The 55,463-nt window shown below is 71.9% G+C and carries 50 protein-coding genes and 2 rRNA genes (1 of these 52 running past the window's edge); 28 read left to right on the top strand and 24 right to left on the bottom strand.

Features of this window, described 5'->3' with window-relative positions; all coding sequences use genetic code 11:
• Both AB0K05_RS08855 and rrf read left to right on the top strand, forming a co-directional pair.
• Positions 1 to 90: ribosomal RNA gene (locus AB0K05_RS08855) — 23S ribosomal RNA — on the top strand; the annotation flags it as partial.
• 96 nt (positions 91 to 186) lie between these two features.
• Positions 187 to 303 (top strand): 5S ribosomal RNA (rrf, locus tag AB0K05_RS08860).
• Between the two features lie 189 nt (positions 304 to 492).
• Here the strand turns inward: rrf and AB0K05_RS08865 are convergent.
• Positions 493 to 2,046: an AMP-binding protein gene (locus tag AB0K05_RS08865; protein ID WP_364228071.1), complete on the bottom strand. Its 1,554-nt coding sequence runs from the start codon at positions 2,044 to 2,046 to the stop codon at positions 493 to 495.
• Positions 2,047 to 2,192: 146 nt separating this feature from the next.
• Positions 2,193 to 2,843 carry a TetR/AcrR family transcriptional regulator gene (locus tag AB0K05_RS08870; RefSeq protein ID WP_271276058.1) on the bottom strand — a complete coding sequence of 217 codons (651 nt, stop codon included), beginning with the start codon at positions 2,841 to 2,843 and terminating at the stop codon, positions 2,193 to 2,195.
• 112 nt (positions 2,844 to 2,955) lie between these two features.
• On the opposite strand from AB0K05_RS08870, the gene AB0K05_RS08875 reads away from it, so the two are divergent.
• Genes AB0K05_RS08875 through AB0K05_RS08890 form a run of 4 tightly spaced genes read left to right on the top strand, consistent with a single transcriptional unit; the run spans position 2,956 to position 6,897 of the window.
• Entirely contained in the window at positions 2,956 to 3,807 is an 852-nt protein-coding gene (locus tag AB0K05_RS08875; RefSeq protein WP_364228073.1) for a MaoC/PaaZ C-terminal domain-containing protein, read from the top strand.
• The gene (locus AB0K05_RS08880; RefSeq protein WP_364228075.1) at positions 3,804 to 4,214 is read left to right on the top strand and encodes an OB-fold domain-containing protein; all 411 of its coding nucleotides are present in this window, start codon (positions 3,804 to 3,806) and stop codon (positions 4,212 to 4,214) included. Before AB0K05_RS08875 ends, AB0K05_RS08880 begins: the two co-directional genes overlap by 4 nt.
• Positions 4,215 to 4,219: 5 nt before the next feature.
• Positions 4,220 to 5,368 carry a thiolase gene (locus AB0K05_RS08885; RefSeq protein WP_364228808.1) on the top strand — a complete coding sequence of 383 codons (1,149 nt, stop codon included), beginning with the start codon at positions 4,220 to 4,222 and terminating at the stop codon, positions 5,366 to 5,368.
• Positions 5,369 to 5,388: 20 nt separating this feature from the next.
• Positions 5,389 to 6,897 carry an MFS transporter gene (locus AB0K05_RS08890; RefSeq protein WP_364228810.1) on the top strand — a complete coding sequence of 503 codons (1,509 nt, stop codon included), beginning with the start codon at positions 5,389 to 5,391 and terminating at the stop codon, positions 6,895 to 6,897.
• A gap of 9 nt (positions 6,898 to 6,906) precedes the next feature.
• Here AB0K05_RS08890 and AB0K05_RS08895 read toward each other — a convergent pair whose 3' ends face one another.
• Positions 6,907 to 8,382, bottom strand: a complete 1,476-nt coding sequence (locus AB0K05_RS08895; protein ID WP_271276054.1) for a phosphodiester glycosidase family protein — start codon at positions 8,380 to 8,382, stop codon at positions 6,907 to 6,909.
• Positions 8,383 to 8,659: 277 nt separating this feature from the next.
• On the opposite strand from AB0K05_RS08895, the gene trpS reads away from it, so the two are divergent.
• The gene (gene trpS / locus AB0K05_RS08900; protein ID WP_271276053.1) at positions 8,660 to 9,622 is read left to right on the top strand and encodes a tryptophan--tRNA ligase; all 963 of its coding nucleotides are present in this window, start codon (positions 8,660 to 8,662) and stop codon (positions 9,620 to 9,622) included.
• On the opposite strand, the gene AB0K05_RS08905 is transcribed toward trpS, so the two are convergent.
• From AB0K05_RS08905 to AB0K05_RS08920, 4 genes are all read right to left on the bottom strand, one after another.
• On the bottom strand, positions 9,619 to 10,074 hold the full coding sequence (locus AB0K05_RS08905) for an N-acetyltransferase (protein WP_364228078.1): 456 nt from the start codon (positions 10,072 to 10,074) through the stop codon (positions 9,619 to 9,621). The genes trpS and AB0K05_RS08905 overlap by 4 nt on opposite strands.
• A gap of 53 nt (positions 10,075 to 10,127) precedes the next feature.
• Positions 10,128 to 11,747 carry a PucR family transcriptional regulator ligand-binding domain-containing protein gene (locus AB0K05_RS08910; RefSeq protein WP_148033713.1) on the bottom strand — a complete coding sequence of 540 codons (1,620 nt, stop codon included), beginning with the start codon at positions 11,745 to 11,747 and terminating at the stop codon, positions 10,128 to 10,130.
• A 66-nt stretch (positions 11,748 to 11,813) separates the two neighbouring features.
• Positions 11,814 to 13,433, bottom strand: coding sequence for an AMP-binding protein (locus AB0K05_RS08915; protein WP_364228080.1), 1,620 nt, complete (start codon positions 13,431 to 13,433; stop codon positions 11,814 to 11,816).
• A 13-nt stretch (positions 13,434 to 13,446) separates the two neighbouring features.
• Complete coding sequence (locus tag AB0K05_RS08920) at positions 13,447 to 14,151, bottom strand: TetR/AcrR family transcriptional regulator C-terminal domain-containing protein (protein ID WP_364228082.1); 705 nt, start codon at positions 14,149 to 14,151, stop codon at positions 13,447 to 13,449.
• 55 nt (positions 14,152 to 14,206) lie between these two features.
• On the opposite strand from AB0K05_RS08920, the gene AB0K05_RS08925 reads away from it, so the two are divergent.
• Positions 14,207 to 15,658 carry an MFS transporter gene (locus AB0K05_RS08925; RefSeq protein ID WP_271276049.1) on the top strand — a complete coding sequence of 484 codons (1,452 nt, stop codon included), beginning with the start codon at positions 14,207 to 14,209 and terminating at the stop codon, positions 15,656 to 15,658.
• 70 nt (positions 15,659 to 15,728) lie between these two features.
• On the opposite strand, the gene AB0K05_RS08930 is transcribed toward AB0K05_RS08925, so the two are convergent.
• On the bottom strand, positions 15,729 to 15,998 hold the full coding sequence (locus tag AB0K05_RS08930) for a WGxxGxxG family protein (RefSeq protein WP_148033709.1): 270 nt from the start codon (positions 15,996 to 15,998) through the stop codon (positions 15,729 to 15,731).
• Positions 15,999 to 16,241: 243 nt separating this feature from the next.
• Here AB0K05_RS08930 and AB0K05_RS08935 point away from each other — a divergent pair, with 243 nt between their 5' ends.
• From AB0K05_RS08935 to AB0K05_RS08945, 3 genes are read left to right on the top strand one after another with little or no spacing between them, the layout of a single operon-like run.
• Positions 16,242 to 17,522 carry an aspartate aminotransferase family protein gene (locus AB0K05_RS08935; RefSeq protein ID WP_271276048.1) on the top strand — a complete coding sequence of 427 codons (1,281 nt, stop codon included), beginning with the start codon at positions 16,242 to 16,244 and terminating at the stop codon, positions 17,520 to 17,522.
• The gene (locus AB0K05_RS08940; protein WP_271276047.1) at positions 17,519 to 19,024 is read left to right on the top strand and encodes a CoA-acylating methylmalonate-semialdehyde dehydrogenase; all 1,506 of its coding nucleotides are present in this window, start codon (positions 17,519 to 17,521) and stop codon (positions 19,022 to 19,024) included. Before AB0K05_RS08935 ends, AB0K05_RS08940 begins: the two co-directional genes overlap by 4 nt.
• A gap of 53 nt (positions 19,025 to 19,077) precedes the next feature.
• Positions 19,078 to 20,208, top strand: coding sequence for an extracellular solute-binding protein (locus AB0K05_RS08945; RefSeq protein ID WP_271276046.1), 1,131 nt, complete (start codon positions 19,078 to 19,080; stop codon positions 20,206 to 20,208).
• 124 nt (positions 20,209 to 20,332) lie between these two features.
• Here AB0K05_RS08945 and AB0K05_RS08950 read toward each other — a convergent pair whose 3' ends face one another.
• On the bottom strand, positions 20,333 to 20,566 hold the full coding sequence (locus AB0K05_RS08950; RefSeq protein WP_261808779.1) for a hypothetical protein: 234 nt from the start codon (positions 20,564 to 20,566) through the stop codon (positions 20,333 to 20,335).
• Positions 20,567 to 20,739: 173 nt separating this feature from the next.
• Positions 20,740 to 22,068 carry a 4-aminobutyrate--2-oxoglutarate transaminase gene (gabT, locus tag AB0K05_RS08955; RefSeq protein WP_271276045.1) on the bottom strand — a complete coding sequence of 443 codons (1,329 nt, stop codon included), beginning with the start codon at positions 22,066 to 22,068 and terminating at the stop codon, positions 20,740 to 20,742.
• Between the two features lie 113 nt (positions 22,069 to 22,181).
• Here gabT and AB0K05_RS08960 point away from each other — a divergent pair, with 113 nt between their 5' ends.
• Complete coding sequence (locus tag AB0K05_RS08960; RefSeq protein WP_271276044.1) at positions 22,182 to 24,020, top strand: PucR family transcriptional regulator; 1,839 nt, start codon at positions 22,182 to 22,184, stop codon at positions 24,018 to 24,020.
• A 7-nt stretch (positions 24,021 to 24,027) separates the two neighbouring features.
• Here AB0K05_RS08960 and AB0K05_RS08965 read toward each other — a convergent pair whose 3' ends face one another.
• Complete coding sequence (locus AB0K05_RS08965; protein WP_148033704.1) at positions 24,028 to 24,654, bottom strand: TetR/AcrR family transcriptional regulator; 627 nt, start codon at positions 24,652 to 24,654, stop codon at positions 24,028 to 24,030.
• A 230-nt stretch (positions 24,655 to 24,884) separates the two neighbouring features.
• Here AB0K05_RS08965 and AB0K05_RS08970 point away from each other — a divergent pair, with 230 nt between their 5' ends.
• Positions 24,885 to 26,312, top strand: coding sequence for an aldehyde dehydrogenase family protein (locus AB0K05_RS08970; protein ID WP_271276043.1), 1,428 nt, complete (start codon positions 24,885 to 24,887; stop codon positions 26,310 to 26,312).
• Between the two features lie 22 nt (positions 26,313 to 26,334).
• Here the strand turns inward: AB0K05_RS08970 and AB0K05_RS08975 are convergent, their stop codons facing one another.
• Positions 26,335 to 27,432 carry a hypothetical protein gene (locus AB0K05_RS08975; protein ID WP_271276042.1) on the bottom strand — a complete coding sequence of 366 codons (1,098 nt, stop codon included), beginning with the start codon at positions 27,430 to 27,432 and terminating at the stop codon, positions 26,335 to 26,337.
• Positions 27,433 to 27,547: 115 nt separating this feature from the next.
• On the opposite strand from AB0K05_RS08975, the gene dxr reads away from it, so the two are divergent.
• On the top strand, positions 27,548 to 28,738 hold the full coding sequence (gene dxr / locus AB0K05_RS08980; protein ID WP_271276041.1) for a 1-deoxy-D-xylulose-5-phosphate reductoisomerase: 1,191 nt from the start codon (positions 27,548 to 27,550) through the stop codon (positions 28,736 to 28,738).
• A gap of 41 nt (positions 28,739 to 28,779) precedes the next feature.
• A complete protein-coding gene (gene ispG, locus AB0K05_RS08985) occupies positions 28,780 to 29,946 on the top strand; it encodes a flavodoxin-dependent (E)-4-hydroxy-3-methylbut-2-enyl-diphosphate synthase (protein ID WP_219550183.1) in 1,167 nt (388 codons plus the stop codon).
• A gap of 19 nt (positions 29,947 to 29,965) precedes the next feature.
• Here the strand turns inward: ispG and AB0K05_RS08990 are convergent, their stop codons facing one another.
• Complete coding sequence (locus tag AB0K05_RS08990; RefSeq protein WP_148033699.1) at positions 29,966 to 30,802, bottom strand: MarR family transcriptional regulator; 837 nt, start codon at positions 30,800 to 30,802, stop codon at positions 29,966 to 29,968.
• A 124-nt stretch (positions 30,803 to 30,926) separates the two neighbouring features.
• On the opposite strand from AB0K05_RS08990, the gene AB0K05_RS08995 reads away from it, so the two are divergent.
• The 3 genes from AB0K05_RS08995 (at position 30,927) to AB0K05_RS09005 (ending at position 34,147) form a co-directional block, all read left to right on the top strand.
• Positions 30,927 to 31,544: a hemerythrin domain-containing protein gene (locus AB0K05_RS08995; protein WP_271276040.1), complete on the top strand. Its 618-nt coding sequence runs from the start codon at positions 30,927 to 30,929 to the stop codon at positions 31,542 to 31,544.
• Positions 31,545 to 31,666: 122 nt separating this feature from the next.
• Positions 31,667 to 33,268 carry an alpha/beta fold hydrolase gene (locus tag AB0K05_RS09000; RefSeq protein ID WP_271276039.1) on the top strand — a complete coding sequence of 534 codons (1,602 nt, stop codon included), beginning with the start codon at positions 31,667 to 31,669 and terminating at the stop codon, positions 33,266 to 33,268.
• A 36-nt stretch (positions 33,269 to 33,304) separates the two neighbouring features.
• Positions 33,305 to 34,147, top strand: a complete 843-nt coding sequence (locus tag AB0K05_RS09005; RefSeq protein WP_271276060.1) for a GNAT family N-acetyltransferase — start codon at positions 33,305 to 33,307, stop codon at positions 34,145 to 34,147.
• Here AB0K05_RS09005 and AB0K05_RS09010 read toward each other — a convergent pair.
• The 3 genes from AB0K05_RS09010 to AB0K05_RS09020 are packed head-to-tail and all read right to left on the bottom strand — an operon-like array spanning position 34,128 to position 35,681.
• The gene (locus tag AB0K05_RS09010; RefSeq protein ID WP_271276038.1) at positions 34,128 to 34,430 is read right to left on the bottom strand and encodes a hypothetical protein; all 303 of its coding nucleotides are present in this window, start codon (positions 34,428 to 34,430) and stop codon (positions 34,128 to 34,130) included. The genes AB0K05_RS09005 and AB0K05_RS09010 overlap by 20 nt on opposite strands.
• 58 nt (positions 34,431 to 34,488) lie before the next feature.
• The gene (locus AB0K05_RS09015; RefSeq protein WP_271276037.1) at positions 34,489 to 34,866 is read right to left on the bottom strand and encodes a DUF3037 domain-containing protein; all 378 of its coding nucleotides are present in this window, start codon (positions 34,864 to 34,866) and stop codon (positions 34,489 to 34,491) included.
• Positions 34,863 to 35,681, bottom strand: a complete 819-nt coding sequence (locus AB0K05_RS09020; RefSeq protein WP_364228091.1) for a HipA family kinase — start codon at positions 35,679 to 35,681, stop codon at positions 34,863 to 34,865. The genes AB0K05_RS09015 and AB0K05_RS09020 overlap by 4 nt, the downstream gene beginning before the upstream one ends.
• A gap of 79 nt (positions 35,682 to 35,760) precedes the next feature.
• On the opposite strand from AB0K05_RS09020, the gene AB0K05_RS09025 reads away from it, so the two are divergent.
• Positions 35,761 to 36,225, top strand: a complete 465-nt coding sequence (locus AB0K05_RS09025; RefSeq protein ID WP_271276035.1) for a MarR family transcriptional regulator — start codon at positions 35,761 to 35,763, stop codon at positions 36,223 to 36,225.
• On the opposite strand, the gene AB0K05_RS09030 is transcribed toward AB0K05_RS09025, so the two are convergent.
• Positions 36,185 to 36,742, bottom strand: a complete 558-nt coding sequence (locus tag AB0K05_RS09030) for a hypothetical protein (protein WP_271276034.1) — start codon at positions 36,740 to 36,742, stop codon at positions 36,185 to 36,187. The two genes, AB0K05_RS09025 and AB0K05_RS09030, sit on opposite strands and share 41 nt — an antisense overlap.
• Positions 36,743 to 36,780: 38 nt before the next feature.
• On the opposite strand from AB0K05_RS09030, the gene AB0K05_RS09035 reads away from it, so the two are divergent.
• The 3 genes from AB0K05_RS09035 to AB0K05_RS09045 all read left to right on the top strand — a co-directional run bounded on the left by AB0K05_RS09035 (position 36,781) and on the right by AB0K05_RS09045 (position 41,231).
• Positions 36,781 to 37,344 (top strand): TetR/AcrR family transcriptional regulator, encoded by a 564-nt coding sequence (locus tag AB0K05_RS09035; RefSeq protein WP_271276033.1) that lies wholly within the window; start codon positions 36,781 to 36,783, stop codon positions 37,342 to 37,344.
• Between the two features lie 20 nt (positions 37,345 to 37,364).
• A complete protein-coding gene (locus AB0K05_RS09040; protein WP_271276032.1) occupies positions 37,365 to 38,786 on the top strand; it encodes a serine/threonine-protein kinase in 1,422 nt (473 codons plus the stop codon).
• Between the two features lie 108 nt (positions 38,787 to 38,894).
• Complete coding sequence (locus AB0K05_RS09045) at positions 38,895 to 41,231, top strand: PASTA domain-containing protein (protein WP_364228094.1); 2,337 nt, start codon at positions 38,895 to 38,897, stop codon at positions 41,229 to 41,231.
• A gap of 26 nt (positions 41,232 to 41,257) precedes the next feature.
• On the opposite strand, the gene AB0K05_RS09050 is transcribed toward AB0K05_RS09045, so the two are convergent.
• Positions 41,258 to 42,253 carry an SDR family NAD(P)-dependent oxidoreductase gene (locus AB0K05_RS09050; protein ID WP_271276030.1) on the bottom strand — a complete coding sequence of 332 codons (996 nt, stop codon included), beginning with the start codon at positions 42,251 to 42,253 and terminating at the stop codon, positions 41,258 to 41,260.
• Between the two features lie 75 nt (positions 42,254 to 42,328).
• On the opposite strand from AB0K05_RS09050, the gene AB0K05_RS09055 reads away from it, so the two are divergent.
• Together AB0K05_RS09055 and AB0K05_RS09060 are read left to right on the top strand one after the other, a co-directional pair.
• Positions 42,329 to 42,922, top strand: a complete 594-nt coding sequence (locus tag AB0K05_RS09055; protein ID WP_271276029.1) for a helix-turn-helix domain-containing protein — start codon at positions 42,329 to 42,331, stop codon at positions 42,920 to 42,922.
• A 71-nt stretch (positions 42,923 to 42,993) separates the two neighbouring features.
• The gene (locus tag AB0K05_RS09060; RefSeq protein ID WP_364228097.1) at positions 42,994 to 43,857 is read left to right on the top strand and encodes a hypothetical protein; all 864 of its coding nucleotides are present in this window, start codon (positions 42,994 to 42,996) and stop codon (positions 43,855 to 43,857) included.
• Here the strand turns inward: AB0K05_RS09060 and AB0K05_RS09065 are convergent, their stop codons facing one another.
• Positions 43,858 to 44,394 carry a TetR family transcriptional regulator gene (locus AB0K05_RS09065; protein ID WP_364228099.1) on the bottom strand — a complete coding sequence of 179 codons (537 nt, stop codon included), beginning with the start codon at positions 44,392 to 44,394 and terminating at the stop codon, positions 43,858 to 43,860. It abuts the gene before it with no gap.
• A gap of 96 nt (positions 44,395 to 44,490) precedes the next feature.
• On the opposite strand from AB0K05_RS09065, the gene AB0K05_RS09070 reads away from it, so the two are divergent.
• Entirely contained in the window at positions 44,491 to 46,698 is a 2,208-nt protein-coding gene (locus AB0K05_RS09070; protein ID WP_271276026.1) for an MMPL family transporter, read from the top strand.
• 117 nt (positions 46,699 to 46,815) lie between these two features.
• Complete coding sequence (gene gdhA / locus AB0K05_RS09075; protein WP_148033685.1) at positions 46,816 to 48,159, top strand: NADP-specific glutamate dehydrogenase; 1,344 nt, start codon at positions 46,816 to 46,818, stop codon at positions 48,157 to 48,159.
• A gap of 4 nt (positions 48,160 to 48,163) precedes the next feature.
• Here gdhA and AB0K05_RS09080 read toward each other — a convergent pair whose 3' ends face one another.
• The 4 genes from AB0K05_RS09080 to AB0K05_RS09095 form a co-directional block, all read right to left on the bottom strand.
• The gene (locus AB0K05_RS09080) at positions 48,164 to 48,601 is read right to left on the bottom strand and encodes a DUF4149 domain-containing protein (protein WP_219550207.1); all 438 of its coding nucleotides are present in this window, start codon (positions 48,599 to 48,601) and stop codon (positions 48,164 to 48,166) included.
• 78 nt (positions 48,602 to 48,679) lie between these two features.
• On the bottom strand, positions 48,680 to 49,324 hold the full coding sequence (locus tag AB0K05_RS09085) for a metalloregulator ArsR/SmtB family transcription factor (RefSeq protein WP_219550209.1): 645 nt from the start codon (positions 49,322 to 49,324) through the stop codon (positions 48,680 to 48,682).
• Positions 49,324 to 49,821, bottom strand: a complete 498-nt coding sequence (locus tag AB0K05_RS09090) for a cupin domain-containing protein (RefSeq protein WP_364228103.1) — start codon at positions 49,819 to 49,821, stop codon at positions 49,324 to 49,326. The genes AB0K05_RS09085 and AB0K05_RS09090 overlap by 1 nt, the downstream gene beginning before the upstream one ends.
• Positions 49,822 to 49,950: 129 nt before the next feature.
• Complete coding sequence (locus tag AB0K05_RS09095; RefSeq protein ID WP_364228105.1) at positions 49,951 to 51,789, bottom strand: CHAP domain-containing protein; 1,839 nt, start codon at positions 51,787 to 51,789, stop codon at positions 49,951 to 49,953.
• A 380-nt stretch (positions 51,790 to 52,169) separates the two neighbouring features.
• Here AB0K05_RS09095 and AB0K05_RS09100 point away from each other — a divergent pair, with 380 nt between their 5' ends.
• Positions 52,170 to 52,769, top strand: coding sequence for a PaaI family thioesterase (locus AB0K05_RS09100; protein WP_219550213.1), 600 nt, complete (start codon positions 52,170 to 52,172; stop codon positions 52,767 to 52,769).
• Here the strand turns inward: AB0K05_RS09100 and AB0K05_RS09105 are convergent.
• A complete protein-coding gene (locus AB0K05_RS09105) occupies positions 52,738 to 54,426 on the bottom strand; it encodes a protein kinase (RefSeq protein ID WP_271276023.1) in 1,689 nt (562 codons plus the stop codon). The genes AB0K05_RS09100 and AB0K05_RS09105 overlap by 32 nt on opposite strands.
• A 128-nt stretch (positions 54,427 to 54,554) precedes the next feature.
• On the opposite strand from AB0K05_RS09105, the gene AB0K05_RS09110 reads away from it, so the two are divergent.
• Positions 54,555 to 55,463, top strand: the 5' portion of a protein-coding gene (locus tag AB0K05_RS09110) for a hypothetical protein (protein ID WP_261808774.1). It continues 30 nt past the right edge of the window; the window shows 909 of its 939 coding nt (coding positions 1-909); it begins with the start codon at positions 54,555 to 54,557; its stop codon lies beyond the right edge, outside the window.

Genomic DNA, 55,463 nt, shown 5'->3' on the forward strand with positions numbered 1-55,463 from the left:
TCCCGGTAGACGACCGGGTTGATAGGCCGGAGGTGGAAGCGCGGTAACGTGTGGAGCTGACCGGTACTAATAGGCCGAGGACTTGACCACAAAGCGTCTTGCTTCTTTTGTAGAATTGAGTTTTGCTCGCGTCCACTAGGCAATTCTGAGACAACAAGCCCCTGTGGTTTGTGTGTTTCGGAGGGTTACGGCGGTTATGGCGGGAAGGAAACACCCGGTTACATTCCGAACCCGGAAGTTAAGCTTCTCTGCGCCGATGGTACTGCACTCGGGAGGGTGTGGGAGAGTAGGTCACCGCCGGACAATTTTCATATGGGAAAGGCCCCGACAGGTTCTGTCGGGGCCTTTCCTTGTTCATGACGGCTTCGAGGCTTCGGTCTCGGGGGCTTTTCTTGTGGGTGAGCCCTGAGGCTACGCCCACGAGGCTCGCCCTGTTTCATGGAGGCTTCGGCTATCACGCCGGGGCCCGTGCAAAGACCGGCAACGCCGCTGTCAGTTGTTGTCGACGTACTCGTCGCGTAGCTTGCGGCGCTGGAGCTTGCCCGCCTCCGTCCGCGGGAAGTCCTCGCGGAAATCGAACCTGCGCGGGCGCTTGTACGAGGCGAGCCCTTCGGCACAGTAGGCCCGGAGTTTCTCGGCCAGTCCCTCTCCGGCCTCCACGCCCGGTGACGGCTGGACGATGGCGAGCACGCTCTGACCCCAGTCAGGGTCGGGAACGCCGATCACGGCGATGTCCTGGACGGACGGATGGGTGATCAGGAACTGCTCGATCTCGGCCGGGTAGATGTTCACGCCGCCGGAGATGATCAGGTCGGTCCTGCGGTCGAGGAGGAACAGGTAGCCGTCCTCGTCCAGGTAGCCGAAGTCGCCGACCGTGGACATGCCGTCGAGCCGGGCGGCCGCGGTCTTCCCCGGGTCGTTGTAGTACTCGAATGCCTGGCCGGCATTGCTGAAATAGATCGTTCCAGGCTCGCCGTCCGGCACCTCTTCGCCGTTCTCGCCGACGATGCGGAGCGTGGTGCCCGGCTGCGGCCGGCCGACCGTGCCGGGCTTGGCCAGCCACTCCTCCGGGGTGACCTGGGACATGCCGCCTTCGGTGGCCGCCAGATACTCGTAGAGCTTGGGGCCGACCCACTCCATCATCTGCTTCTTGACCTCGACGGGGCAGGGCGCCGCGGCGTGGATCAGGCTGTCCAGGCTGGAGACGTCGTAGCGGAGGCGGACCTCCTCGGGCAGGCGGAGCATCCGGTGGAAGTGGGTGGGCACCATGTGGCTGGTGGTCACCTTGTAGCGCTCGATGGCGCGCAGCACCGCCTCGGCGTCGAACTTGAGGTGGCAGACCACGGTGTGGCCCAGGTGCAGCGCGTTGATGGCGAACGCGCCGGGGGCGGCGTGGTACAGCGGCGAGCAGACGAGGTGGACACCCTGCTTCCGGAAGCCGAGCGTGTAGAAGTGCTTCGAGGCGAGCGGGGCTTCCTGTTCGGGGCTGAGGCCCGACAGCGGCCGGCGCACGCCCTTGGGGCGGCCGGTGGTGCCCGAGGTGTAGTTCATGATGGCGCCCATGACCCGGTCGCCGGGTTGGTCCTCGGGCCGGCCGCTCCACAGCTCGGGGTAGGGCTGCCAGCCCTCGACCTCGTCGCCGATGGCGTAGCGGTGCGCCGGCAGCCCGCCGATCTCGCTGTGCAGGTGTCCGGCCAGGTCGGAGTGGGCGACGAGCACCTTGGCGGTGCTGTCCTTGACGATGTAGGCGACCTCGGGCGGGGCGAGATGGGTGTTGATCGGCACGATGTAGGCGCCGAGCTGGATGGTGGCGAGTGCCAGCTCTATGTACTCCCGGCCGTTGTGCACCAGGATGGCGACCATGTCTTCCTTGCCCACGCCGAGCGCTCGGAGGCCGTGGGAGATGCGGTTGACCTGGGCTCCCAGCTCACCGAAGGTGGTCTCTTCGCCCTGCGGGCCGATGAAGGCCACTCGCTGGGGGTCCTGGAGCGCCAGCGCGTAGAAACCGGGATTCTCGGACGTCGTGTCAGGGTTGGTAGCCGGCATTCGTTCCTCCAGACCTTCCGCCTTGCGGCGATCGCCCAAGGACGCACGACCCTGATTTCAGACACCAAGTGTCCGAAATTGGTCAGGGGATTGGTGTGCGACTTCGTACCGTGAAATTCAGACGAAATGCGTCCGCAACACAGAAGCTAAGACCGGGCCCCGTCGGTGTCAAGGGCGGCCTCGGCGGGACGATAGCCGATGGAGGAGAGCACGAAATCGACGACCCGCTCGGCGTAGCGGGGGGCGTCCTCCAGGAGGGCGGGCATCCTGTCGATCGGCGTGGAAAGCACGTGGTTGACGATGATGCCGTTCACCGCGTCTAGCACCAGGGCCGGCGAGGTGCCCTGGGGGATCTCGCCCCGGTCGATGGCGAGCAGCACGAGCCGCCTGGACAGGGTCCGCCACTGCTTCCCGAGGTCCTCCATGGCCTGGCCGAACAGCTCGGGATAGAACTTGGCCTCGATCTGCGCCCGCAGCCCGACCAGGCCGTCGCGGCTCTGCTGCGCCTTCAGCGTGCGGACGCACATGGCCAGGAGGTCCTCGCGCAGCGAGCCGGTGGTCTCGGCCATGACGGGCATGGTGATCGAGGCCAGGGCCTCGACGATCAGCTTCTCCTTGCTCTCCCAGCGGCGGTAGAGGGCGGCCTTGCCCACGCGTGCCCGGCGCGCGACGGCGTCCATGGTGAACCCGGCCCAGCCGACCTCCGCGTAGATCTGCAGCGTCGCGTCGAGGACTCGGGGCTCGATGCCGGGGTCGGGTGGTCGTCCGGGGCGGGAGGTGGTCGAAGCGGTTTTCATATTTTCTCAGTCTGCCAGGTCTCGGGAGGTTCGCCACCGGTTCCGCGGTATTTACAGACGAACTTTGTCCGGATTATGGTGCTGGCAGGACCCTTACGGAAGGAGCGCTCCCTTGGCGCTGAATCTGGACCTGGTGGGCAAGGAGTGGGAGGGCGGGGGCCGGCGATGGACCTCGGCCGACGCCATCCTCTACGCGCTCGGCGTCGGGGCGGGGGCCGAGGATCCGCTGACGGAGCTGCCGTTCACGACGGAGAACTCGCACGACGTCGCCCAGCAGGTGCTACCCACCTTCGCGGTCATGATCGGCGGCACCGGAGGGTCGATGCCCCCGCTGGGTGACTTCCACCTCGCCCAGGTGCTGCACGCCGAGCAGTCGATCACGCTGCACGGCGCGCTGCCTCCCGAGGGCTCCACCGTGACCAGGAGCCGTGTGGCCGCCTTCTACGACAAGGGGCCGAACGCCATCGCCGTCCTGGAGTCGACAGTCATGGACGCGGACTCGGGCAAGGTGCTCGCCGAGTCCAGCACCGGCACCTTCATCAGGGGCGAGGGCGGCTTCGGCGGCGAGCGAGGCTCCGCCGCGCCGTGGGAACGACCGGAGCGCGAGCCCGACCACGTGGTCACTTACCGGACGCGGCCCGACCAGGCCCTGCTCTACCGGCTGAGCGGCGACCGCAACCCGCTGCACTCCGACCCGTGGCTCGCCGGGAAGGCCGGGTTCGACCGTCCGATCCTGCACGGCCTGTGCACCTTCGGGTTCACCGGAAGGGCGCTGCTGCACACCGCGTGCGGCTCGGACCCGGAGCTGTTCGGCACCATGTCGGCGCGCTTCGCCTCCCCGGTCTTCCCTGGGCAGGAACTGGCGGTGGCCCTGTGGGACGACGGCGAGACCTGGCGCTTCCAGACCACGGTGGCCGGTCGGGTCGTGCTGGATCGCGGCACGTTCAGCCGGAGGACCGGGTGATCGAGGACTTCATGCCCAAGCCGACGCCCGAGACCGCACCGTACTGGGACGCCGCGAAGGCGGGCGAGCTGCGCGTCCAGCAGTGCGGCGCGTGCGGCCGGCACTACTTCTACCCACGGCCGTTCTGCCGCTACTGCGCCTCGCCTGACGTCGCCTGGGTGACGGTGTCCGGCCGCGCGCGGCTCGTCTCGTACGTGATCAACAGACGGCCGATGCCCGGCTTCGAGTCCGTCTCGCCGGTGATCGCGCTGGTGGAGCTCGACGAGGGCCCGCGGCTCATGACGAATGTGGTCGGCGTCGAGCCGGCGCCCGAGAACCTGCCCCTGGACCTGCGGCTCCGGGTGACGTTCGAGGAGCGCGGCGGGACCGTGCTGCCGGTCTTCCAGCCTGAAGAGGAGAGCGCGTGACCAGCATGCACGGCGGCCGGATCGCGATCGTCGGCGCGGCCGAGACCGACGAGATCGGGGTCCTGCCGGGCACCTCGATGCTGCAGTTGCACGCCGAGGCCGGGCTGAACGCCCTGCGGGACGCCGGGCTCACCCCCGCCGACGTGGACGGCGTGGCGACCGCCGGGCCGCTGGCCCTTGACGTGGCGCACCACCTGGGCATCAACCCGCGCTGGGCCGACGGCACCATGGTCGGCGGCTGCAGCTTCCTGCTGCACGTCCGGCACGCGGCGGCGGCCATCGCGGCCGGCGCGGCCGACGTCGTCCTCATCACCCACGGCGAGTCCGGGCGGTCGCGGGTGGGCGCGCCGCGGTGGGGCGGGGCCAACGCGACCCCCGCCGGACAGTTCGAGGCGCCGTACGGTGCCATCACCCCGTACGCCACGTTCACCGTCCCCGCCCTGCGCTTCCTGCACGAGCGCGGCATGGACCGGGAGGACCTGGCCTGGGTGGTCGTCGCCCAGCGGGAGTGGGCGAGCAAGAACCCGCGGGCCCTGCGGCGTGACATCGTCTCGGTGGACGAGGTGCTCCAGGCTCCGGAGATCGCCTACCCGTTCACCAGGGACATGTGCTGTGTGGTCACCGACGGCGGCGGCGCCCTGGTGCTGACCAGCGCGGAACGCGCCGCCGACCTGCCCGGGGGGAGCCGGGCCGTCTACCTGCTGGGCTCGGGCGAGGCCACCGAGAGCGCGATGGTGTCCCAGATGGAGGATCCGGGGTCGTTCCAGGCGTTCCGCCGCTCCAGCGCCGAGGCGTTCCGCACGGCCGGGCTCGGGCACGGCGACGTCGACCATCTGATGATCTACGACGCTTTCGCGCACCTGCCGCTCTACGGGCTGGAGGATCTCGGGTTCGTCGGCAGGGGAGAGTCGGGGGCGTTCATCGCGGACGGTCACACGATTCCGGGCGGCAGCCTCCCGGTGAACACCAACGGCGGCGGGCTCGCGTACACGCACACCGGCATGTACGGGATGTTCGCGATCCTGGAGTCCGTCCGGCAGTTGCGGGGCGAGGCCGCCGCGCAGGTGCCCGACGTGGAGGTCAGCTTCGTGCAGGGGGTGGGCATCTTCTTCGCGGCGTCTGGCAGCCTTGTCCTGTCCAACCGCGGATCTTGATCGAACGGAGCTCGGTGGCGATGCCTCGCACCCCCGGAAAGTCGAGCGGCGTCGTCATCGCCGCCCTGGCCTTCAGCGGCATGGTCGTGTCGATGATGTTCACCCTGGTGGTGCCCATCATCCCCGACCTGCCGAGGCTGGTGTCGGCCTCGGCGGAGGACGCGTCCTGGGTGATCACCTCCACGCTGCTGTCGTCGGCGGTGTTCACGCCCGTGAGCGGGCGGCTCGGAGACATGTACGGCAAGCGCCGGATGATCGTGATCAGCCTCTCGCTGATGATCCTCGGATCGGCGATCTGTGTCTTCACCAGCGCGCTGCCCCTCGTGGTGATCGGCCGTACGCTGCAGGGCTGCGCGGTCGGCGTGATCCCGCTCGGCATCAGCATCATGCGCGACCTGCTGCCGCCCGGCCGGCTGGGCTCGGCCATGGCGCTGATGAGCGCCACGCTGGGCGCCGGCGGCGCCATCGGGCTGCCGCTGGGCGCGGTCGTCGCCCAGTACGCCAACTGGCACGTGCTCTTCCTGGTCGCCGCCGCGATGGGGGCGGCGGGCCTGGTCCTGACCATCACGCTCGTGCCCGTCTCGCCGCTGCGGACAGGCGGGCGCTTCGACTTCCTCGGCGTGGCCGGGCTGTCGGCCGGGCTGGTCTGCTTCCTGTTGCCCATCAGCAAGGGCGGCAGCTGGGGCTGGACGAGCCCGCTGACCCTGGGCCTGTTCGCCGCGGCGGTGGTGATCTTCGCGCTCTGGGGATGGGCGGAGCTGCGGATGCGCAATCCGCTGGTCGACCTGCGGACCACCACCCGGCGCGAGGTGCTGCTCACCAACCTGGCGTCCATCGCCTTCGGGTTCGCCATGTTCGGCACCCAGCTGGTCTTCCCCCAGGTGCTGCAGGCGCCGGCCGCCTCCGGTTACGGGCTGGGGCTCACGTTGTTCGAGGCCGGGCTGTGCATGGCGGTGGGCGGCGGCATGATGATCGTGCTCTCGCCCGTCTCGGCCCGTGTCACCGGAGCCTACGGCCCCAAGGTGACGCTCATGCTCGGCGCCCTGCTCTCCATCGCGGGCTACGTCACCGCGCTGTTCCTCATGACGGAGGTCTGGCACGTCGCGCTGGCCGCGACGATCGTCTCGGCCGGGGCCGGTCTCGGGTACGCCGCCATGCCCGCCTCGATCATGGGAGCGGTGCCCACCTCGGAGACCGGCGCGGCCAACGGCTTCAACTCGCTGATGCGCTCCATCGGCACGTCGACGGCCAGCGCGGTGATCGGCGCGGTGCTGGCCGCGCAGACCGTCCAACTGGGAGCCGTGACTCTGCCCTCGCGCGACGGCCTCCAGATCGCGCTGGTCATCTCGGCGGTCGCGGCGGCCGCCGGGATGGTCATCTCGGCTTTCCTGCCCAGGCGCGGGTCGGCCCGCAGGGGCGCCCGCCCCGAGCCGCCTCAGGGACGTCCCGGCACGCGGCTCCCCGGGAAGGCCGGGGAGCCGCTCGTCGACGACGTCGCGGGCGACGCGCGGTCACGGAGCGCCGACTAGCCGCCGGATCTAGCGGGGGAGGACGAGCAGGGCGTCGCCGACGGCGCGCTCCCCGCCGTCGGACGGCTGGTTGACGACCTTGCCCTTCACGACCATCGCCGTCGACCCGCCGCCGTCCAGGTTGATCGCCTGGGTGGCGCCGAGCCAGCGCATGAACTGGGCAGCCTCGACGAAGTTCGCGCCCACGGTGATGCCCGGCTTGCGGCCGTCGATCGTGGCCACGATCAGGCTCCCGTTGCGGGTGGTGCCGACCAGGGTGCGCGGGTGGCGGCGGAGGATCATGTTGACCGAGTCGTGGCCGTCGCGCCTGGCGGTGATCGCGGTGCGCCCGTTGCGGACCAGGCCCACGCCGCCCGACACGACGTGCAGGTCGGGGGTGAGCTGAAGGTTCCTCTTCTTGCGCAGGTCGCGCACCTTGGTGTCGACCTTGACGGTCCAGCCTTCCCAGAGGTGCTCGTTGAGCCACATGGCCGCCTCGCCGCCGCCGTGGAGCACCCGCTTGCCCTTCGGCACCGCGGCGCCGGGGGTGCGGACCGCCTCCACCCGGCCGTTGGCGTCGATGACCACGTCGGTGCCGTCGACGGCGGGGGTCTTGGCGCCGTACTCCTCGGTGTAGAGGACGAGCTCGTCGGCGGCCGCCGCGCGGTTGACACCGGCGATCGGGTGCTTGGCGCCGTCCTGGGAGACGGCCGTGATCGTGGTCGTCAGCTCGGTGATGCGGGCGGTACGGCCGCGCAGCACGATCGCGGAGCGGCCCGGGACCGCCTCGCTGAGCAGCCTGCCCGCGACCACGGAGGCGCCCACCGGCTCGCCGCGCAACTGCTTGGCGGTGTGGATGTTGAAGAAGCCGCCGTTGACGGCCGCGACCGCGCCGCCCCGCTTGGCCATCGACGAGACCGTCTCGCGCTTGGCCACGCTGGTGCCGAGCGAGGCCGCGTACGAGCCGCGGAAGGTGCGGGCGTCGACCGTGAGCACCTTGACGTGCCACGGGCCGGTGGTCTTGAGTCCGTCGTCGCCCAGGTAGTCGACCTTGACCTTCAGGCCGGCCTTCTTGAGCTTCGCGGCCGCCTTGTCGGCCTTGGCGCGCTGCTTGAACGACCACAGGCCCACGCGCACCATGAAGAGCTCCTGCGCGGGGGCGTCGGCGACCTGCGGGCGCTCCAGCCGCTGGATGCCGGCGACCTCGCCGGCCGCCTCGACCGCGGCCAGCGTGGTCTCCGCGGCCTCGCGGGTGCCGGCGTCGCGGCCGTTCGGCAGGAGCACGGTCACCGTGTAGCCGTCGGTGGACGAGCCCGCCTTCACGTCGTACAGGTCGATGCCCGAGGTCACGCTGGTCATGGTCTTGGTCGGTGCGGACCGCGCACCGAGCGGGAAGTTGGATGACGGGAACTTCACCGTCGCCTGCTCGGCTGCGGCGCCGGGCACGGTGAGGCCCGTGATCGTCGTGGCCATGGCCAGGCCGACGACGAGAGTGCGTCGAGACATGCGAACTCCAGGAGGGTGGAACGGGACCGCCCCATCCTGACGTGATCAAGCTGATCGGGTCTGGAGAACACGCCAAACGGTTGAAAGAGGTTACGCGATCGACATACGCCCGGACTGGTGAGTTCGACCTTCGCCTAGAATGGGTGCGTGAAGCGCATCGGCATGTGGTGGTGGCCGCGAGACGGCCTCTGACCTTCGCATGCGCAAGGGCCGTCCTCAGGGCGGCCCCGGGCGCAGGGCATCCCTCCGGACGGCGTCGACCGATCGAGGAGGGACCATGCAACACACCGTGCTCACCGGAGACCGCCCCACCGGGCCGCTCCATCTCGGCCACTACTTCGGCTCCCTGGCCAACCGCGTCCGCCTGCAGGACCGGTTCCCGATGTACGTGCTGGTGGCCGACTACCAGGTGATCACCGACCGGGATCTGCCGGGGGAGATCCAGCGCAACATCACCGAGTTGCTGCTCGACTATCTCGCGGTGGGGCTCGACCCGGCCAAGGTGACGATCTTCCAGCACAGCGCCGTGCCCGAGCTCAACCAGCTCATGCTGCCGTTCCTGAGCCTGGTGACGGTGTCGGAGCTGAGCCGCAACCCCACCGTCAAGGACGAGATCGCGCACAGCAGCCAGAAGGCGGTCAGCGGGCTCATGTTCACCTACCCGGTGCACCAGGCGGCCGACATCCTGTTCTGCAAGGGCACACTGGTGCCGGTGGGCAAGGACCAACTGCCGCATCTCGAGGTGACCCGGACGATCGCGCGGCGCTTCAACGAGCGCTACGGCCGCGTCTTCCCGGTGCCCGAGGCCATGCTCGGCGAGCGGCCGCTGCTCCAGGGGCTCGACGGCGGCAAGATGAGCAAGAGCAGGGGCAACGCGATCGCGCTGTCGGCCACCGAGGACGAGACGGCCGCGCTCATCCGCAAGGCACGCACCGACTCCGAGCGGCTGATCACCTACGACGAGGAGAACCGCCCCCAGGTGGCCAACCTGCTCATGATCGCGTCGCTCTGCCTCGGCCGGCCGCCCGCGGAGCTCGCCGCCGAGATCGGGTACGGGGGAGCGGCCGCGCTGAAGCGGTTGACCACGGACGCGGTCAACGACTTCCTGCGGCCGATCAGGAAGCGCAGGAACGAACACGGCGAGGCGGAGGTGCGGGAGATCCTGGCCGAGGGCAACCGGCGGGCCCGTGAACGGGCCGTGGTCACCCTCGACGAGGTGCGCGTGGCGATGGGTTTCTAACGCGGGTGGTAGCTGAGCGTCCTGAAGGGCCAGTGCGCGGACAGCCAGGCTGTCACGGCTTCGTACAGAGGCACGTCCAGGTCGGCCCGGTCGGCCCGGACCCAGGAGGACACGTCGGCGTCGTGGGCGTCGCCCGTTGAGGGATAGATGTAGACGCATCCGATCACGTCGCCGTCCGTGTCCAGGACGGTGTAGGTGAAGCCGCGGCGCCGGGCGAAGTCGTCCGCGTGGCGCCGCAGGTCGGCGAGGTTGGCCTCCAGGGACATGCCCTCCACGGGAGGCCACCGTCCGTCAGGGAAGCCCGGGGTCGCGCGGATGTGCTCGATGCTGCTGGTCCAGGCGGCGTGGTCGGCGGCGTTGTGCTGGGGGCCCAGGGGTTCCAGACGGAACCGCGGGGTGACCGGAGGCGCGGGGACGACGAAGTCGTCGGGGACGAAGGCGCGGTCGTTCATGGGGCCGAGGCTACGAGGCCGGACTCCTGGAGCGCATCCGGATTGATCGCGGGCTAGCGCTGGCGGTCGCGGCGGAACGACTCCAGCGCCAGCAGCGCGACGTGCAGCGACAGGCAGGACTCGACGTCGTCGAGATCGGTGTCGAGGATGCGCTCCAGGCGGCGCAGCCGGTCGTAGAAGGCGGGCCTCGACAGGTGGGCCTTCTGCGCGGCGACCGCCTTGTTGCGGCCCGCGTCGAGGTAGATGCGCAGGATGCGGGCCAGGTCGCCGCCCCGCTGGGCGTCGTGCGCGAGCAGCGCGCCCAGCTCGCGCTCGGCGAACGTCTGCAGCCTGGCGTCGTCGCGCAGCAGGTGGAGCAGCCCGCGCAGGCGCAGGTCGGGCAGCCGGTAGAAGGGCCGGGCGTCGGGCTGCCGGACCGCCACGTCGGCCACCTGCTCGGCCTCCAGGAAGCTGCGCCGTACGTCGCGGATGGACTCGACCACCGAGCCGGCGGCGAGCACGAACGCGGATCCGTGCTTCCACAGCTCGCGCAGGCGCTCGGAGAGCGTCGTCAACGCGGGCTCGGCCTGCGTGCGCGGCGGGAGCGGCAGCAGGACGCCCACCCGGTCCTGGTCGAGCGCGCCCACCAGGGCGGGCAGACGGGCGTCGCGGCAGGCGGCGGCCGTCGCCTCGGCCAGCTCGCCCAGCTCGGCCTGCCCGTCGAGCGCCTGGTCGGCCGGGTCTGTCGGGCGGATGACCACGCTCACCAGCCTGCGGCCGGTGAGCGGCACGCCGACCGCGCGGGCGCGGGCCGCGGCCTCGTCAGGGTCGGAGTAGGCGTGGGTGAGGATGCCGGTGATGATCGTGCCGTGGGCCTGGCGCTCCAGCGACTCCTGGTGGCGCTCCAGCAGGCGGCCCAGGGCGAGCGTGGTGGCGGCGCGCTCGGCCAGCACCAGGTCGCGCGGCGACGGCTTGCGGTCGCACAGCAGGATCAGCCGTCCCCAGTCCTGCCCGCGCGCGCCGACGGTGGTGACGAGCCAGCCCGACGCGGAGTCGTACGCGGTGCGGTCGGCGGGGGCGACGGCCCTGGACCTGCTCTCCCAGCCGGCCAGCAGCGCGCCGGTGTCGCGACCGGCAGACTCGCAGGCCAGCACCTGGTGGGCGAGGTTCTCCAGCAGGACCGGGCGGCCCGACAGCCTGGCCACCTGGGCCAGCACCTCCGCGGGGGACGCGCCCTCGACCGACAGCTCGGTGAACACCTCGTGCAGCTGCTCGGAGGCGCGCAGCTCCTCCAACTGGTTGTCGATGATGCGGGCGTGGACGGCCTCGGTGATCTGCACGAACGGGGTCTCGCGGGCGAGCACGATGACCGGCAGGCCGTGCTCCTCGGCGGACTTGATCACGGCGGGGGGCAGCTCGCGGACGAACCGGCGGCCCAGCTCGACGACCAGGCCGGAGGCGCCGACGGAGGACAGCCCGGCGATGTAGCCGGTGAGCTCGGCGGAGTCGTCGGGCAGCGCGACGCCCGTGGTGAGCACCAGCTCGCCGCCGCGCAGCAGCTGGGCGATGTCGGCGATCTCGCCGACGTGCACCCAGCGCACCTTGGTGTCGAGCCGGTCGGCGCCCGCCACGACCTGTGGGCTGCCGCGGCGGACCGTCTCCAGCTCCAGGATGTCGGCGATGGTGGGCAGCACGACGCCGAGCCTATCCGATCAGCCTGTAATCCTGGGCGGGCCATGGTTGACAGACTGCCAGGAAGATCAGCGGATCAGGTCCTCCTCGCGGAACTCCCGCGCCGGGCTCTGCTCGCGCAGCTCCACCCGGCGGATCTTGCCCGAGATCGTCTTGGGCAGCTCGGCGAACTCCAGCCTGCGCACCCGCTTGAACGGGGCCAGCTCGCGCCGGCAGTGCTCGAAGATCGACCGGGCCGTGTCCTCGTCGGGCTCGGCCCCGGGCGCGAGCGTCACGTACGCCTTGGGCACGGCCAGGCGCACCGGGTCGGGGGCGGGCACCACGGCCGCCTCCGCGACGGCGGGATGCTCCAGCAGCACGCTCTCCAGCTCGAACGGCGAGATGCGGTAGTCGGAGGCCTTGAACACGTCGTCGGTCCTGCCCACGTAGGTGATGTAGCCGTCGGCGTCCCGGGAGGCCATGTCACCCGTGTGATAGTGCCCATCGCGCATCGCTTCACTGGATCCGGCGACATATCCGGACATGAGGCCGAGGGGGCGGTTCTCCAGCGGGATGCAGATCTCCCCGTCGTCCCCCGGTTCCCCGGTCTCCGGATCGAGCAGCACGATCTCGTACCCCGGCAGCGGCCGCCCCATCGAGCCCGGTCTGACCGGCTCGCCCGGGACGTTGCCGATCTGCGCGGTCGTCTCCGTCTGTCCGTAGCCGTCCCTGATCGTGAGGCCCCACGCCTTGGCCACCTGGTCGATGATCTCCGGGTTGAGCGGCTCGCCGGCGGCCACGGCGGTGCGCAGCGGCAGCCGCCACGCCGCCAGGTCCTCCTGGATCAGCATCCGCCACACGGTCGGCGGCGCGCAGAAGGTGTCGACGCCCTCGTCGCGCAGCACCCGCAGCAGTTCGGCCGCCGAGAAGCGCTGGTAGTCGTGGACGAGCACGGTCGCGCCCGCGTTCCAGGGCGCGAACACGTTGCTCCAGGCGTGCTTGGCCCAGCCGGGCGAGGACACGTTGAGATGCACGTCGCCGGGCCGGATGCCGATCCAGTACATGGTCGACAGGTGGCCGGCAGGATAGGAGGCGTGGGTGTGCTCGACCAGCTTGGGCTGCGAGGTCGTGCCGGAGGTGAAGTAGAGCAGCAGGGTGTCGCCCGCGTGCGTCGGCCCGTCGGGCGTGAACCGCTCGGCCGCCTGGGAGGACTCGTGGTAGGGCAGCCAGCCGTACGCGTCGCCGACCGCGATCCTGGTGTAGGGGCCGCCGCCGAACTTGCCCGCGTCCTCGGCGTTGGCGATCACGTGGGACACCCCGCCGCGCTCGATCCGCTCGGTCACGTCCTTGCGGGTCAGCAGCGTGGTGGCCGGGATGACGACCGCGCCCAGCTTCATCGCGGCCAGCAGCGACTCCCACAGCTCGGGCTGGTTGCCGAGCATGAGCAGGATCCGGTCGCCGCGCCGCACGCCCTGCTCGTGCAGCCAGTTGGCCACCCGGCTGGAGCGCACGGACAGCTCGGCGAAGGTGTACGAGACCCTGCCGGTGATCTTGAGGGCGATCCGGTCCGGGGTCTCGGCGGCCAGCACGCCGTCGAACCAGTCGAGCGCCCAGTTGAACTCGCCCAGCTCCGGCCACCGGAACTCCCGGCGGGCGGTGGGGTAGTCGGCCTGGAGCAGGAAGTCGCGCGCGGCTCGGAAATCGCTCATGCTCCGGATCCTGCTACGCCGTCAGCCTCGCCTCAAGGCCATCGAGCACCGCCGCGAGTCCGAAGGTGAACATCATCTCGCGCGACTCCCTCAGGTCGGCCGGCTTGCTCTCGCGCATCCGCTCCAGCAGGTCGGGGTGGGCGGCGGCGGCCCGCTCGACGGCCTCGCGCATGCTGTCCTCGTCGAGGGGGTCCCTGGCCATCGCCTCGTTGTAGGCCACTTCGGGGATGGTGGTGCCGAACACGAAGGCGGTCAGCGTGGACGCGGCGTAGTCGATCTCCAGCCCCCGGAACCCGGCGCCCTTGAAGGCCCGGGTGAGCCGGCTGGTGACCTCCAGCGCGTTGGGCCCGAGCGCGGGCGTGCGCCCGATGAGCCCGGCGGACCAGGGATGGCGCAGCATCACCCGGCGCATGCTGTGGGCGAAGGCGCCGGCCGTCTGGCGCCACCACTTCGTCTCCTCCGGCGGCGGCACCGTCATCTCGCCCCAGATCTCGTCGTAGACCAGCTCCAGCAGCTCGCGCTTGTTGGCCACGTACCAGTAGAGGCTGGTCGCGCCCGCGTCGAGCTTCGCGCCGAGCTTGCGCATGCTCAGCCCGTCGAGCCCTTCGGCGTCGAGCAGCTCCATCGCGGCGCGCACGATCTCCTCGCGGCTGCGGCCCGGGCTTTTGGCGGGCCGGGGGTCGCGCGTCCACACCGAGGAGAACTGCTTGCCGGTCATGCTTCCAGATTAAATCCTCTCGCACACTGTACGGGTTTCCTCGTACAGTGTGCGAGTGGAATCGAACGCTGTGCGAGACCCCCGTCGCTGGTGGGTGCTCGCCGTTCTCTGTCTCTCGCTGATGGTGCTGTCGGTCGACGGCACGATCCTCAACCTGGCCATCCCCTCGCTGATCGAGGAGCTCGGGGCCACTCCCTCCGACATCCAGTGGATCCTGGACGTCTACGTGCTGGCGTTCGCGGGGCTGCTGCTGACGGCGGGCAGCCTGTCGGACCGGTTCGGCCGCCGGCGGTTCCTGGTCATCGGGCTCGCCCTGTTCGGCGGGGCGTCGCTGGCGGCCGTCTTCGCGGCCGAGCCGTGGCAGCTCGTCGCCGCCCGCGCGCTCATGGGCGTCGGCGGGGCCATCCTGATGCCGTCGACGCTCTCCATCCTGATGACCGTCTTCGACGCCGAGGAGCGCCGCACCGCCATGGCCGTCTGGGGCGGGGTGGCCATGGTCAGCGTGATCATCGGCCCTACGCTCGGCGGCTTCCTGCTGCAGAGCTACTGGTGGGGCTCGGTCTTCCTGATGAACATCCCGATCGCCGGGCTGGCCATCGTGGCCGCGCTGGTCCTGATGCGGGAGACGCGGGGGCCGGCGCGCAAGCTCGACCCGGTCGGCGTGGTGCTGTCCAGCGTCGGGCTGACGGCCGCCGTGTACGTCATCATCGAGCGCGAGCTCAACTGGGCGATCATCGCGGTGGCGGTCGCCTCGCTGGTCGCCTTCGTGGTGTGGGAGCGGCGGCGCGAGGAGCCGATGCTGCCGCTGTTCCTGTTCGGCAACCGCAACTTCAGCGGCGCGTCGATGTCCATCCTGCTGATGTCCTTCGGGGCGGGCGCCGTGATGTTCATGCTCACCCAGTACCTGCAGTTCGTGCTCGGGTACGAGGAGGTGGTCGCGGGGCTGGCCATGCTGCCGTACGCGGTGGCGGCGGCCGTCTTCAACGGGATCGGCGCCGGGCTCGGGAAGAAGGTGAGCAACCGGGCGCTGGTGAGCGGCGGGCTCCTGATCATGGCAGGGGGGTTCGCCGTCATGGCGACCACCACCGGCTACCTGCCCCTGCTCGTCGCGCTGCTGGTCATGGGCGTGGGCGGCGGGCTGGCGGGCCCGTCCGCGTACACCTCGCTGATGAACGCGATCCCGCTGGAGCGGGCCGGGGTCGGCTCGGCCATGAACGACACCGTCCAGCAGGTCGGGCTGGCGCTGAGCATCGCCGTGCTGGGCAGCGTGCTGGCCGAGGTCTACACCGGGCAGATGCCCGTCTCCGCGCCCGAGGCGGCCAGGGAGTCCATCGGGGTGGCGATCCAGGCGCCCGCCCTGGCGGAGCAGGCCGGTGCGGCCTTCACCACCGCCATGCACGTCGGGTCGTGGGTGGGCGCCGCGTTCTGCGTCGCCGCGGCGGTGGTCGCCGCCGTCCTGCTGCGCCCGCTCGCGCCCACCGAGAGCCCTGAGCCGGTGACCGTCTAGATCGCATCCCCCACAGGGCGGAACCCCGTGCCGGGCCGGCCGGCGCGGGGCTCCGTGAGTGCGCCTGACCTTACGGGCGCTGCGGGCGGTTGGTCATGTGCTCGGCGGTGCCGACATGCTGCTTCTGCTTGCGCATGCCGGCCAGGCCCAGCAGCCCCAGCAGGCCGAGCAGGCCCCACAGGCCGGCGTTGCCGCCGCCCTGGTCCTGCTGCTGAGGTGCGGGCGACGGGTTGACCTGGCTCTGCGCGACGGGAGCGGCGGGAGCCTCCGCCGTCGCGGCCGCGGCCGGGGCGAGCGTCAGAAAGAAGGCCAGCCCCAGGCCCGTGAGAGTCTTGCGCATTGGGTTCCCCCGATCCGGCGGTCCCTCGACCTTCGAAGACCGCCTGTCGCGTCTCCCGGCCTTGTTCCCGGAAGGCTTCCCCCTGATGGGGCGGATCTTCGTATTCCCTGCTAGACGTAGCCATACCATCTCGCTCCATGATGAAACCTCTGCTCCCGGCGGCCGACACCTTGTAAGAGGATTCCGGCGTACGGCGACACCTTGCATTTGGGGACCTGTGGGGATTACGGCGATACTCAAGACATGTCCGAGCTTCTCGCGCGCCACAGGGCCGTCATCCCCAACTGGGTCGGCCTCTACTACAACGACCCCATCGAGATCGTCAGCGGCAAGGGCAACCGCGTCGTCGACGCCGACGGCAAGAGTTATCTCGACTTCTTCGCCGGAATCCTGACCAACATGATCGGGTACGACGTCCCCGAGGTGCGCGAAGCCGTCGAACGCCAGCTCGCCACCGGCGTCGTCCACACCAGCACCGTCTACCTGCTGCGCGGGCAGATCGAGCTGGCCGAGAAGATCGCCCGCCTGTCCGGCATCCCGGACGCCAAGGTCTTCTTCACCAACTCGGGCACCGAGGCCAACGAGACCGCCCTGCTGCTCGCCACGTACGCGCGCAAGAGCGACCAGGTGCTGGCCATGCGGCAGAGCTACCACGGCCGCAGCTTCGGCGCCGTCAGCGTCACCTCCAACAGGTCCTGGAAGAACAACTCCCTGTCGCCGCTCAACGTGCACTTCCTGCACGGCGCCGACCAGCATCTCGCCCAGTTCAGGGGCATGTCCGACGCCGACTACATCGCGGCGTGCGTGGACGACCTGCGGCACGTGCTGTCGACCGCCGTCTCGAACGACGTGGCCGCCCTCATCGCCGAGCCCATCCAGGGCGTCGGCGGCTTCACCATGCCCCCGGACGGGCTGTTCGCCGCCTACAAGGAAGTGCTGGACGAGCAGGGCATCCTGTTCATCTCCGACGAGGTGCAGACCGGCTGGGGCCGCACCGGCAGCGCGTTCTTCGGCATCCAGAACCACGGCGTGACCCCCGACATGATGACCTTCGCCAAGGGCCTGGGCAACGGCTTCGCCGTCGGCGGCGTCGTCGCCCGGGGCGACCTGCTGGACGCGCTGCACGCCGCCGGCGTGGCCACGTTCGGCGGCAACCCCGTCTCCATGGCGGCCGCCAACGCGACCCTCGACTACGTGCTCGACCACGACCTGCAGGCCAACGCCGCGAGGACCGGCAAGATCATCATCGATGGCCTGCGCGCCGCCGCCCAGCGGCTCCCCGTCGTCAAGGACGTGCGCGGCAAGGGCCTGATGTTCGCCGTCGAGCTCGACACCCCTGCCCAGGCCGCGAGGTTCATGGAGGAGACCAAGAAGGCCGGTCTGCTCGCCGGGAAGGGCGGCCTGCGCGGCACCGCCATCCGCATGGCCCCGCCGCTCACGATCTCGGTCGACGAGGCCACCGAGGGGCTCGGCATCATCGTCAACGCACTCGAAGTCATCAACGCGGAGGCAGCGCAGCAGTGAAGGCAGTCAAGCACTGGATCGACGGAGCTCTCACCGACGGCGACCCCCGCACGTCGGAGATCTTCAACCCCGCCACCGGAGAGGTCAGCGGCACCGTCGCGCTGGCGTCCGTGGCGGACGTGGACGCGGCCGTCGCCGCCGCCGCGGCGGCCTTCCCCGGCTGGCGCGACACCTCCCTGGTCAAGCGGGCGCAGGTGCTGTTCAAGTTCCGCGAGCTGATGTACGCGCACCGCGACGAGATGGCGGCGCTGATCTCCGCCGAGCACGGCAAGGTGCACGGCGACGCGCTCGGCGAGGTGGCCCGCGGCCTGGAGGTCGTGGAGTTCGCCTGCGGCATCCCGCACCTGCTCAAGGGCGGCTTCTCCGAGGGCGTCTCGACCCGGGTCGACTCCTACTCGATCCGCCAGCCGCTCGGCGTCGTGGCCGGCATCACGCCGTTCAACTTCCCGGCCATGGTGCCGATGTGGATGTACCCGATCGCGATCGCCTGCGGCAACGCGTTCATCCTCAAGCCGTCGGAGAAGGACCCCTCGGCGTCGCTGCTCATGGCGCGGCTCTGGAAGGAGGCCGGGCTGCCCGACGGCGTGTTCAACGTCGTGCAGGGCGACAAGGTCGCCGTGGACCGGCTGCTGGAGCACCCCGACGTGCGCGGCGTCTCCTTCGTCGGCTCCACCCCGATCGCCAGGTACGTCTACGAGACCGGGACCGCCCACGGCAAGCGGGTGCAGGCGCTCGGCGGCGCCAAGAACCACATGCTCGTGCTCCCCGACGCCGACCTCGACCTGGTGGCCGACTCGGCCGTCTCTGCGGGCTTCGGCTCGGCCGGCGAGCGCTGCATGGCCATCTCGGTCGTGCTGGCCGTCGACCCGGTCGGCGACGAGCTGGTGCAGAAGATCGTCGAGCGGGTCGAGCGGCTCACCGTGGGCCCCGGCGACGACCCCGACTCGGAGATGGGCCCGCTGGTGACCGGGCCGCACCGCGACAAGGTCGCCTCCTACCTCGACCTGGCCGTCGAGGAGGGCGCCAAGGTGGTCGTGGACGGCCGCGAGACCGCGGTCAAGGGCGGCGGCAAGGCGTCCGAGACGCCCGGCTTCTGGCTCGGCCCGACCGTGCTCGACCAGGTGAAGCCCGGGACGCGGGTGCACACCGAGGAGATCTTCGGCCCCGTCCTGTCGATCGTCCGCGTCTCCTCGTACGAGGAAGGCCTGGAGATCATCAACGGCGGCGAGTTCGGCAACGGCACGGCCGTCTTCACCAACGACGGCGGCGCCGCCCGGCGCTTCCAGAACGAGGTGGAGGTCGGCATGATCGGCGTGAACGTGCCGATCCCCGTGCCGATGGCGTTCTACAGCTTCGGCGGCTGGAAGGCCTCGCTCTTCGGCGACACGCACGTGCACGGCACCGAGGGCGTCCACTTCTACACCCGTGGCAAGGTCATCACCTCCCGCTGGCTGGACCCGTCGCACGGCGGGGTGAACCTCGGATTCCCCACCAACAAGTAAGGCGCCGGGGCGGGCGGCGACGATCACCGCCCGCCCCCGGTAGGCTCCAGGGCGTGATCCGCAGCCGTCTGCCCGCGCTGGCCCTCGCCCTGACGGCGCTGGGCTGCACGGGCGCGGCCCAGCCCGCCCAGCTCACCCCCAGCCCGACGGCGAGCCCCGCGACGAGCCCCACGCCCGAGGCGAGCCCCACGCAGAGCGACGGCACGCTGCAGATCCTCGCCTACCGCGGCTACGCCGAATACGGCGGCATCAGCCCACAGGCCAACTGGACCGGCACGTTCGAGAAGGCCACCGGCTGCCGGCTGGCCCGCATCGACACCGTGCAGACTCCCGAGGAGATGTCCGCCAGGCTCCGCACACGCGCCTACGACCTGGTCGCCGCCGGGCCCGTGGTGGCGGCCGAGATGATCGAGGCGGGGCAGGTCCAGGCCATCGACACCGACCGGGTCGAGGGCTACGACGACATCCCCGAGCGGCTGCGCGACCTGCTCACCGTCGGTGACACGGTCTACGGGGTGCCGTTCCTGTGGGGTTACCACGAGTTCCTGTACGACACGCGCCGGACCACGGGCGGCGATCTGGCCGACGTGTTCGGCTCCGACCGGGTCATGCTGCGCGACAGCCCGCTCACGCTCGCTGACGCGGCGCTCGCGGGCGGCGCCGCAGATCCGTTCGAGCTCGACGCCGAGCAGTTGGAAGAGGCGGCCGGGCGCCTGGCGGCCCCGGAGGAGCGCACGCTCTGGGCCAACCAGCTCGACCTGGTCAAGGGCTTCGCCACCGGCTCCGTCGACTACGGCCAGGCCACCCCTCACCTGCGCGAGCTGCTGGTGAAGGCGCGCCTGCCGGTCAAGGCCGTGTCCGCGCGCAAGGTCACCGGCTGGGCCGACTCGTGGCTGCTCGGCGCCGGGGTCACCGCCACCGACTGTGCCTACCGCTGGCTCGGCCGGATGATCGAGCCCGGCACCCAGCGCGACGCCGCCGCGTGGAACGGACTGGCCCCCGCCAATACCAAGGCGTGCAAAGGCCGTGCCAGAAGCGTCTGCGAGGCGTACGGTGCCACCAGGTCCCATCGGCTGGACCGCGTGGTGTTCGCCACGCGCCCTCCGGGGGACTGCCTGCCGCCGAAGGGGGAGTGCACCGACTACGCCGCCTGGTCGCAGCGGTGGCGCGAGCTCATCGAGTAGCGGGGCCGGCTTCCGCCGCCCCGCGTGACCATGCCGCGGGCGCGCCCAACCCCCGCTGGGCGCGACCTGCTGAGACGCCCCGGGCCTTCCCCCCGTCCCGGGGCGTCTCGCCGTCCGCGGGCCTTCAGCGGGTGGGGAAGGCCACCACCGTGGCCAGTGGGGCGGGGACCAGCGCCTCGGCGCAGTCGGCGCACGCCATCGCCGTCGTGTCGTCGGGGAAGCGGCCCACGCGCACTCTCGGGCGCGGCCACCTCTTGTAGCAGACCACGCAGGCCTCGCCGTCGCGCTGGGCGCTCGTCATGCCCTCAGGGTCGAACGTCAGCATGTCCGGTGCCGTTCTGGTGGGACCCCAGTTCATCGCGCTCCCCGCAGAGGTCGCCCGTCCTCGTGTCGGATCCGTTATAACCCCGGCCGGATCCGTGATCGTCTAGTTCCGTGTCAAGTAAGGGTGAATTCTCTACCCAAGACGCCTGCTTTACACCACAAAATCGGGCATCCAGCTACAAGCCGGATGCCCGATTCATGGGTATATCAGAGGGCGGCGACCGCCTTTTCGAGGATCCCCAGGCCCTCCTCCAGCAGGTGCTCGGGGATGACCAGAGGCGGCAGGAACCGCAGCACGTTGCCGTGCGTGCCCGCGGTCAGCACCAGCAGGCCCTCGGCGTGGCAGCGCTTGACGATCTCCTGGACCGCCGCCGGGTTCGGCTCCTTGGTGCCCGGCACCACCAGCTCGATCGCGATCATGGCGCCGCGCCCCCGCACGTCGCCGATCACGTCGAACCGCTCCTTCATGGCGTGCAGCCGGGGCAGCATGATCTCGCCGATCCGGCGGGCCCTGGCGACCAGGTCCTCCTCGGCGATCGTCTCCAGCACGGCCAGCGCGGCCTCGCAGGCCAGCGGGTTGCCGCCGTACGTGCCGCCGAGGCCGCCCACGTGCACCTTGTCCATCAGGTCCGCCCGGCCCGTCACCGCGGCCAGGGGCAGGCCGCCCGCGATGCCCTTGGCGGTGGTGATGATGTCGGGCACGATGCCCTCGTCCTCGCAGGCGAACAGGGTGCCGGTGCGGGCGAAGCCGGTCTGCACCTCGTCGGCCACGAACACGATGCCGTTCTCGCGGCAGAACTCCGCGATCCGCGGCAGGAACCCCTTGGCCGGCTCGATGAAGCCGCCCTCGCCGGCGATCGGCTCGATCACCACGGCCGCCACGTTCTCCGCGCCGACCTGCTTGTTGATCATGTCGATCGCCTCGGCCGCGGCCTCCTCGGCGCAGTTCTCGGGGCCCGTCGGCCAGCGGAACGGGTAGGCCAGCGGCACCCGGTACACCTCAGGGGCGAACGGGCCGAACCGGTGCTTGTACGGCATGTTCTTGGCCGTGAGCGTCATCGTGAGCAGCGTGCGGCCGTGGTAGCCGTGGTCGAACACGACGACCGCCTGGCGGCCGGTCGCGTGCCTGGCGATCTTGACCGCGTTCTCCACCGCCTCGGCGCCGCTGTTCACGAGGAACGTGCGCTTGTCGTGGTCGCCCGGGGTGAGCTCGTTCAGCTTCTCGCAGACGGTCACGTACGACTCGTACGGGGTGACCATGAAACAGGTGTGGGTGAAGTCGGCGACCTGCTTGCTGACCCGCTCCACCACCTTCGGTGCGGCGTTGCCGACGTTCGTCACGGCGATGCCGGCGCCGAAGTCGATCAGCGAGTTCCCGTCGGCGTCCTGCAGCACGCCGCCGCCGGCGCGGGTGACGAAGACCGGCAGGGTGGTGCCGATGCCGGACGGGACGGCGGCCTGCTTGCGGGCCAGCAGCTCCTGCGATTTCGGGCCGGGGATCGCGGTGACGACGCGCCGCTCCTGGGGAATGCTCATGCCTCCGACGGTACGGTGACCGCCGACCACTCCCGATACGTCGATATGTCACACTGAAGGTGCTTGTCTCGCCTGAATGGATAAAAATTCGGATGGCACCATCGTTGCAGGTCGTGGCCCGTCGGACCGGGCTCCGCCTGCTCGCCGGATCGCCCGACCGTGACGTGCGCTGGGTCGCCGTCAGCGAGTTGGAGGACCCCACGCCGTTCCTGGAGGGCGGCGAGCTGGTGCTCACCACCGGGATGCGGCTGACCCACGACTTCGCTCGATATGTCGGGCGGCTGATGGCGCGCGGGGTGGCCGGGCTGGGCGTCGCGGTCGGGCTCACCCACGACGAGGTGCCGCCGGCTCTGGTCGAGGCGGCCGGCGCGGCGGGGCTGCCGCTGCTGGAGGTGCCCAGGGAGACGCCGTTCATCGCGGTCACCAAGGTCGTCAGCGAACTGCTGGCGGCCGAGCAGTACGAGGAGGTCACCCGCGCCTTCGCCGCCCAGGGCCGGCTGACCCGCGCCGCCCTCCACCCCGACGGCACCCACGCGGTCATCGACCGGCTGGCCAAGGAGCTGGGCGGGTGGGCGGCGCTGTTCGACGACGCCGGCGAGCCGCTGCACGCCACACGAGGCGCCAAGGTCCGGACCGTGGCGGCCGAGATCAGGCGGCTGCGCGGCGGCCGGGGGCCCGCGGCGGCCCGCAAGGACGGGGAGGCGGAGCGGGCGCCCGCCACGCTGGCGCTGGCGTGGCCCGGCGAGAACGTCGTGGTGCAGCCGGTGGGCGGCGGGCCGCGGCCCCGCGGGTTCTTCGCCGTCGGGACCGCGCGGGCCTTCACCCCCGTCTCCCACACCGTCGTCAACGCCGCCGGGTCGCTGCTCACGCTGGCCCTGGAGCAGGGGCGCGCCCACCTCGAAGGCGAGCGCCGGGTCCGGGACGCGGTGCTGCGGCTGCTGCTGTCCGAGCGGCCGTCGGCCTTGCCGGAAGCCCGTACGGTCCTCGGCCCCCTCGGTCCGGCTCTCCCCGGCGAGCCCTTCGTGGTCCTGGCCGTCGGCGAGGACTCCCTGGAACCCCTGGAACCCCTCGCCTTCACCGCCCGCCTCCCCAACCCGGACGATCGGCGCGGCACCTCAAAAGGCGACGGGCCGGGCCGTGCTCCGGCGGGGGGCCTGCGGGTTCCGGATGAGGGGCAGGATGCTGCTTCCGGGCCGGACGATCGGCGCGGCACCTCACGGGGTGAGCGGCCGGTTGTGGGGGAGAGCGGTGGGCGGGACGTGGCCGCGTCCGGGCGGCGTGATGTGCCCGGGGTGCGGGCGTCCGTGGGGGAGAGGGCCGCAGGGGCCGGTCGGCACCCCGGCTCGGGTGAGGGGCGGCGTGATGTATCAGGGGCGCGTTCCCTCCCGTCCGAAGAGAGACGCGACGCCTCCGTGAGGGGTGGCGGTGAAAGGGCGGCGGTCTCCGGGCGGGGGAGTGGGGGAGGTGTCGTGGTGGTGCTTGTGGAAGAAGGGTCGGAGGGGGAGGTCGTCCGGGCGGCCGGTGGGGGTGTCGGGATCGGGGGGCCGTGTTCGTACCGGGAGTTGCGGGCGGGGGTGGAGCAGGCGCGGCGGGCCTACGAGCACGCCGGGGGGCAGGTGCTCAGGTTCGGCGAGCTGGCCGGGCAGGGGCTGATGGCGCTGGTCGAGCCGGAGGCGGCGGGGGCGTTCGCCGCCGCGCTGCTGGCGCCGCTCGCCGCGTACGGGTCGCGGGCCGATCTGGTGGAGTCGCTGCGCGCGTACCTGGAGAGCAACGGTCACTGGGACGCGGCCGCGCAGCGGCTGGGCGTGCACCGGCACACGCTGCGCTACCGGATGCGGCGCGTCGCCGAGCTGCTCGGGCGCGACCTGGACGACCCGGGGGTGCGGGCCGAGCTCTGGTTCGCGCTGCAGGCGGCCGGCGGCAGGTCCTCGAACGGCGCGGCGCACCCCTGAGGAGCTGTCAGTCCTTGTCGGCCGCGTAGTAGGCGATCGTCGCCTGGGTGACGGCTTCGTAGCTGGTCGCGTCGCGGAGGTGACCCGAGCGCTCCAGGCTGATCGCGCCCTGGGCGGCCGCCCACAGGGCGTCGGCGATCTTGCGTGGCTGGGTGGGGCCGAGGTAGCCGGCGGAGATGCAGTCGGAGATCACCCGGTCGAGGATGTTGAGCGCCGCCCTGGCGAGGGTCCTGGCACGCTCGCTGGGCTCGAAGCCGGGGATCGCCCGTTCGAACATGAGGCTGTAGTAGCCGGGCTCGGCCAGGCACGCCTGGCGGTAGGCGGGGACGAGCGCGTTCAGGTACTCGAAGGGGTCGCGGCGCTGCGGCACCCGCTCCAGCAGGCGGCGGAAGCGCTCGAATCCTTCGAGGTAGAGCGCCTCGGCCAGGCCTTCACGGTTGCCGAACATCGTGTAGACGACGGTGGTCGTGCAGGCGGCCTCGGTGGCGATCCGGCGGATCGTCAGGCTGTCGGGCCCGTCGGCCACCAGGACGTTGACCGCGACGTCGAGCAGCCTGGAACGGAGCTCGTCATGGTTGGCCCGCTCGCCCTGCAAGTAGGCGCCCTGAAGCCCAAGCGGCGCCGAGGAGGTCATGGGCCCACGCCTTTCTGCCGAGGGCCCGCCGCTCTGGGAGACCCGCATCGATGACTTAGCCATGGCGGAGATCGTTCAAACCGCTTCGCATGCTAAACATCCCGAATTAGGCCTACTTCTGTTACAAGCCGGGTATACCACCAGGTTGTACATGACGGCAGAAGCCCCCCGGCGGTCTTGTGCACCTTGGTGCAATTCCCCCGCGCGGGGCTTGGCATAACGTCGGAGGCATGGACGTGCGTACCTTCTGGCTCGCAGGCCGCCCCGCCACAGGCGACGCCGAGCTCACCGTGACCAATCCCGACGACGGTCGCGAGGTCGGCCGGGTCTCCGTGCCGACAGATGCCCAGGTGGAGGAGGCCGTCGCCGCCGCCAAGGCGGTCGCGCGCGAAGCGGCCGCGCTGCCGATCCACGTGCGCGCGGAGGCGCTCGCCCACGTCTCCCGGCGACTGGCCGAAAGGTCCGACGAGATCGCCCACCTGATCACGGCCGAGAACGGCAAGCCTATTTTCTGGGCGCGCGGCGAGGTGAGCCGCGCCGTCTCCACCTTCCGCTTCGCCGCCGAGGAGACCCGGCGCTGGTCGGGCGAGGTGCAGCGGCTCGACACCGAGCCCGCCGCCGCCGGCCGGATGGCCTACGTGTCCCGCGTCCCGTACGGTCCGGTGCTGGCGATCACGCCGTTCAACTTCCCGCTCAACCTGGTCGCGCACAAGGTCGCCCCGGCCATCGCCGTCGGCGCCCCCGTGGTGGTCAAGCCCGCCCCGGCCACGCCGCTGTCGTCGCTGGTGCTGGGCGAGATCCTGGCCGAGACCGAGCTGCCCGCGGGCATGTTCTCGGTGCTGCCGGTCGCCAACGAGCGGGCCTCCGGCCTGGTGCTGGACCCGAGGCTGCCGGTGGTGTCGTTCACCGGCTCCGCCCCCGTCGGCTACGCCATCGCCGACCAGGTGCCGCGCAAGCACGTCACGCTGGAGCTGGGCGGCAACGCCGCCGCCGTGGTGCTGGCCGACGCCGACCTCGACTGGGCGGCCCGGCGCGTCGCGCTGTTCTCCAACTACCAGGCAGGCCAGAGCTGCATCGCCGTGCAGCGGGTGATCGTCGAGCGGTCGGTGTACGACGACTTCGTGGCGCGGCTGCTCCCCGCCGTCGCCGGGCTCGTCGTCGGCGACCCGGCCGACGAGAAGACCCAGGTGGGGCCGCTGGTCTCCGAGGCCGCCGCGGAGCGGGTCGAGGAGTGGGTGCGCGAGGCCGTCGAGGGCGGCGCCCGCGTGCTGGCGGGCGGCACCCGCGTGGGCGCCACGTTCGCGCCCACGGTGCTCGCCGACGTCCCCGCCGACGCCAAGGTCTGCCGCGAGGAGGTGTTCGGCCCCGTCATGGTGCTGCAGCCGGTCGACTCGGTGGACGAGGCCTTCGCCGCGGTCAACGACTCCGCGTACGGGCTGCAGGCCGGGGTGTTCACCAGGTCGCTCGACACGGCGTTCCGGGCCAACCGCGAGCTCGAGGTCGGCGGCGTGATCATCGGCGACGTGCCGTCCTACCGGGCCGACCAGATGCCGTACGGCGGGGTGAAGGACTCCGGCGTCGGGCGCGAGGGCCTGCGCGCGGCCATGGAAGATCTCACGTACGAGAAGGTCATGGTGCTGACGGGGCTCAGCCTCTGAGAGACGGGCGCGGGCACGGCCTTCAGGCGCGCTCCGCGGTGTGGAAGAGCTTCCTGGCGGGCTCGCCCAGGATGGGGCCGTACATGGTGCGGCGGTCGTCGCTGTACTTGAAGCTGCTCACGGACGTGATCGTGCCCCTGCCGGTGGACGTGTCGAAGCGCGTCAGCCATGGGCCGCCGCTGGAGCCCGCCGTCATGTCGCAGCCGAGCCCCTGGTCGTGGGTGTCTCCGTAGGGGTCGTCACGCAGGCGGCCGGCGCAGTAGACCAGGTGCCGGCCGTCGTAGGGCGGGTCGGCCGGGTAGCCGAAGCCGATCGCGTGGCCGCCGCGCGGGGCGTTGAAGGCGATGTCCTGGACGCCCACCACGTCGGCGACGTGCCGGCCGCGTGAGGGGGCCAGCGCCACCATGCCCACGTCGTAGCTGTCGTCGGAGCCCCGCGACCAGGGCCCGGCCACGAACATGCGGCGCGCGGTCCACTGCCCGTACGGCTTGGCGCCGTTCGTGCCGTAACCGGGGACGAACGTCCAGTTCTTGGCCCAGGCGCCGGAGCCGTCCTTGACGCAGTGGCCGGCGGTGACCACGACGTCGCGGTTGCGGCTGCGCACGGTGCTGGCCGAGCAGACGAAGTCGACGCCGTTCATGGTGAGGAAGACGCGGCCGGTGGTCCTGGCCACCGCGCCCCCGACCGCCCAGCGGGAGCCGGAGGTCTGGGCCAGCGGGCGGGCCGACTGGTGGCGGGCCTCGGCCCGCGTGCCATGCCGGGGCGGGACCAGGCGGACGTCGCCGCCGGTGACCCCGGGGGCGACGCCGAGGCCGGTGCCGCCGGTGAGGCCGCTCAGCAGGCCGCCCTCGGTGACCAGACCGGGCAGGTCGATGGGCAGGGCGTTGTCCATGCGGTCGGGGGTCCAGTAGGAGAGCACGCGCAGGTGGTCGGCCGCGCCCCGGGCCGCGATGTGCTCGACGACGTCGGCGGGCGCCGGGGCCTCGGGCAGGCGGGTGGCCGCCGCGGGCGGCGGCGGGACGACGCTCGAGTGTCGCTCGGGAGTCGCCCCGACGAGGGCGGGGCCCAGCAGGCCCGCGACGAGGGGCGCCGCCGCGAGCAAGGGGGTGCTCAGGGTCATGCCCACCGAGTGTGCACCACGAGATGTGTCCTTGCGGCTACTTTCCGTGAAATTCCTCATGGCGGGTCGCGGGTTCTGTGCGCGGGCACGTGCGGTGTCGGGGGACAATGGACGGGTGCGCGCACCGACCCTCCGCTCCGTCACCGTCCTCGGATCCACCGGCTCCGTCGGCACCCAGGCCCTCGACGTGATCGCCGCCAACCCCGACCGGTTCAGGGTCGCCGGCCTCGCCGCCGGGGGCGGCAGGGCCGACCTGCTCGCCCGCCAGGCGGCCGAGTCCGGGGCCGAGGTCGTCGCCGTCGCCGATCCCGCCGCGGTGCCCGCGCTGCGTGAGGCGCTGGCCGCGCTCGGGGCGAGCCCCGAGGTGCTCGCCGGCGCCGACGGGGTCGCCGAGGTGGCCGGCCGGCCGTGCGACACCGTGCTCAACGCCATCACCGGCGCGCTCGGCCTGACCTCCACGCTGGTGGCCCTGGAGGCCGGGCGGATGCTCGCGCTGGCCAACAAGGAGTCCCTGATCGTCGGCGGGCCGCTGGTCAAGCGGCTGGCCAGGCCCGGTCAGCTCGTGCCGGTCGACTCCGAGCACTCGGCGCTGCAGCAGTGCCTGTGGGCGTCGGGGCCGCGGGGCCACGATCCTGGCGCGGTCAAGCGGCTGGTCGTCACCGCCAGCGGCGGCCCGTTCCGCGGCCGCACCCGCGCCGAGATGACCGGCGTGACGCCGGAGATGGCGCTGGCCCACCCCACGTGGTCCATGGGCCCGGTGATCACCATCAACTCGGCCACCCTGGTCAACAAGGGCCTGGAGGTGATCGAGGCCCACCTGCTGTTCGACCTCGGCTTCGACCGGATCGAGGTCGTGGTCCACCCGCAGTCGATCATCCACTCGATGGTCGAGTACATCGACGGCTCGACCATCGCCCAGGCGAGCCCGCCCGACATGCGGCTGCCCATCGCCCTGGCGCTCGGCCACCCCGAGCGGGTCCCCGCGGCCACCCCGCCGGTCGACTGGACCAGGGCCCACACCTGGACCTTCGAGCCGCTCGACGACGCCGCTTTCCCGGCGGTCGCGCTGGCCCGCCACGTCGGCTCGGCGGGGGGCACCGCCCCGGCCGTCTACAACGCGGCCAACGAGGTGTGCGTGGAGGCGTTCGTCAAGGGCGGGCTGCCGTTCCTCGGCATCGTCGACACGGTCGCCAAGGTCGTCGAAGAACATCAGGTCACCCCGGCCGGCTCCGTCGAGGAGGTGCTCGCCGCCGACGCGTGGGCCCGCGCCCGTGCGGCGGAGCTCACAGCCGGGCAGTCCCGCTAGCTCCCTAGACTGGGAAGCGTCGTCGACACACAAGGGTTGAAATGTCTCCTGTAGCACTCGGCATCCCCACGGTCCGTCCCAAGCCGCTCGCCGAACGCCGACACTCCCGCCAGATCATGGTCGGCGGCGTGCCCGTGGGCGGTGACGCGCCCGTCTCCGTGCAGTCGATGACCACCACCGTCACCGCCGACGTCAACGCCACCCTGCAGCAGATCGCCGAGCTCACCGCGTCCGGCTGCCAGATCGTCCGGGTGGCCGTGCCGTCCCAGGACGACGCGGAGGCGCTGCCGATCATCGCGAAGAAGTCGCAGATCCCGGTCATCGCCGACATCCACTTCCAGCCGAAGTACGTCTTCGCCGCCATCGAGGCGGGCTGCGCGGCGGTGCGCGTCAACCCGGGCAACATCAAGAAGTTCGACGACAAGGTGGGCGAGATCGCCAAGGCCGCCGCCGAGCACGGCGTGCCCATCCGCATCGGGGTCAACGCCGGGTCGCTCGATCCGCGGCTGCTGCAGAAGTACGGCAAGGCCACGCCCGAGGCGCTGGTCGAGTCGGCGCTATGGGAGTGCTCGCTCTTCGAGGAGCACGGCTTCCGCGACATCAAGATCTCGGTCAAGCACAACGACCCGGTCGTCATGATCAACGCCTACCGGCTGCTCGCGGCCCAGTGCGACTACCCGCTCCACCTCGGCGTCACCGAGGCGGGCCCGGCCTTCCAGGGCACCGTCAAGTCGGCGGTGGCGTTCGGCGCGCTGCTGGCCGAGGGGATCGGCGACACCATCCGGGTGTCGCTGTCGGCGCCTCCGGTGGAGGAGGTCAAGGTCGGCACCGCCATCCTGGAGTCGCTCGGGCTGCGCGAGCGAGGGCTGGAGATCGTGTCCTGCCCGTCGTGCGGGCGCGCCCAGGTCGACGTCTACACGCTGGCCGACCAGGTCCAGGCCGGGCTCGAAGGGCTCAAGGTGCCGCTGCGGGTGGCCGTGATGGGCTGCGTCGTCAACGGTCCAGGCGAGGCGCGTGAGGCCGATCTGGGAGTGGCCTCGGGCAACGGCAAGGGCCAGATCTTCGTCAAGGGCGAGGTCATCAAGACCGTGCCGGAGTCGCAGATCGTCGAGACCCTCATCGAGGAGGCCCTCCGCCTGGCCGAGGAGATGGGCGTGGCGGTCGACCTCGACGACGACGCCTCCGGGCCCGAGGTCGTCGTGCGCTGACCCGTGCCTCCCGCGACTCTCAGGGGTCCGGGAGGAGCTTGGTGAGGAGGACGCGGAGCTCGTGCTCGGCCTCGGGGCCCAGGAGAGACAGGATCTCCGCCTGCAGGTGTTCGGCGGCTTCGCGGACGGTGGTGAGGCGCTGCCTGCCGAGGGGGGTCAGTTCCAGCGCGTAGCGGCGGCGGTCGGCGGGGTCCTGACCGCGGGCGACCAGCCCGAGCCGCACCAGCTCGTCGACGATCTGCGCGGCGGCCGGCTCGGTGATGTCCAGGCGGCGGGCGAGCTGCTGCTGGGCGCACGGGGTCAGGGTCTCCAGGGCGGCCAGGCTGCCGAAGTGGCGGGTGCGCAGGCCGGAGCCGGCCAGGAGCGCGTCGCCCATGCGGCGCAGCCGGTAGTGCGCCTGCGCCACCAGGTAGGCGGTGGTCCGGAGCGGCTCGGGCTCGGGCAGCAGCAGGCTGAGCAGCTCGTTGAGCCGCTCGCGTTCGCCGGGGGTCAGTGACGCGGTGACGCGGGCGTCCCGCTCGGCGACCGCCTCGCGCATGGCGTCGCGTGCCTTGCGGCCCTCCTCGGTGATCGACAGCACGTAGGAGCGCCGGTTTGCGGGGTTGCGGGTACGGGTGACGTACCCGGCCTGCTGGAGCCTGTCGACCAGCCGTACCATGATCGTCCGGTTGATGCCGAGCCGCTCGGCCAGTTCGAGCTGGGAGTCGGCGTCCTGGTCGGCGAGGGTGTCGAGGACCACGAAGTCGCGCGAGCGCGGGTCGTCGCTCAGCGCCTCCGCGGTGAAGCGGGCGTAGACCCGGCGCAGCAGCCTCCCTGGAGACCTGCTCAGGGTTTCCGCGAGCGTCCTGTCCTGCATGCGGCACACCTCCGGCAAGGCAGCTTACCCATGGAGCTGATGGTTAAGCGCACAAATAGTTGGCATGTTGACGATTGGACATAGTGACGGTTAGCGTGGTTGACACCTGAACGAGGAGGCAGCCATGACCTACCGGCTGGACATGTCGATGATGCTCGCGATGCACGACGCGCTCCGGCGCGAGCTGGAGCGCGTCGCCCGCGTCGCCGCCAAGACCGGCGACGACCCGCGGCGGATCCTGCGGGCCGCCGTCGGATGGGAGCTGTTCAAGAAGTTCCTGCGGGTGCACCACACGTCCGAGGACGTCGCGCTCTGGCCCGCGATGCGCGACGCCGTGAGCGCCGACGGTCTGGCGCTGCTCGACGCGATGGAGGACGAGCACGCCGCCATCGACCCGCTGCTGGACGGCGTGGACGCCGCTCTCGCCGACCGCGAGAGCGGCGCCGAGCGGCTCGGCGGCCTGGTCGACGCCCTGGTGACCGGTCTGGGCGGGCATCTGCGGCACGAGGAGTCCGAAGGGCTCGCGCTCATCGACGCCACGCTCGGCGAGGAGCAGTGGAGCCGGTTCGGCCAGACCCACCGCGAGCGCATCGGGGGCGACGCCCCGACCTATCTGCCCTGGCTGCTCGACGACAAGGACCCCCGGGTGGTGGCGGCCATCCTCGACGGCATGCCCGCCGCCCTCCGGGAGGCGTACCGCGACGAGTGGCGCCCCGCCTACGACCGTCTGAACCTCTACTGACGAGGACCCCGCGCCGGAGACCAGGGCGGCATCACGGAATGGCAAGCAATTCTCCATACCGTCTGTCACCGAGTCGCTACGTACGGCAGTATTCCTCGCCTATGGAATGGGGGAGGAGCCGGATGAAGCGGTTCGTGACACTGGTGGGCGGCATGGTGGGCGGCGTGGCCATGCTGGGCGTGTGCGTGGCGCCGGCGAGCGTGGGCGCCGAGGCGAAGCCGGAGACCCCGCCGGCGCGGGTCACGTGGGGCGCCTGCCCGAAGAAGGGCGAGAAGAAGCTCACCACGTTGGCGGAGAGCCTCGGCACCCAGTGCGGCACCGTACGGGTGCCGCTCGACTACCGGGAGCCGTTGGGGCACGCCATCCGGTTGTCCGTCAACCGGATCAAGGCCAAGGAGCCCCGTGACGGCAACCATCTCGGCACCCTGGTGGTCAACCCGGGCGGCCCCGGCGCGTCCGGCCGCGACCTGGCCGTGTACGTGGCCGCGGCGCTGCCGCGCGAGCTGCGCGACCGCTACGACGTCGTCGGCTTCGACCCCCGCGGGGTGGGCGCCAGCCAGCCGGCGATGCGGTGCGTCGACCCCGAGGTCTACCACCGGCCGCCCCGCCCCGACTCGGTGCCGGTCGATCGCGCCGACGAGAACACCTTGCTCAGCCGGGCCGCCGACTACGCCAACCGGTGCGGCAGCGCCTGGTCGTGGCTGCTGCCGCACATGAACACGGAGAACGTCGCCAGGGACCTCGACCGGATCCGCGCCGCGCTCGGCGAGCAGCGCATCAGCTACCTCGGCTACTCCTACGGCACCTACATCGGCGCCGTCTACGCCACCCTGTTCCCGCAGCGGGTCAAGCGGCTGGTGCTGGACAGCGTGGTGGAGCCCGACGGCGAGTGGTACCGGAGCAACCTGACGCAGAACCGCGCCTTCGAGAAGCGTCACCGCGCGCTCATGGCCTGGACGGCCCGCCACAACCGGACCTACCAGCTCGGCCGCACCGCCAGGCAGACCAGGTTCGCCTGGTACGCGATGCGCTCCCGGCTGGCGGAGCAGCCGGCGGGCGGCGTGGTCGGCCCGAGCGAGCTGGACGACACCTTCACGATCGCCGGCTACAGCGAGAGGGTCTGGCCCGAGCTGATCGCCGCCTGGTCCGCCTACGTCCGCGAGGGCGACCCGAAGCCGCTCGTCGCCGCCTGGGAGAAGCACGGCAAGAACGACGCGGACGACGAGAACGGCTACGCCGTCTACCTCGCCGTCCAGTGCCGCGACTCGCGTTGGCCGCGCGACTGGAACACCTGGCGCCGCGACATGACCAGGCTGCACCAGGAGGCGCCGTTCCTCACCTGGCCGAACGCGTGGTTCAACGCGCCGTGCGCGTTCTGGCCGGTGCGCGGCGGGGAGCCGGTCAAGGTGCGCGGCTCGTGGCGGCTCCCGCCGATCCTCATGCTCCAGTCGCGCGACGACGCCGCCACCCCGTACGCGGGAGCGGTCACGATGCGCGGCAGGTTCCCGACCGCGCGCATGGTGGTCGAGACGGGCGGCGACCACGGCATCTCGTTCGCCGGCAACCGGTGCGTGGATCGCCACCTGGTGGCCTACCTGCAGGACGGCACCGTACCCGCCCAGGGGGCGCGGTGTGCGGCCAAGGCGGAGCCGCGACCGAAGGCCCGCATGAAGTCCCGCTCCTCTCTAGGTCACGAAAGGCTCACCGACGTGCTAGCCAGATGAGCTATTCCGTGGTCGTTCGCGTAGTCTGACCATGTGATGCTGCGTACATCGGCGTCGCGCGTCCTCGACGACAGCGACCGGGACGAGGTGCTCGCTCTGCTCGACACCGACCCGGTCGCGAACGTCTTCGTCGCGTCCCGGGTGCGGAGCGTGGGGCTCAACCCGGCCCGGCTCGGCGGGCAGATGTGGGGCTTCGGGCCGCGCGGCGCGCTCGTCTCCCTCTGCTACGCGGGCGCCAACCTGGTGCCGATCAACGCGGGCCCCGAAGCGGTGCACGCCTTCGCCGACCGCGCGCGCAAGCAGGGCCGCCGCTGCTCCTCGATCGTGGGTCCCGCCGACGCGGTGGGGCAGCTGTGGGAGCGGCTGGAGCCGCACTGGGGCCGGGCCCGCGCGATCCGCTGGGCGCAGCCGGTCATGGCGACCTCACGCAGGCCGCCGGTGCCCGCCGACCCGCTGGTGCGGCGGGTGCGGCCGGAGGAGTTCGAGATCCTGCTGCCGGCCTGCGTGGCGATGTTCACCGAGGAGGTGGGCGTCTCGCCCAACCTCGGCGACGGTGGCGCGCTCTACCGCACCCGGGTGTCCGAGCTGATCCGCATCGGCCGGTCGTACGCGCGGATCGAGGGCGGCCGGGTGGTGTTCAAGGCCGAGATCGGCGCGGTGACCCCGCACGCCTGCCAGATCCAGGGCGTGTGGGTCCATCCCGACCTGCGCGGGCAGGGCTACGCGGTGTCGGGCATGGCCGCGATCGTGGAGGCCGCGCTCGACTGCTTCGCGCCCGTGGTGACGCTGTACGTGAACGACTTCAACCACTCGGCCAGGGCGGTCTATCGCCGGGTGGGCTTCCACGAGGTCGACACGTTCATGTCCGTGCTCTTCTGATCCGGTCGGCGGTCTCCTCGGCGAGCTGGGCGAGGATCGACAGCTCGCCCGGCCGCTCGTCGAGCAGCTCGTCCAGGCTGATCCGCCACGTGATGATCTCCAGGGGCGTCGCTCCCGGCTCCTCCGCCAGCCTCAGGCGGGTCTCGGCCAGCTTGAGCTCGTACATGACGCCGAGGTAGTGGCCGACCGCCTCGCTGAGCCACCAGTAGACTTCCGTGGCGGCCGCGGGCACGAAGATCCGGGCAGCCTCCCAGGCGACCCGCCGGGGTTGCCGCACCGCCATGACAGGATTTTACGTCATTTACGTACGTTCGTCCCCTGCAGGAAGGGCCGGGCGGGGGTCAGATCCGGACGAGCTTGTCGAACAGGCGCGTCAGCTCGGCTTCCGGGTCGGCGGTGAGCCCGGCGTGGACCGGGCCGGTCTGCACGATCGTGCTGCGGGGCGCGGTCAGCCAGCGGAACCTGCCGCCCAGCGACTCGGCCGACAGCGGGCCCGCCTCGTCGCCGCAGGCCAGCGCGTAAGCGCTCAACGCCTCCTCGACCCGCGCCACGTCGGCCTCGGGGTCGAGGGCGCGCAGGCGGGACGCGTCCAGCTCGACCCGCGCGCACAGGTAGGCGCGCGGCTGGCAGTAGAGCAGCACGCCCGCGTTGATCAGCTCGCCGCGCTCCACCCGCGGCACCACTCTGATCGCGGCGTACTCGTAGACGTCCCTGCTCACCCGCGCCCACCTCGCCAGAACTCGCCGACCGACCCCGGGCCCGGCCGCTGCGCCTTCGGCGCCGCGCTGGTCAGCCACCCGCCGGGACCGTGCGCGCGCCGCAGCAGGTGATCGACGTACGCCTCGCGCACGGCTCCTGGTGAGGGGAAGCCCGGCTCGCCGTCGAGCCACTCGTCGGGCACCAGCGCCGTCACCTCCTGGAGCAGCTCACGGGTGATGGGCGCGGACAGGGCGGCGGCCGCCTCCTCGACGCTCTCGGCGCCCTCGACGAACGGGGCCAGCACGTGGTCGCCGGCGTCGAACGGGCGCTGCGGGTCGGCCGTCTTCCAGTTGTGGTGGAACCAGAGCGCCGCGCCGTGGTCGATCAGCCAGCTGTCGCCGTGCCAGAGCAGCAGGTTGGGGTTGCGCCAGGTGCGGTCGAGGTTGTGGATCAGACCGTCGAACCAGACCAGCCGGGCCGCGAAGGCCGGGTCGGGGGCCCAGGCGAGCGGCTCGAAGCCCAGTGCGCCCGGCAGGAAGTCGACCGCGAGGTTGCGGCCCGCGCTCGCCTTGAGCAGATCTTGCACCTCCTCGTCGGGCTCGCGGGCGCCGAGCTGCGGGTCGACGTCGATGATCTTCAGCTCGGGGGTGTGGAAACCGAGGCGGCGGGCCAGCTCGCCGGCGATGATCTCGGCGACCAGCACCCGGCGGCCCTGGCCGGCCTCCCGGAACTTGACCACGTAGGTGCCGAGGTCGTCGCCCTCGACCACGCCGGGCAACGACCCGCCCTCGCGCAGCGGCGTCACGTAACGCGTCGCCACAACCTGTTCCAGCACCCGCAAAACCTATCGCGCCGAGCAGCGCGGGCAAAATAACTGTTGCGACAGTAAATGTTCGAACAGCTATCATCGGCGCATGACCGAAGCCTCGATCGCTCTCGTGCTGGGTGGCGGCTCCCTGCTGGCCCTCGTCGGGCGGGAGCTCAACACCGAGACCGAACGCCTGCTCGCGCCGTACGGCCTGACCGTGCAGCAGGCCGCCCTGCTGGGGAACGCCGCCGCGGGCAACGCCACCCCCAGCGAGCTGAAGCACCACCTGGGCACCGACACCGCGGGCATGACCAGGCTGCTGGACCGGCTGCAGGCCAAAGGGCTGGTGCGGCGGGTCCCGCATCCCGGCGACCGCAGGTCCGTCGTCATCGAGCTCACCCCCGAGGGCCAGGCGCTGGTGCCGGAGCTGACGCCGATATTCGGCACGATCAGCCGGCGGGTGTTCGCCGGGTTCTCGGGGGAGGAGATGGCTCAGATGGCCGGCCTGCTCCGGCGGATGCTGGACAACCTCAAGACCGCAGAGCCCGGGAGCGCACCGCCGAGAGGATGAGGCGGCGGATGAGCCCGCTGCCCGGCCGGATGACGATCCAGTACGGGCGGAAGGCGCGCAACGCGTCGGGGCTGGTGGCGACCACCCGCGTCTCCGTCGTCAGCCGGACGCGGCCGCCTTCCTCCGCCAAAGAGAAGGCGAACGTGCCCTTGGCGAACCCGGGCCGGTCGAACGCCTCGAATGTCTCAAGCGAGCCGACCGGCACGTCCTCCGACCTGCCCAGCCGCCACCACTGGCCGATCAGGCCGAGCACCACCTCCCGGCCCGGGTCCACGACCAGCGGGGTGAAGCCGGGGCCGGGCTGCGGCGTGCGGCCGTGGACCAGGCGGGAGACCAGCGACCTGGCGGCGAAGAGGGGCTTGGCCAGGGGGACGTCGTCCGCGCTCATGCCGGTGAGCGCCTCCCACACGCGCTCCCGGGAGGCGTCGATCAGGATCGCGTGCCGTTCGGACATGTCGGGCCGGGGGATGAGCCGGGCGGCGCTGGTGACCACTGGAGCCTCCGTACGGTTGCGCATGGTTCGGACTATACGCCACCGTATGGAAGGCTGGCCGGGTGGGACGACTGAGTGCGGACGACTGGGCGGAGGCGGCCCTGGCCGCGCTGGCGGAAGGCGGCGTCGCCGCCGTCGCCGTGGAGCCGGTGGCCGCCCGGCTGGGCGTGTCCAAGGGCAGCTTCTACTGGCACTTCGCCAACCGGCGGGCGCTGCTGGAGGCCGCGCTGCGGCGCTGGGAGGCGCAGACCGAGCGGGTCATCGCCCGGCTGGAGGACGTCGCCGACCCTCTGGAGCGCATGCGCGTGCTGCTGGAGCGGGCGTTCGGCGAGGGGCGGGACGCCGCGATCGCGTTCCGGCTGATCAGCGAGGCCGACGACCCGCTGGTCGGTGAGGTGGCGCGCCAGGTGAGCGAGCGGCGCCTCGCCTACATGGAGGGCGTGCTGCGCGAGCTCGGGCTGCCCCGGCAGGAGGCGCGCCGGCGGGTGCTCGCCGCCTACGGCGGTTACCTCGGCGTCGCCGCCCTCGTGCGCATCGGGACGATCCGGGAGATGCCCGACGACCTGGCCGGTCTCGCCATGGCGGAACTCGGGCTGACCGGGAACGACCCGTCCGGGCCTCCATGATCCTGCAATAATGACGCCTTATGTCCGAGCTCCGAGCCGATGACCCGCGCCTGCTGGGCGCGTACCGGCTCTCGGCGCGGCTCGGTCAGGGCGGGCAGGGCGTCGTCTACCTCGGCCACACCGGCCAGGGCGCGCAGGTCGCGGTCAAGCTGCTGCACGCCAGCCTGTCGGCCGACCCGGCGGTGCGGCGCCGGTTCCTGGCCGAGGTCGAGGCGGTGCGCAGGGTGGCGCCCTTCTGCACCGCCCAGCTCCTCGACGCCGACCTCGAAGGCGACCGGCCCTACCTGGTGAGCGAGTACGTCGACGGCGTCTCGCTCCGCGAGCACATCGCCGAGCAGGGGCCGCGCACCGGCGGCTCGCTCCACCGGCTGGCCATCGGCACCGCCACCGCCCTGGGCGCCATCCACCGGGCCGGGGTCGTGCACCGCGACTTCAAGCCCGGGAACGTGCTGCTCAGCCTCGACGGGCCGCGGGTGATCGACTTCGGCGTCTCCCGGCTGATGGACGGCACCGCGACCACCGGCAAGATCCCCGTCGGCACGCCCTCGTACCTCGCCCCCGAGCGCATCAAGGGCGAGCCCGCGGGGCCGCCCGCCGACCTCTACGCGTGGGCGCTGACCGTCGCCTTCACCGCCACGGGCCGCCACGCGTTCACGGCGGCGACGGTCCAGGAGGTCATGGCGCGCATCCTGTACGGGAAGCCGGCCCTGGGCACGCTGTCCGGGCCGCTCAGGGCGATCGTCGACGCCTGCCTGGCGCCCGAGCCGGGCGACCGGCCGGACGCGGAGGAGGTGCTGCGGCGCCTGCTCGGCCAGGACGCCACCGGCGACGTGCTGACCTCGGGCGCCATGGCCGCGCTCGGGGCCGCGTCCGGTCCCGTGCCGCCCGGTGGCACGCGGCCCGTTCCATCAGATGACGCGGGCACCGACGGGCCGGCCACCGTGGCGTGGCGGGTGCCTCTGACCGGCCGGCACGAGCTCACCGGGAGCCGGGCGCTCGCGCGGCTCGTCGACACCGCCGCGCCCGTTCGGCAGGCTCGGCCGGTCAAGCGGCGATTAGCGAAGTGGCCCGTCGTCGCCGCGGCCCTGCTGGCGGCGTGCGCGGTGGCCGCGTTCGTGCTCTGGCCGCAGGGTGAGGGCCGGGCGGGGCGCTGGACCGGTTCGGCGACGCATCCCAGCGCCGGGCGGGTGTTCCCCGTCGACATCCGGCTCGATGACGGCGGGGAGTCCAGCATGCGGTGGGGCGCCGATCTGCACTGCTCCGGCATCCTGCGGCCCGTCGGCGACCTCGTGTACGAGCTGCTGCACGTCGCCGGCACCGCGTGCCATCCGGGAACGCTCCGGATGCGGCCGATCGGCGACAGTGGCCAGATGGTCATCACGGTCACCCGCCAGGGTGAGGAAGAAGTGACGTATTCGGGCAAGGTCGCCCGGTCGTCCTGACCTCGAACGGTCACGGTCAGGTGGCGATGGCCCGGCCGCCGTTGACTCTCCGCCACCGGCTGCTTCAGTGGGAAGGGTAGGTGGGGTGGCGGCGAGGGGAGGCGCCCCGTGCCAACGGCGCAGCCGCTCAGGACGGGGGATCCACGGACACTCGGGCCCTACGAGCTGTCCGGGCGTCTGGGCGAGGGCGGCCAGGGTGTGGTGTTCCTCGGGACCCTCGCCGGAGAGAGCTACGCGGTCAAGCTGCTCCACGGGCCGGTGGGCGACGGGCGCGGGGCGTTCCTGCGGGAGGTGGAGCTGGCCAAGCACGTGGCCAGGTTCTGCACCGCGCAGGTGGTGGACGCCGGGTTCGACGAGGGCAGGCCGTACATCGTCAGCGAGTACGTCGACGGGCCCTCGCTGGCCCGCGAGGTCATGCTCACCGGGCCGCGGCGCGGCGGCGGGCTGGAGCGGCTCGCCGTCGGCACCGTCACGGCCATCGCGGCGATCCACCGCGCGGGCATCGTGCACCGCGACTTCAAGCCGCAGAACGTGCTCCTCGGGCCCGACGGGCCGCGGGTCATCGACTTCGGCCTGGCCAGGGCGCTCGACGCGGCCGCCACGCTGTCCAACAGGAGCGTCGGCACTCCCGCGTACATGGCTCCCGAGCAGATCACCGCGAGCGCGGTCACCGGGGCGGTGGACGTGTTCTCGTGGGGCGCCACCATCTGCTTCGCCGCCAACGGGACGGCGCCGTTCGGGCAGGACTCGGTGGCGCCGGTGCTGCACCGCATCCTCACCGCGCCGCCCGACCTGGGGAGCCTGGAAGGGCCGCTCAGAGCGCTGGTGGAGGCGTGCCTCGACAAGGACGCCAGGAACCGGCCGACCAGCCGGGACTTGTTGCTGGAACTGCTGGGTACGTCGGAAGGCGTGCCGGCGGAGGTGCTGCGCTCGCCTCCGCCGCACATCCTCCGTGCCGTCCCCCCGCCCCGCCCGCCGGTCGCCGACTCCCGCCCGGTCCCTCTCGCGGAACCGGAGACCACGGGCACCCCGGACGACTACCACCTGCCGGAACCACCCGCTCCCTCGTCCAGCCGACCAGGTGACGGCGGGTCGGGTGCCCCGGCTTCGGCAGGAGGGAGCCGAGACGACGCATCGCCTCCGGCTGCGGACGGCGCCGGGGCAGGTGGTTCTGGGCGGGAGGCGAGGCCGAGGCTGGGCGGGGCCGCCTATCGCGGGTCACCCGCCGGGTATCCCGTCGAACGAGTGCCACGCGAGCCCGCCCCGCCCGAGCGGGTGGGAACGGCTCCGCCTGGCCTCCCGTACTCGGCCGACTCGTCGGGGCGCGAGGCTGGTCCGCGGGTGGGGACGGGCGGGCCGTCGGGGCGCGAGGGTGGTCTGCGGGCGGGGACGGCTCCGCCCGGGCCGTATTCGAACGAGTCGTCGGGGCGCGAGGCTGCGCCGCGCGTGGGGACGGGCGGGCCGTACACGGCCGGGCCGCCGGGGCGTGAGGGTGGTTCGCGGGTGGGGACGGGCGGGCCCGGGTCGCCGCGGTGGGCGCTGGGGAAGGCGGGGCTGGCGGTGGTCGGGGCGCTGCTGGTGACCGCCGCTGTGCTGGTGAGCCTGTTCGTGCCGCTGTTCAGGGAGGACGGCATGCGGGTACGGGCCGGTACGCCGACTTCCGGACCCACCGCCGAGCCGTCCGGACAGGCGGCCGACGACCAGCCCGCCAAGGAGCGGCCGCCGACGGAGGAACGCCCGCAGGACGACCGGACCCCGGCGTCGAAGGAGCCGCCCGTCCGGAAACCGGTGGAGATCGCCGTGCCCGCCCTGGCCGGGCTCTCCCGGGCCGCCGCCGTCAGGGCGCTCGAACGCGCCGGGCTCGCCGCCGGCGACATCACCAAGGCCGACTCACCGCGGAAGATCGGCCAGGTGCTCGCCTCCCGACCGGCCGTCGGCACTTACGTCTCCAAGGGCTCGGCCGTCGCGCTGGAGGTGTCGGCGGGGGTGAAGGTGCCCGCGGTCACCGGCGAGCGGCGCGAGGCGGCCGAGGCGGCGCTCACCGGCGCGGGCCTGAAGGTGGGCAAGGTCTCCGCCTCCTGCGCCGCGAAACCGGACGGTCAGGTCCTGTCCACGGCCCCGGAGGCGGGCGCCAGGGTCTCGGGCGGCACCCCGGTCGCGCTGGTCGTGGCCCGCCGCGGCGCCCCCGTGCCCCCGGTGGCCGGTCAGTCGCGTGACGGCGCGCTCGCGGCCCTCCGCGCCGCCGGCCTCGTCCCGGTGGTACGCACGCAGGTGGTCGAGGACGAGTCCCAGTGGAACGTCGCCATCGCCCAGGACCCCGCCCCTGGCACCTGCGCCGAACCCGGCGCCCGCGTCTCGATCATGGTCGGCGCCCGGCCTCCCGACGGCCCCGACCCCACCGAGCCCACTCCCACCCCCACCCCGGAACCTTCGACCGAGCCCTGACAGGGCCTCTCCTCGCCGGGGCCGGGTCAGCGGGGGTCGGCGAGCATGGCGTCGACCATGGCCAGCAGTTTGTCGCGGTTGCCGTCGCCGAGACTGCCTCCCACCATCGCCACCGCCTCCGCCAGCGGGTCCCGCCGGGGAAGCGCCGCCATGGCCTCGCCGAGTTCGGCGACCGTCCAGGGCGCGCCGTCCTTGGTCACGCTCTCGCCGGCGCTCCACCCGTTCAGGACTGTCACCGACGTCCCCCGTACCGCCAGCACCTGCCCGTTGACCGGGCACCCCGGCGTGGCCAGGTAGGCCGCGACGTGAGCCGTCAGCGCGGGGTCGAGCGGGTCGAACGCGCCGTCCGGCGGGCCGGACATTTCGGGTACGTCCGGCGGGCCGGACATCCCGGGGACGCCCTCGGTGAGCCGGGTACGGGCCATGGACGGGGACACGGCGTTGACCCGCACCCCGTACCGGGCGAGCTCCACGGCGTGGGCGGTGGTCAGGGCCGCGATGCCGGCCTTGGCCGCGGCGTAGTTGCCCTGCGTGATCCCGGGCAGCAGCAGCCCCGACGCGGACACGGTGTTGACCACCGCGCGGTCGCGGGTGTCCCCCTGGTCGCGCCAGTGACGGGCGGCCCACCTGGTGACCGCGAACGTCCCCTTGAGGTGCACCGCCAGCACGGCGTCGAACTCGTCCTCCGTCATGTTCACGAGCGCCCGCCTGCGGTGGATGGCGGCGTTGTTGACCACCACGTCCAGATCGCCGAACGTCTCCACCGCGGTCTGGACCATCCGCCTGGCCCCGTCCCAGTCGGTGACGTCGTCGGTGCTGGCCACGGCCTGGCCTCCGGCGTCCCTGATCTCGGCGGCCACAGCCCTGGCCACGCCCGCGTCGCCGCCGGTGCCCTCCGGCGTCACGCCCGGGTCGTTGACCACGACCTTCGCTCCCTCGGAGGCGAAGAAGAGCGCCTCCTGCCTGCCGATCCCGCGTCCCGCGCCGGTGATGAGCGCGACCCGTCCGTCCAGGGTGCCCATGACAGCTCCTTTCGCTGCACTCATGCATTAATACACTCAATGTAGCAATACATGCGATGTAGTAAAGTCGCGGGCATGGGGTTGCGTGAGGCGAAGAAGGAACGAACCCGGGAGGCGCTGGTCGAGGCCGCCGTCCGGCTGTTCGAGGAGAAGGGGTACGAGCGGACGACGGTCGCGCAGATCGCCGCCGCGGCCCAGCTCTCGACGCGTACGTTCTTCCTGCACTTCGCGGCCAAGGAGGACGTGCTGCTGGCCAACAGCGTCCCCAGGGTGGATCTGGGCGTCGCGGCGCTCGGCGACCGGCGGCCCGGCGAGACTCCGGGTGACGCGCTGCTCCGGGCGATCGGCGCGATGGTCGCCGACGCCTCCGCGAAGGACCTCCCGACCGGCCTGGCCGCCGCCCGCGCCCGGCTCGTGGCCACCGAGCCGGCGGTCCAGGCGCGGCTGCTGCAGCGCATGGCCACCGCCCAGACCGCCCTGGCCGACGCGCTCCACCACGCGTACCCGGACGAGCTGGACCCCGTGGCGGCGGCGGCCGTCGCCGGCGCGGCGATCGGCGCGGTCAGCGCCGCCGCGGTCGTCGCCCTACGCCACGGCCTCCCCCCGGCGCAGGTCCGCGAGGCCATGCTGAAAGCCCCGGCCACCGCCGCCACCCACCTGCCGAAGTGACGTCGGCTCGCGTGACTCCCGGGGGTGCCGCCTCGTTCAACCCACAGTAATCGACTGGTAACGTAGAGCGCATGCCATCGGCGCCGCACGAGGCCCTCCACCGCATCTTCCAGGAGGAACCCTCGCTCTTCTCCCGCACCCTCAAGGCGCTGGACATCCCGTTCCCCGAAGTCAGCTCGTTGTCGGTGGTCAACACCGACCTCACGGAGATCCTGCCGATCGAGCGACGCGTCGACACGTTGCTCCAGGTGAAGTCCGAGCTCGGCGAACACCTGGTCATCATCGAGTCACAGGGGAAGCGGGACCCCGAGAAGCCTCCCGCCTGGGCCTACTACATCAGCTACCTGCATGCGAAGTTCCGGCGCGAGGTCGTGCTGATCGTCATCTGTCAGCACGCGTCCACCGCGCGATGGGCCCGGGGCCCGAAGTCGATCGGCCTTCCCGGCATGCCGACCATGACCATGTGGCCGATCGCCCTGGGCCCCGACAACGTCCCCGCCGTCGTCGATCCCGCCGTGGCGGCGGAGGACGTGGTCCTCGCCGTGTTCTCCGCGCTCGCGCACGCCCTCTCACGTAGCGTGAATGCCATACTGGAGGCGCTGGCACCAGCGCTGGACACCCTCGACGTCGATGATGCGGGTTTCCTCGCCGAGTTCATCGAAGTCGGCCTCGGCGACACCACAGCCCGGCAGCTCTGGAGGAAGATGATGTCCACCGGGACGTACCGTTACCAGTCCGAGTTCGCCCAGCAGTTGCGGGAGGAAGGGCAGGTCCGGGGGGAGACGAGGTCGATTCTGCTGTTGCTGGAGCGCAGGGGGGTGGCCGTGAACGAGGCGGCGCGGGCGCGGATCGAGGGGTGCGCCGAGGTGGCGCGGCTCGACACGTGGCTCGTCCGCGCGATGAGCGTCGCCACCGTCGACGAGCTCTTCGACTGACTAGAGGTCTTCGATGGCGAGGGCGGCCCGCAGGAGGGTGGCGTGGACCTGGTCCTGGGGGAGGTCCATGGTGTGCACGACGGCCGACTGCAGGGCGCCGAGCACGGCCCAGCCGCGCACCGTCGCGGCCTCGTCCGGGCGGGGGCCGACGAGCTTGAGGTAGATCTCGTCGCGGAAGGTCCTGACCGCCTCGCCCGTCGAGCCGGGAGGGGCGGCGTCGGCGGTGCCGAGGTCCTCCATGAAGAGCCGCATCACCGCCCGGTGCCGCACCATGAAGCCGGCCAGCGCCGTCACGAAAGCCCGGCGGTCGCCCGCGAAGTCGGCGCCCAGCAGGGCGATCATGTCCTCCGCCGCCGGGGCGATGAGCTCGGCGGCGAGCCTGTCCTTGGGGTGGAAGTGGTACGCGATCGCGGTCTTGGTCAGGCCCACGGCGGCGGCGATGTCGGCGAGGGAAGTGTTGGCGTAGCCGCGCTCGGCGAAGAGCTCGCGGGCGGCGGCCAGGATGCGGCTGCGGGTGTCGTCGGCTGTGGTCATCATCTCATTTCCGGGTTCGCGCAACCTTCCCCCTTTTATCGCCCTTTATCGTAGTGCTGTACGACCGTACAGGACGGGCGTTCGAGGCTGGGGGTCGCGATGGCGCGCTTTCTGGGCTGGCTCGGTGGCTGGTGCGCCCGGCACGGGAGGGCCGTTCTGGCCTTATGGGTGACGCTGGCCGTGGCCGCGATGGGCGGCAGCCTGGTGCTGGGCAGTCCCGTCAGCACCGAGGTGAGCATCCCCGGCACGGACGCCCAGCGCGCTCATGACCTGATGCGTGACGGTTTCGGGCCGGGGTTCCAGCCCGGCGGCACCGTACAGCTCATCGTCTACTCCCCGGACGGGCCGCTCATCGAGGAGCCGCGCAAGGGGGCCGTCGAGGACGCGGTCGCGAACATCCGCGAGCAGGAGCACGTCAAGGAGGCCGACTCGCCGTTCCGGCAGGGCGGCATCGCCTCGAACCTGCAGATCGGCGTCATCACCGTGCGGCTGGAGGGCCACGACAGCAGCAAGGTGGCCGAGAACACGCAGCGGATCTCCGCGGCCGCCGAGCCGGCCCGCGACGCGGGGCTGGAGGTCGTCGCGAACGACAGTTCGACGCCCGCCGACAAGGAGATCAAGACTGGGCCGAGTGAGATCATCGGCGTGATCTGCGCCCTGCTGGTGCTGATCTTCGCGTTCGGCACGCTCACGGCCGCGCTCGTGCCGATCTTCACCGCGCTGGTCAGCGTGGCCACGGGACTGGGCGTGATCGGGCTGCTCGGGCATGTCATGGACGTGCCGAAGCAGGCCGGGATCATGGCCACGATGATCGGCCTCGGCGTGGGCATCGACTACGCGCTGTTCCTGCTGTCGCGCTACCGCCGGCTGCTCGCCTCCGGACTGCCCGTCCAGCAGGCGGTGCGCGGGGCGGTGTCCAGTTCGGGCGGGGCGGTGGTGTTCGCGGGCGGCACGGTCGTCATCGCGCTCACCGCGCTCATGTTCGCCGGGTTCCCGCTGCTGGCCACGCTCGGCTGGATCACCGGCATCTCCGTCGTGATGGCCGTGCTCACCGCGATCACGCTCGTGCCGGCCCAGCTCGGCCTGCTGGGCCACGGGGTGAACGCGCTGAAGGTGCCGTTCCTCGGCCGCCGGCCGGAGTCGTCGGGGTGGACTGCGCTCGGCATGTGGGTGGCGCGGCGGCCGTGGCGGGTGCTCGTCGGCAGCGTGCTCGTGCTGGCCGCGCTCGCCGCGCCCGCACTCTCGCTCAAGCTCGGGACGCTCGACGACGGGTACGGCGCGCACGGGTCGGAGCCGCGGCGGGCGTACGAGCTGATGTCGGTCGGGTTCGGGCCCGGCAGCACCGGGCCGTTGACCGTGGTGGCGAGCGGGCGGGGCGAGGTCACGGAGGCCGCCGCCGAGCGGCTCGCCGACCGGATCGGGGACCTCGGCGGCGTCGCCCACGTGGCCGAGCCCAAGCTGAACGACGCCGGGCGGGCGGCCATGATCCAGGTCATCCCCGACTACCCGCCCAGCGACCCGCGCGCCGCCGACCTCGTACGCGAGATCAGGACGTTCGACGGCGACGGGCTGGAGGTGCACGTGGGAGGTGAGGTCGCCGCGCTCACCGACGCCGCCGACCGGCTGACCGAGCGCACCCCGCTCGTCATCGGCGTCGTCGTGCTGCTCAGCGCCCTGCTGTTGCTGCTGGCGTTCCGGGCGCCGGTGGTGGCGATCAAGGCGGCGCTGATGAACCTCATCTCGCTCGGGGCCGCCTTCGGCGCGCTGGCTGCGGTGTTCTCCTTCGGCGTGGGCAGCGGGCTGGTGGGCATGGACCCGCCCGTGAACGCGTCGTACGTGCAGGCGCTGTTCTTCTCGGTGCCGATCGAGAGTTACGTGCCGCTGATGCTGTTCGCGGTGCTGTTCGGGCTGTCGATGGACTACGAGGTCTTCCTGCTGACGGCGGTCCGGCAGGCGTACCTGAAGCACGGCGACAACGCCAGGGCGGTGGCCGAGGGGCTGGGGTCGACCGGGCGGGTCATCACGTCGGCGGCGCTGATCATGGTGGCGGTGTTCACCGCGTTCATCGCGTACCCCGACTCGATGGTGAAGACGTTCGGCGTCGGCCTGGCGGTGGCGATCGCCGTGGACGCCACGCTGATCAGAGGATTCCTGGTGCCGGCGACCATGGTGCTGCTGGGGCGGGCCAACTGGTGGTGCCCGCGCTGGCTGGACCGGCTGCTGCCCAACCTTTCGGTGGAGGGGCACGAGGAGGAGCCCGCGCCGCCGGTGCGGGCCGACCGGCCCAGGGTAGGCGCGGGGGCCTGACCTGGATTCTTACCGGTCGTGCCGGGTAGTCGCAGGTCACTGCGGGGGGCGCGTACGACTCACAGGAGGCTTCCTCGTAAGGTGAGGACGCGTATCGCACATAAGCTGGGAGAGTCCGTGTTGCACGAGAAACTGTCGTCGATCTATGACAACGTCCTGCGCCGTAACCCGGGGGAGATCGAGTTCCACCAGGCGGTGCGGGAGGTGCTGGAGAGCGTCGGCCCGGTTCTCGGCAAGCACCCCGAGTACGCCGAGTCGAAGATCATCGAGCGCATCTGCGAGCCCGAGCGGCAGATCATCTTCCGCGTGCCGTGGGAGGACGACCGCGGCGAGGTCCACATCAACCGCGGCTTCCGGGTCGAGTTCAACAGCGCGCTGGGCCCGTACAAGGGTGGTCTGCGTTTCCACCCGTCGGTCTACCTCGGCATCGTGAAGTTCCTCGGGTTCGAGCAGATCTTCAAGAACAGCCTCACCGGCCTGCCCATCGGCGGCGGCAAGGGCGGCTCCGACTTCGACCCGAAGGGGCGCTCGGACCGTGAGGTAATGCGGTTCTGCCAGAGCTTCATGACCGAGCTCTACCGGCACATCGGCGAGTACACCGACGTGCCCGCGGGCGACATCGGCGTCGGCGGACGCGAGATCGGCTTCCTGTTCGGCCAGTACAAGCGCATCACCAACCGCTACGAGTCCGGCGTGATCACGGGCAAGGGCCTGGTGTACGGGGGAGCGCAGGTACGCACCGAGGCCACCGGCTACGGGTGCGCGTTCTTCGTGGAGGAGATGCTCAAGTCGCGCGGCACGTCCTTCGACGGCAAGCGGGTCGTGGTGTCCGGCGCCGGCAACGTCGCCGTCTACACGATCGAGAAGGTCGAGCAGCTCGGCGGCGTGGTGGTGGCCTGCTCCGACTCCTCCGGTTACGTCGTGGACGAGAAGGGCATCGACCTCGACCTGCTCAAGCAGGTCAAGCAGGTGGAGCGCGGCCGGCTGGAGGCGTACGCGGCGCGCCGCGGCGACCACGTGACGTTCGTGCCGGGCGGCAGCGTGTGGGACGTGCCGTGCGAGGTGGCGATGCCGTCCGCCACGCAGAACGAGATCACCGGCCGCGATGCCGCCGTCATGGTCGAGAACGGCTGCGTCGCGGTGGGCGAGGGCGCCAACATGCCGACGACGCCCGAGGGCATCAAGGTGTTCCTGGAGGCGGGCGTCGCCTTCGGGCCGGGCAAGGCCGCCAACGCCGGCGGCGTCGCCACCAGCGCCCTGGAGATGCAGCAGAACGCCAGCCGCGACTCGTGGAGCTTCGAGTCCACCGAGCACCGGCTGCAGGAGATCATGAGCGACATCCACGACCGCTGCCTCGAGACCGCCGACGAGTACGGGATGCCCGGCAACTACGTGGCCGGCGCCAACATCGACGGGTTCCGCCGGGTGGCGGACGCGATGCTCGCGCTGGGGCTGATCTGAGGGTCTAGGTCGCGGGCAGGGCGGTGGCCAGCAGGATCACGCCGACGGACCCGACCAGCGACGTCACCGCCATGGCGCGGGCGAAACCGCGCCGTCCGGCGCCGGTGGCCCAGCCGTGCAGGGCCGCCGCCGCCATGACCGCGGCGAACAACGCCAGCTTGGCGGCCAGGATCCGGCCGTAGCCGGGCTCGGCGAGCGACTCCCAGGTGACGCCCTTGTGCCAGGCGATGGCCACGCCGGTGCCGATCTGCAGGGGCAGGAACACCGCGCCGGTGAACATGCCGAACCGCCGCCCGACCGCGTTCATCACCTGGCCGCGCCGCTCCTCGTCCAGGATGCGGCGGGCCAGCGGCAGCACCACCAGCGAGACCGTGAGCTGCCCGCCGACCCACAGCGCGGCCGAGAGCACGTGCAGGAAGCGCACCACCGCCCACCAGGTCACTCCGCCACCACCTCCGCCGCCTCACGGTACTGTCCCCCGGCGGGAAAGGGACGGGCCCAAAGGCCGTGGCGGGCAGGACTAAAGTCCCCGCACGGCCCGTCCCGACCGCCGCCACGCGGTGAGCCCGCCCTCCAGCGGCCGGGCCCGGAAGCCGTGCCCGCGCAGCAGCTCGACCGCGCGCGGCGACACCACGCAGTAGGGGCCGCCGCAGTAGGCGATGATCTCCTTGCCGCCGGGCAGCTCGCCCAGGCGCTCCTCCAGCTCGCGCAGCGGCACCGACACCGCGCCCGGCACGTGACCGGCGGCGAAGGCGCCGGGCGAGCGCACGTCGAGCACGAGAGTCGCCGGGTCCGCCAGCCTGGCGGCCAGCTCGTCCGCCGTCACCGTCTCGTACGAGCCCAGCAGGTCGGCCACCGCGTCCCGCAGGTCGGCCAGCCGGTCCTGGGCGAACCCCTGGAACGCGCCCAGGAACCGCGACACCCGCTCGTCGGCCAGCCGGTAGTAGACCCGGGTGCCCTCCTTCCTGGCGGTCACCAGCTGGGCGGCGCGCAACTGCTGGAGCTGGGCGGAGGTGTTCTTCAGCGGGACGCCCGCCTCCCGCGCCAGCTCCTCGACGGTGCGCTCCTGCTGGTCCAGCACGTCGAGCAGGCGCAGCCGCACCGGGCTCGCCAGCGCCTTGCCGATGCGGGCGAGCTGCTGGTAGACGGGCTCCTCGGGGAACATCAGACCATGTACTGGTCGTGGCGGCGGTACAGCTCGGTCCACTCCTCGGGGCTGAGCTGCCGCTCCTCGGCGGCGATGGCGGCCAGTGCCTCGAAGTACGCCTCGCGCGGGGCGCCGGGGGTGAAGAGGATCAGCATCGACGCGGGCTCGCCCGACTCGTTCCTGAAGCCGTGGATGCCGCCCTCGGGGACGAACAGGAAGTCGCCGGTGTTTCCGTCGACCCATTCCTTGCCGTTGTAGAGCCGCACCGATCCGGACAGGACGTAGAACGACTCGGTGATGCTGCGGTGGAAGTGCGGCTGCGCGCCGCCGGGGCGCGGGCCCATCTCCCACCGGTACAGGCCGAACGCGCCGTTGGTGGACTCGCCGGTGCCCAGGTAGTGCACCTGCGTTCCGGGGTCCTTGCCGATCACCAGGTCCGGGCCCTGGGTGGTGCGTCGCAGCCGTCCGCTGGCCTCGCCGTTCTCGTCGAGGTAGCGCGCGTCTGGGTAGGACATGAGGGGCTCCTCTCGTTTTCTAACGTTCTTTAGATTAACGGCTGACGGGTCGGTGCGGAAGGGGGAAAATGATCGACGGCCGGGCGGCCGTGGCCCGCGGAAGGCGCGTCCGGACGAGGGCGCCGGGGGTCAGGCGCGGTGGCGGCCTCGGCGGGGGCCTCTGCGACCCTCGGCGGTGCCGCGGATGTCCCGGGCGGCGGGCGCGCGGTCGGCTGAGCGTGGGGTGCCGGTCAGGGCGGGCTCGTACGTCCGTGTGGAGATCGGGCCTGCGGGCTCGTACGGGGCATTCTGGGACGCTGCGTGGGTGCGGGCGTGCTGGGTGCCGTGAGCCGGGTCGTGCGGGCGGTGGCGGCGGCCGCGGAGCGGGGCGTCCGGGACGAACGGCTCCAGGCGCTGGATGTCGACGGACTGCCGGTGGCGGCGGCCGCGCAGGGGTGTGTCCGCCGTGGGACGCTCCTCCGGGCGGACGCGGGACGGTGCGGCCGGGTGGTCGCGGCGGCGGCGGCCGGGGTGGGCGTCGGCGGAGGCGAGCGGGAGTACTGGCTCCCCGCGGTCGGGGGCAGCGAGGGGGAGGACCGGCTCCCCGCGGTTGGCGGAGGCGAGCGGGAGGACCGGCTCCTCGCGGATCGGGAACGGTCCGGACGCGCCGCCCAGGAGGTGGAAGGCGCTGTAGGGGTCGGGCAGCTCGTACAGCCCCGGCTCGCGCGGGATCTCGATCGGCCCCGTGTCGGTGATGAGCCGGCGGGTCGAGCCGTCGTCCTCCCAGACGAGCGTGATCGGCCGCTCGGGCGCGGGGGCGGGCCGGCGCGGGCGGGAGAAGGCGTCGAACTCGCTGGTCGCCTCCGGGATGACGATCGGTTCGTGGGGGAACAGCGCCCGCAGGGACCTGAGCGCGGTGACCGGCTCCGCGACGTCGACCAGCGGCCGTGGCGCCTCCAGCTCCATCGGCTCCTGCAGCGGGCGAGAGGACGCGGTACGGGCCTGCTTGCGTGACTTGCGGCGGCGGTGGGAGCGGGACGCGGAGTCCTGCGCGACCGCCGCTCCGGCCGGGGCGGGCCGCAGCCGCAACGTCTTGGCCTTGGCCACCGCCAGCACGGCGAGGGCGGCCACCAGCGCGGAGGTGAGCAGCGCGGGGGAGTCGACCGTGACGGACGGGGAGGTGGCGGAGGCGTCCGTGATGACGGGCAGCGGGCCGGTGGTGACGGCGCTGGTGTCGGCCGTGGTGGGCTTGGCGTGCTTGCCGGACTTCGGCGCGGGAGAGTCGGCGGCGCCGGGGACGGCCTCGGGGGCGGGCTCGGCCTTCCCGGTGTCGGACTTCCCGGCCTTCGGCGGGGTCGCGTCCTTCTTCTTCTGTTCCTTCTCGGGGCGGGTGGCCGACGGGACCTTCTGCTGTCCGTCCAGCTCGACGTGCGGGACCACGATGGCGAGCCCGCTGCCGTCCTGTGTGCCGACCCCGGCCTTGGCCTCCATGGCCGCGGCCTCGTCCGCCGCCTTCTGGGCCGCCTCGGCGTCCAGCCGCTCCTTGATTTTCCACGGGTACCCGTAGCCGACGACCTTGCCGGTGTCACGCACCTTGCGCTTGGCCACCCCGCCGTCGATGTTGCCCTCGATGGTGTGGATGCGGCCGCCCGCGACCTTGGTCACCACGCCGACGTGGTCGATCCGGGCGATGCTGTCGGAGCCGCCCCAGTCGAAGAAGACGAACGCGCCCGGCTCCGGCTTGGTGCCCCAGGCGTCCTGCTTCCTGAACCACTTGGCGTGCGCCACGGTCCAGGCGAACTGGCCCATCCACTCCTCGTACCCGAGCTTGGTCGCAGCCCAGCCCAGGAACATGTCGCACCACGGGGCGGAGCTGTAGTCGGCGTCGAACTCGATGTTCTCGCCGTACCAGTTGCCGAACTTGGTGTACGCACCGGACTTCTCCGAGTAGCCGAGCTGGCTCTCGAGAAGCTCGATGAACTTCCGCATCTCTGGGGTCATGGAAGTGCGGGGGCCAATCCTTCCAGGAGACCGGTTACGTCCGAGCGACCAGGGGTACAGCGGGGAACCCCGGGACACTTGTGTCGAAACCGGATACCAGTAGTCATCCGTGATGAAGGAGGCTACCGTCACGGATGGCCAGGTCAAGCCTGCGTCAAGAAATCGTCACGAGATCCTCTGCTTCAACCGGCAGGTCAGCAGTCTTCCGGATGGAACGCCCCAAAGAGGATTTAATCCCAAAAGATCTACTGACTCCGGCGTGACTACTTCGTTACGCCGTCGTGATCGTGCGGAGCGTGACGGATCTCATGGACCGTTCCCCGGCTCTAGAATGAAATTCGGTAGAATTCGTTCTAAGATGATGTCCCATGTCGATCGACGTGACGTCCGAAGCCACCCACGCGGCGCTCCTCGCCCTGGCCGCACAGACCCGTGAGTTGATGGACGCCGTGCTCGCGACCGGTGCCGACGACGACGAACTGGCCGCTGTCACCGAGGAACTGCGCGCCCTCACCGCCCGCCTCGACGCCGCCCGGCGGCCCCCGGTGGAGTTCGGCGAGCCCCGGTGGCTCCTGGGCAACGCCGCCGTCGGAGCCGCCAACCCGTTCGCGCCCCCGGTCGAGGTCGAGTACCCGCCCGGCGGCGGGGTCCGCGCCGAGCAGGTCTTCCGGCCGCTGCACGAGGGCCCGCCGGGGCTGGTGCACGGCGGGGTCAGCGCGATGGTCCTCGACCACCTGCTGGGCACGGCGGTCGGCGTGGCCGGACGCGTCGGACTGACCGCCTCGCTCACCATGAGCTACCGCGCTCCCGTCCCGCTGGGGGTCCTCGTCGTGGCGACGGCGGAGTACACCCGGTCGGAGGGCCGCAAGTCCTGGGCGGAGGGCCGCATCGCCCTCCCCGACGGAACCGTCCTGGTGGAGGCCACCGGTCTCTTCATCACCCCGGGCTGGCTCCCGCAGGAGGCCTGACGGGGCGCAGGGCCGCCTGGCCGTCCGGTGTGGGGGTGGGCTGGGAGGGCGAGGCGCAGGCGGGGCCGTCCACGGCCACCTCGCTGATCTGCGGCCCGTTCGCCGCCGCGGGTTCCGTCATCGCCACCAGGGTCAGGTGGGCGCGGTGGCCGCACGCCACCTGGCCGAGGTCGCGGCGGGCCCGGCTGGTGTAGTCGGTGCCGCCGGACAGGGTGCGGCTCTCGCCGGCGACCTCGCGCGACACGCCGCCGTCGTCGCGCCGCAGGTACGACAGCCGCAGCCGGACGCTGCCCGGACCGTCGGCGGTGACCCGGACCGAGCCCGTGGAACCGTCCCAGGACAGGATGCCGATCCCCGTCACGGCGGTGCTCCCGCGGGGCGGCGGGGAGGCGGGGGCTCTGGACGTCGTGGGGGCGACGCTGGGCCGCGTGGTCGGATCGGGGCGCGGCCGGCCCGGGCTGTCCGAGGGAGGAGGGCCGGTGGGGCGCTGGTCGGAGGCACTCCGATCCGGGCCGGAGGCGGACGGGCCGGGGGACGCCGTGCCGGAGGGGTCCGCCGACGGCGGGCCGGGGGACGTCGTGCCGGAGGGGTCCGGCGGCGGTTCCGTGGCGGGCGGGGGGACGTCCGCGGTGGTCTCCGGGGGCATCAGCGCCGTGGCCGGCCCCGGGGGTAACGTCCCGCCGGACGCCAGCAGCGAGATCGCCACCGCCACCACGGTCGCCACCGCCAGCCACAGATAGGGCGGCAGCGCGGGCAGCGGACGCGGGACGGCGGCCCTGGGGGCGGGCTCGCGCTCGGTCCTGGCCAGCGGGAAGCGCAGCGCGAGCGCGGTCGCCGGCTCGGCCAGATGGCGGCGGCCCCGCTGCTCCCACTCCGTCCCGTAGCCGGCGACCGCGTCGCGCTCCAGCTCGGCCAGGAACTCCACGGCGGACGCGTACCGGAGAGCGGGGGCCTTGGCCAGCCCGTGCCGCAGCAGCCCGCGCAGCGCGTCCGGCACCACCTCCAGCGGCGGCGGCTCCACCAGGTGCTTGTCGCGCAGGGCCGCCAGGTCCTCGCCGCGGTACGGCGCGCGCCCTCTGACGGCCTCGAACAGCACGCACGCCGCCGCGTACAGGTCGGCGAGCGGGCCCGCCTCGCCCCGTGTCCACAGCTCGGGAGCCATGTACGGCGGGCTGCCGGCGGGCACGCCGGGCTCCTCGGCGTGCGTCACGATGCCGAAGCCGGAGAGCTTCGCCGTCCCGTCGGCCTGCACGAGCAGGTTCTCCGGCCGCACGTCGCGGTGGGCCACGCCGCGCCCGTGCGCGGCCGCCAGCGCCTCCAGCGTGCTCTTGACCACGACGAGCGCCGCCTCCGGGCTGACCCGGACGTTCTCCCTGAGGATCTCCCGCAGCGACACCCCGTCGACGAGCTCCATCACGACCGCGGCCCGCCTGGGCGTCTCGACGTACTCGTACACCCTGACCACGTGCGGGTGGTCGATCTCCACCAGCTCGGCCGCGTCCTGCCGGTAGCGGGTCATGAAGTCGTCGTCCCTGCGCAGGGTCGCGTTGAGGTACTTGATCGCGACGTACGCGCCGGTCTCCTGGTACGTGGCCAGGAAGACCCGGCCGGTGCGCCCGCTGTCAAGCTGGCGTACATCGCGGTAACCAGGGACCACGTCCAACCCCTCCGAAACGGCAGCCGATCTGTTTCCGACCGTCTCACCGGAGGTCGCGATTGTCACGTGCGTGGACGGGTGGGGGCCATCCCTCAATATCACAATATGTGCTGATAGAGTCACAGATTGTGACTAGACGAGTAGAAATCGGCTGGCCCACGCTGGGCACCGCCGTGATCGCCGAACTGGACGAACGGAACGCCGTCCTGGCCCAGAGCGTGTGGGACGCGTTGCCGTACCGGAGCCTGCAGGGGCATGCCCTGGTGGCAGGCCATCACCTCTACCACGTCGCCCCGGTCCACGGCCTGCTGCACGTGCAGGGCACGCACAAGGTGGACCGTCGCGAGGCGCCCGACGGCACGCTGTTCGCCTCCCGGCTGCAGCACCTCGGCATCAAGTACGGCGAGCTGACCGAGCCGATGCCCGCCGTACCCATCGGCCAGGTGCTCCCGGAGCACCTCGACACGCTGGTCGAGTCGGGGCACGAGATCTGGGAGTCGGTCTACCGGACCAAGAAGGTCGTCATCGCCGAGGTCCGGCGGGCCGGCGAGCCGGGCGGCCACCGCCTGACCCGGCTGAGCGTCACCGACCCGCAGATCGACGCCCTCATCGGCGACGTGCACGCCGAGACCGAGCGCATCTGGCTGAGCCCGCCCGACGACCTGGCCGACATGCACGAGGGCCGCATCCCGTCCTGCGCGGGCAGCTTCGAGACGGTGCTCACCACGCTGGTGTTCGTCAACGGCGAGACCCGGCCGCTCGGCTACTCCTGCTTCACCGGGCTGGTCCGGGCCGCGTACGAGGAGATGCCTCTGGAGTCGCTGCGCCACATGGCGCAGCTGCTGGCCGCCACCCCCGCCGAGTTCCTCGGCTACTGCGGGCTCGGCAAGCTCCACGACTTCACCACGAGGGCGCTCGCCGGGCTGGACCGGATCGACAACCGCGACGACTTCGCCGCGCTCATGGCGCACCTGGCCCTGTACGTCAACTGCCTGGGCAGCTGGAACCTGCAGCTGTTCCCGTGGCAGCTCGGCGAC

This window comes from Nonomuraea sp. NPDC049486 (assembly GCF_040676925.1).
GTDB classification, from domain to species: Bacteria; Actinomycetota; Actinomycetes; order Streptosporangiales; family Streptosporangiaceae; genus Nonomuraea; species Nonomuraea ferruginea.

Coding starts and splice junctions, on each gene's coding strand:
- AB0K05_RS08990 (WP_148033699.1), bottom strand. CDS start 30,802: ATGCAGGACAGGACGCTCGCGGAAACCCTGAGCAGGTCTCCAGGGAGG.
- AB0K05_RS09010 (WP_271276038.1), bottom strand. CDS start 34,430: ATGGCGGTGCGGCAACCCCGGCGGGTCGCCTGGGAGGCTGCCCGGATC.
- AB0K05_RS09040 (WP_271276032.1), top strand. CDS start 37,365: ATGTCCGAGCTCCGAGCCGATGACCCGCGCCTGCTGGGCGCGTACCGG.
- AB0K05_RS08865 (WP_364228071.1), bottom strand. CDS start 2,046: ATGCCGGCTACCAACCCTGACACGACGTCCGAGAATCCCGGTTTCTAC.
- AB0K05_RS08885 (WP_364228808.1), top strand. CDS start 4,220: ATGCACGGCGGCCGGATCGCGATCGTCGGCGCGGCCGAGACCGACGAG.
- AB0K05_RS09025 (WP_271276035.1), top strand. CDS start 35,761: ATGACCGAAGCCTCGATCGCTCTCGTGCTGGGTGGCGGCTCCCTGCTG.
- AB0K05_RS09005 (WP_271276060.1), top strand. CDS start 33,305: ATGCTGCGTACATCGGCGTCGCGCGTCCTCGACGACAGCGACCGGGAC.
- AB0K05_RS09065 (WP_364228099.1), bottom strand. CDS start 44,394: ATGATGACCACAGCCGACGACACCCGCAGCCGCATCCTGGCCGCCGCC.
- AB0K05_RS09030 (WP_271276034.1), bottom strand. CDS start 36,742: ATGCGCAACCGTACGGAGGCTCCAGTGGTCACCAGCGCCGCCCGGCTC.
- AB0K05_RS08920 (WP_364228082.1), bottom strand. CDS start 14,151: ATGACCGGCAAGCAGTTCTCCTCGGTGTGGACGCGCGACCCCCGGCCC.
- AB0K05_RS08870 (WP_271276058.1), bottom strand. CDS start 2,843: ATGAAAACCGCTTCGACCACCTCCCGCCCCGGACGACCACCCGACCCC.
- AB0K05_RS09090 (WP_364228103.1), bottom strand. CDS start 49,821: ATGTCCTACCCAGACGCGCGCTACCTCGACGAGAACGGCGAGGCCAGC.
- AB0K05_RS09055 (WP_271276029.1), top strand. CDS start 42,329: ATGGGGTTGCGTGAGGCGAAGAAGGAACGAACCCGGGAGGCGCTGGTC.
- AB0K05_RS08995 (WP_271276040.1), top strand. CDS start 30,927: ATGACCTACCGGCTGGACATGTCGATGATGCTCGCGATGCACGACGCG.
- trpS (WP_271276053.1), top strand. CDS start 8,660: ATGCAACACACCGTGCTCACCGGAGACCGCCCCACCGGGCCGCTCCAT.
- AB0K05_RS08930 (WP_148033709.1), bottom strand. CDS start 15,998: ATGCGCAAGACTCTCACGGGCCTGGGGCTGGCCTTCTTTCTGACGCTC.
- AB0K05_RS08970 (WP_271276043.1), top strand. CDS start 24,885: ATGGACGTGCGTACCTTCTGGCTCGCAGGCCGCCCCGCCACAGGCGAC.
- AB0K05_RS09085 (WP_219550209.1), bottom strand. CDS start 49,324: ATGTTCCCCGAGGAGCCCGTCTACCAGCAGCTCGCCCGCATCGGCAAG.
- AB0K05_RS09100 (WP_219550213.1), top strand. CDS start 52,170: ATGTCGATCGACGTGACGTCCGAAGCCACCCACGCGGCGCTCCTCGCC.
- AB0K05_RS09070 (WP_271276026.1), top strand. CDS start 44,491: ATGGCGCGCTTTCTGGGCTGGCTCGGTGGCTGGTGCGCCCGGCACGGG.
- AB0K05_RS08935 (WP_271276048.1), top strand. CDS start 16,242: ATGTCCGAGCTTCTCGCGCGCCACAGGGCCGTCATCCCCAACTGGGTC.
- AB0K05_RS09000 (WP_271276039.1), top strand. CDS start 31,667: ATGAAGCGGTTCGTGACACTGGTGGGCGGCATGGTGGGCGGCGTGGCC.
- AB0K05_RS08905 (WP_364228078.1), bottom strand. CDS start 10,074: ATGAACGACCGCGCCTTCGTCCCCGACGACTTCGTCGTCCCCGCGCCT.
- AB0K05_RS09050 (WP_271276030.1), bottom strand. CDS start 42,253: ATGGGCACCCTGGACGGACGGGTCGCGCTCATCACCGGCGCGGGACGC.
- AB0K05_RS08890 (WP_364228810.1), top strand. CDS start 5,389: ATGCCTCGCACCCCCGGAAAGTCGAGCGGCGTCGTCATCGCCGCCCTG.
- AB0K05_RS08975 (WP_271276042.1), bottom strand. CDS start 27,432: ATGACCCTGAGCACCCCCTTGCTCGCGGCGGCGCCCCTCGTCGCGGGC.
- AB0K05_RS09060 (WP_364228097.1), top strand. CDS start 42,994: ATGCCATCGGCGCCGCACGAGGCCCTCCACCGCATCTTCCAGGAGGAA.
- AB0K05_RS08950 (WP_261808779.1), bottom strand. CDS start 20,566: ATGAACTGGGGTCCCACCAGAACGGCACCGGACATGCTGACGTTCGAC.
- AB0K05_RS08915 (WP_364228080.1), bottom strand. CDS start 13,433: ATGAGCGATTTCCGAGCCGCGCGCGACTTCCTGCTCCAGGCCGACTAC.
- ispG (WP_219550183.1), top strand. CDS start 28,780: ATGTCTCCTGTAGCACTCGGCATCCCCACGGTCCGTCCCAAGCCGCTC.
- AB0K05_RS08895 (WP_271276054.1), bottom strand. CDS start 8,382: ATGTCTCGACGCACTCTCGTCGTCGGCCTGGCCATGGCCACGACGATC.
- AB0K05_RS08965 (WP_148033704.1), bottom strand. CDS start 24,654: ATGACCTCCTCGGCGCCGCTTGGGCTTCAGGGCGCCTACTTGCAGGGC.
- AB0K05_RS09095 (WP_364228105.1), bottom strand. CDS start 51,789: ATGCGGAAGTTCATCGAGCTTCTCGAGAGCCAGCTCGGCTACTCGGAG.
- gabT (WP_271276045.1), bottom strand. CDS start 22,068: ATGAGCATTCCCCAGGAGCGGCGCGTCGTCACCGCGATCCCCGGCCCG.